Source organism: Candidatus Limnocylindrales bacterium, assembly GCA_035559535.1.
Taxonomy (GTDB): Bacteria; Moduliflexota; Moduliflexia; order Moduliflexales; family JAUQPW01; genus JAUQPW01.
This window is the reverse complement of the sequence record DATMBG010000004.1, coordinates 1-57,671: the sequence shown is the minus strand read 5'-3', so window position 1 is coordinate 57,671 and position 57,671 is coordinate 1. Positions and strand designations below refer to the sequence as shown.

The window sequence follows — 57,671 nt, the reverse complement described above, 5'->3', positions numbered from 1 at the left end:
AAAAGTTCGTATCTGATTTTTTGTAGTAGACGAGGTTCTGGTCCTTGCCCAGAAGAACCCGATATGAACTTATGGAACAGGGGATTGATCACGAAGAGGTCCTGCTATGCCCTGGATACAAAATTACGATCCTTTTAATAATTGGATTTTATCCACCGTTATCGCGGCTTTACCGGTCGTCGTTTTATTTTTTTTACTGGCTGTCATAAGGACTTCAGCCGCTCTGGCTGCTTTTGGTGGCGCCATTACGGCTATTTTAGCGGCCAGCGTAGCCTTTGGGATGCCCTGGCACTTATCCATTTCTACGTTTTTTTACGGTGCTGCTTTCGGTTTAGTCAAAATCGCCTGGATTGTCTTTGCAGCGGTTTATCTTTACGATATTTCGGTAGAAACAGGTAAGTTTGAAATTATGAAGGAATCGGTAGGAGGTATTTCTGCAGATCGGAGGTTACAGGCTCTGTTGGTGGCTTATTCCTTCGGGGCTTTTATTGAAGGGGCCGCCGGATTCGGAGCTCCGGTAGCTATTTCGGCAGCTTTTATGGTGGGGCTTGGTTTTGAGCCTTTTTATGCAGCGGCCCTCTGCCTCATCGCCAACACGGCTCCGGTAGCCTGGGGAGCCATCGGAACCCCGGTTCATACCTTGGCAGCCGTCTCCGGACTTCCAGAGTCTGACCTGAACGCTATGGTCGGTCGAATTCTCCCTATCACCGGACTCATCGTCCCTTTCTGGCTTGTAAAGACCATGGTATCCTGGCAAGAGACCTTTGAAGTTTTCCCTGCTATTTTTGTAACCAGCGTCTCCTTTGCAGCGACCCAGTTCTACTGGTCTAACTATGTGGACAGTAACCTGGTAGATATTATAGGGGCCATTGTTTCCCTGGCTGCCATGATTATTTTTCTCCGGTTTTGGCAACCGAGAACCCTCTGGCGCTTCGAACATGAAAGGCATATGGAAGTATCTCCGCATAAATATACTACCGGAGAAGTTCTGGTGGCCTGGCTCCCCTTTTTCATTCTATCTATTATGGTGTTGATTTGGGGGCTTCCTTCCATCAAGGCGCAACTCAATAAGGTAACCTACGTATTTCCCTGGCCAGGGCTTAACGAAGCGGTGGCCAGAACCACACCGGTAGTCCCTAAGTTAACTAAAGAAAAGGCGATCTATGATTTCAACTGGCTATCTGCCACCGGCACCGGATGCTTTATCGCGGCCATTATATCCGGATTCGTATTAGGCTGTTCTCCGGCCCAACTGGGGAGGATCTTTAAAAAGACGGCAAGGCGTATGAAAATGCCCTTGATTGCCATTTCCTCGATGTTGGGACTGGGATTTGTGACACGATACTCCGGACTGGATGCTGTACTGGGTCTTGCTTTTACCCGGACCGGTTGGCTATTTCCATTCTTCAGTGCCATGCTGGGATGGTTAGGTGTAGCTCTGACCGGCAGCGATACGGCCTCCAATGCGCTCTTTGGAAGTCTTCAAAGGATTACGGCCGAGCGACTCGGCATGGATCCCATCTTGATGGCCGCTTCTAACAGCGCCGGGGGGGTTATGGGCAAGATGATCGATGCTCAAAGTATTGTAGTATCCACTGCTGCGACCAATCAGGTCGGAAATGAGGGTAAAATCTTTCGATTCGTTCTCTGGCATAGTGTGGTATTAGGAGCTATAGTAGGACTTATCGTTATGATGTATGCTTACGTTTTTCCACAACTGGTTCCCCACGGATTGAATTTTGTTAAATAAATCGTTGAACTTTACAAGAACAACAGGAATGTGAATTTAAGAAACATTCCCCTGCCTTCCTCAAGGGCAAGGGTATTAAATTAAGGCGAAAGCCTCTGCTGGAGGCGTCCCCCACCCGGTCCCTCTCCGCAGGGGAAAGGATTTTGGCTGCAAGATTCCTTTTCCTAGTTCTGGCAGGGGAAGGTCAGGAAGGGATCTTCACCTAAGGTCATGGCCCTCCAGGGGGGGGATTTGCAGAGTGTTTCGTTATAGGTTCTTCCTTGAAGCCTTGAAGGAGCCGGAAGGTATGTAAGGAAAAGCAGGGGTCGTAAGCCAATGCCATTAAGGGAGGGGGTGGAAGACGGCTGGAAATTTATCTTCATGGGATATAGCAGGCAAGATGCTTGAGCTCCCGGATGGAGTTACAAACCGGGTGCCCTGGAATCGTCTTTTCACTCCTGTATCGGTAAGGAGGATAGAGATCGGGTTTCCAATCTTTATGGCCTGGGATCCACCCTCCGGGAAGAGGCTAGCCGACAATATCCTCCCCCCCATCCACCCGAATCACATTTCCGGTCATCCAGTAGGTACCTGGCTGGCTGAGGACTGCAATCGCGGCTGCGACATCAGCAGGGGTTGTCAACCGTCCCCCCGGATTTCGCTCCTGGGCGATTTTAATCATTTCTTCGTTACCTGGAATTTTTCGCAAGGCAGGTGTATCGGTAACCCCTGCCTGGATGGCATTAGCCGTAATTCCCATAGGAGCCAGCTCCAGAGCCAATTGACGGATGTGAGATTCTAAGGCGGCCTTGGCGGCAGAAACGGGTCCGTAGGTGCGCCAAACCCGATGCCCCCCTGCACTGGTCATGGCAAAAATCCGCCCACCCTGGGTCATAAGTTTCCGGGCCATCAAATCCTGAACCCAGTAAACCAAGCTATGGGCCATCACATCCAGGGTCATATCCATCTGGGCCTGGGTTACTGTATCTTGAGGGGAAGGAGCAATAAAGGCTTTCAGGGTTCCAAACGCCAGGGAATGAAGGAGAACTTTAATCGTAGCAGATCCTCCACTTTCCTTGAGTTTCTCCTGAATTTGGTCAAGGACCTCTTTGCGTTTCTCTGCATCTGCGGCATTTACATTAAAGAATACGGCCTCACGTCCCATTTCTTTAATTTGACCGATAATCCGCTCCACATTAGGTAACGTCGCTTTTCTATCCAGGTGAACCCCAAAGATATGCATCCCGTTCCTGGCGAGTTCCAAACTGGTAGCTTCTCCAAATCCACTAGAGGCGCCTAAAATAAGGGCCCAATGGTCGGCAAGGGGATTTTGTAAATTCATATCTTTAACCCCAACGATCCCGAAGCCCCCAAAGCTGTAACCGTAGGTAAATGGGTAAATAGGCATCGAACCGGTGGTTATCTATATTCGTAGGGGGATAACTTCGTGTTCTTCGGGGTCACGTTTTATTTATTTAGTTTAATAATGCTTTTGAATCTCAATATTATCTATGGGACAAACCTCCAGGCAGAGGTCACACAGCGTACACTCATCCTCTGCCATTTCATTACTGAAAACTTTACCCGATTTCATATGAAAGATATCTACCGGGCAGATCGTAACGCATTTCTTACAATCCGAGGGACATTTGGTGTTATCAAGATGAACCGTTATAAATAAACCCATTCCTTACGCTCCTGCTTATCTGTTCTTCTCCACATCAATTATCTTTATTTTAATCGGGGAAGGGAGGATCCTGCAAGAAAAATCTCTATCAGAATATTTTGAATATTTTTTTCTTGATTTTTAATTTATTTTCAAATACACTGTAAGTGGTAAGACAAGAAAAAGACAAAGATAAGGAGAGAGCCCCCAAGGAAATCCATGCGAAGACCTGTTATTGCTGGAAATTGGAAAATGCATAAAACTTCAGCCGAAGCCGAAGAACTCGCAAAAGCTCTTGTCGACCACCTCACAGACCTTACCGATGATAGAGAAGTAGTTCTTTGCCCCCCTTTTACCGGATTGAAAGTCGTATTTGACGTTATCAAATCCAGTCCGATCAAGCTGGGTGCACAAAATCTTCATTGGGAAAAAAGTGGCGCCTTCACCGGGGAAATTTCTGCCTTGATGTTAAAAGACGTAGGATGTAGTTATGTTATTATAGGACATTCGGAACGTCGTACTTATTTTTGCGAAACTAACTCAACGGTTAATAAAAAAATTTTTGCAGCGCTGGACCACGGGCTTATCCCTATTGTTTGTGTAGGTGAAACCCTCGAAGAACGAGAAAAGAATCAAACCTTTGAAATTATTGAACGTCAAATAAAAGAGGGGTTGGTTGGATTAACCCATTCACAGGTTCTACGGCTTATCATTGCTTATGAGCCGGTATGGGCCATTGGTACGGGTAAAACCGCTACCCCGGAACAGGCAAATGAAGTTCATGCGTTTATACGTTCCTTACTGGCTAAGAATTTTAATGAAACGGTGGCCTCTGAGATCCGAATTCAATATGGTGGTAGTGTAAGGCCGGATAATATTAAATCTCTTATGAGTCAAAAAGATATCGATGGGGTTTTGGTAGGAGGAGCCAGTTTGGATGCCAATTCATTCGCCAAAATTGTAAAGTTTAAGGAATAAATTTTATGATTACGTTTATTACAATTATTCATGTATTGATGTGTATCATTTTGATAGCTATTGTACTGTTACAAACAGGTAAAGGAGCGGATATCGGAGCTGCTTTTGGTGGAGCCAGTCAGACCTTATTCGGTGGTGCTGGTCCCGCCAATTTTTTAAATCGGGTAACAACCGTAGCGGCTGTGGTCTTTATGTTGACTTCCCTTGGACTCACCCTGCTTTCGACCCACAGATCTGCTTCTTCCATCGTTGATAGGGCACGGCAAACGCAGCAGAGTCCTGCTCCAGAACAACCCTCAACTCCACCTCAATCGAGTACTCAAGGGGAGCAGCCGCCTCTGGAAAATCCTTCCAATAAGGCGGTTCCTATTGAGGAGAAACCGGTTACCCAACCCTCTACTTCTCAGGAAAGTAGGGGTTCAACCTCTACCGGTCCAGAGAGTAAAGGAACTTCAGAGCCTTCCCCTTCAGGATCTCAGGAACATTAACCACGTGAGGGGATGGAGATTGAAACCTTAAGTAACCTGATTGAGCTATTAACCGATCTTTAAAAGGAGATTTTATTTATGTATAAAGACTTTAGATCCTTCATTTATCCGGGACTGTTGATTGGGTCAGCTATTTGTGCAAGTATACTTCTGGTTTCCCTGGGGGTCGTGGGAGTTGGTTACGGATTACACACCCTTTTTTCGCTCTCTCTTTTCCAGGGAGTTATTGTCTCTTTAATGATTACCTGCTTTTCCGGATTAACACTTTCCATCGTTTTTCTGGCGAGAAATTTAAAAAAGACCATCGAGCATTTCTCGGTACTACAACTGGAGGATTCTGAAGAAACCGAAGGAGAGGATTACGAAGAATATAGCGAGGATGAAGATATCTATGATGACGAAAAGGATCTTAACGAGTTTTTAAGGAAAATTAGTAAAAGTCGAAAGAGTGTTACAAGAAACGATTTATGCCCCTGTGGAAGTGGATTAAAGCTTAAAGATTGTTGTGGAGAGCTTTAAAAAACAATACCTTATTCTCAAGGCTCTTTAAGTAAAGTTTGTACAAATTGTTGAAGCTGAGGATGCAGGCCGGGATTATCGGCGATTTGGTGAAGGTCCTCCTTAGGGAGGACCTTTAAAATTTCCTTTACCATTTCTCGAAACTCTTCATCCCCTTTAGCCGTAAGGTTTAATAAAACTTGAGGGGTAACTCCCATATTGGCCGCTACATCGTTGAGGAGATCCGATACCTTCATTTTACGAACAAAACTTCTATCTTCTCGCCGGTTAATTTCCGTGAGGGCTGTATAAGCGGCCTCTCGAACTTCTGGCCTTTCTGCCTTTAGGAGAGGCTGGAGTTTTTCGGCAATCTTACGATTCCCCATTTCTCCTAAAGCTTTCGCTGCGGCAATTTGGACCCAACTGTTGTTATCTTGTAAGGCTTCAATAAGATAATCCAGACTCTCTATGGCCTTCAGGCTGCTCAAAGCAGAAATCGCTGCACTTCGAACAATATGGTCTGGATCCTTTAAAGCCTCTATAAGCAAAGGAACAGCTTCGGGAGGCTTGATCTCACCCAGTAGACTCACCACCTGTCGTCGAATATATCGGTCTTCGTGATGTAATCCGACTATAAGATGGGGAAGGACACTTACCGGATCTATTCTTTTCAAGGCCGAAGCTACCCGCGAGCGAACTAGATAATCTTCATCACGGAGAGCTTCCACCAGCTCAGGTATAACTTCTTCCGGATGTAATTCCTCCAGAACTTCAGCAGCCTCAGCCCGGACTTCTTTGCTGGGATCCTTTAACATTTTGGCCAGATACTTCAGAGCCATACTGGTCTTTATCTCCCCGAGGATGTGCGTTACAAACCATCGTACCGAGCTGTCCGGATCTTCCAGTAGTTTAATGACAATCGGCTCTATTTCTGCTGGATCGACTTTTTTTAGCAAAAGAGCAACTTCTAAGGCAAAAGCAGCTTTGTTCCTTTCTCCTGTCGCGAGATTAAGTAGTTCCTGAACCAATTTCTGACCTGATTCCATACCTTAAAGGTTTCAAAAAGAAGCGTTACGAGGTTATCCTAAAGAGTCTTATATCCTGAGGTCTAGATTTTCAGTTTTATTTATATCTAACCTTCCAGGATAAAGCCAATTTTTAATTATAGCAAGTATCCGTATTCATTTAGTAGGTGGAAAAAGAAACACCTCCCATCCCCCCTCCAGAGGGGATTCAGCTGCAGCCACCCTATGTCAGTCCCCCCTGGAGGGGGGATGGGAGGTGTTCAGACAGAAAAAGTGACACCTACTAAATTGGTATAGTTACTTATAGCAACCCCCATAATCTTATAAAAGAGAGGTTTTCTCCTTAAACTTTGTTTAATAACTTAAAAGTCCGGGGAACCTCATCTCAGGGAAAGGGGTCTGACCTAAAGTAATTCCGAATTCGTTTAGTGACCAGCCGTATAAAACGCAAATCGGTTCCAGGACTTTAAAAATTTTTTCTTTTCATACTTCGTATTTGATTTTTGACCTCTCCATCAGTTAAACTGAAAGAGATGCGGTCGTCAACCTATTTTATAAAAGGAGGAGAGAAAATCAAAGAGTTTGATAAGAACAGATAGAGATAAGTTATGAACCGTAAAATTTTATCCATGCAAGAGGCTATTGCCCGATTTGTCCGTGATGGAATGAGTATTGTTGCGGGAACGGCGTTGGAATCCCTTATTCCGTTTTCAGCAGGACATGAGATTATCCGCCAGGGTCGGAGGGATCTTACCCTCATCGGACCTATCTCCGATATTCTCTTCGACTTGTTGATAGGTGCAGGATGTGTACGAAAAGTTGTAGCAGCCTGGGTGGGAAATGTCATGATGGGATCCGGTTATAATTTTCGTCGGGCGGTTGAAGAAGGAATTCCTCATCCTATAGACGTGGAGGATCATTCTAATTTTACCATAGCCCTGGCTCTCCATGCCGCTGCCTTGGGGGTCCCTTATCTACCCACTAAAACGGCTCTGGGATCTGATCTTCCTGTAAATCATCCCGGGATGAAGGAAATAGGCTGCCCCTTTACCGGTGAGAAGCTTCTGGCCGTTCAGGCCATTCACCCCGATATCGCCATCATCCAGGTCCAGCGTTGCGACCCGGAGGGTAACGCCCATATTTGGGGAAATACGGGAATCACTGGCGATGCAGCCCGGGCCAGCCGATCCCTTATTTTAGTTACAGAAGAAATTGTGTCTCCCGACATTATCCGAAGCGATCCGAATCGTACTCTCATTCCAGGTTTTCTGGTCTCGGCTGTAGTTGAAGAACCCTGGGGCGCCCATCCTTCTCCGGTACAGGGTTATTACAATCGGGATCATGGATTCTATAAAGACTATCATGAAGAAACTAAAACCCTGGAAGGCTTTCAAAAATGGTTAAATCGATGGGTTAAAGGTGTAGAAACCCGACATTCTTATTTGCAACTGCTGGGGGAGGAGCGTATTCAGGAGTTAAAGGTTAAAAAGGAGGCCTTATCAGCACCGGCCAACTTTGGGTATTGAGAGGGGTCAGTATGTTCAAGGACCCAGAATTATCCAGTATGCTTATCAGCACCGGCCAACTTTGGGTATTGAGAGGGGAGCTGAAAATGGGAAGTTGAAGCCTTTAAATCTGCCGGTTGCAATTTTCCATTTTCAGGCACAATGCATGAATTATACTTTACCAGAACTTATGGTTGCGGCAGCCGCCCGGGAGATTAGAGATGGAGAGATTATTTTTGTGGGTACAAGGCTTCCCCTGTTAGCCTTTGCCCTGGCTAAAAAAACCCATGCTCCGCGGGCCATAGGGTTTTTCGAGAGCGGGATTATTCGAGATACACCGGCTCAGGAAGTCTTGTATACCATGGGAGATTCTCCTAATATTTTAGGAGCCATACAGTGTGGGAGTACATTGGATCTCATGGGTATGATGCAACGGGGTTGGGTCGATGCGGGATTTATAGGAGGGGCCGAAATAGATAAATATGGAAATCTAAATACTTCTTATATCGGCGGTAAACCCCATTCCGACCATCCGAACCCTGACTTTACTCGCCTTCCAGGCAGTGGGGGAGCTTGCGATATTGCCGCCTTAGCCCGACGTTTACTTATCATCATGCCCCATGAAAAACGGCGATTCAAAAATCGGGTGGATTATATCACCTCACCCGGCTATGGAACGGGAGGAAACTGGCGAGAAACCGTCGGACTACCCCGGGGAGGCCCCGGGGCGGTCATCACGACCCGAGGGATTCTTAGATTCGATCCGGTTACCAAAGAAATGTACCTGGCTTCCAACCATCCGGGTATCCCGGTGGAAGAAATTTTAGCTAACACCGGATGGGACCTTAAGGTGGCTTCCGATCTGAAGGAAACTCCACCCCCGACCCGGGAAGAATTGAATTTTATCCGGGCCTATGATCCGACCGGATTTTGGACCCGGGGATAGGCCGGTAAATCTAAATATTTATCCTATTGACTCCCTCAGAGGGATCAAGTAGTTTTATCAGAAAAAAACCTTTCAAAGTTTTTTTAAACCCAGGGAGGTTAGCATATGTATCCAATCCAGGTTGAATTCGTTGGGCTACTTCCAACCTTTTATCGCACAACTGCCCATTGTTGTTCCACCGACTACTTTAAAGCCTGCGGTATCAATACCGACCTGGATCAACTCCAGGATTACCCACCGGAAGTTATAAAAAACCAGGAAAAGGTCGCGGCCCTATACCATCAACTTCTCCGTGACTTTGGTGAAGGGGTTAAGCCTCTGGTAACGGGGTCCATTTCACTGCGGGGCTTCTGGCTTACTTTAAAGTATCGATTAGGAGGAGATCTGGCCGTTATCATTGATAACAAACGAATACTCAAAGAGCCCTTTGATTATCCAACCCTTAAATATGCCGTTCAGGAAGAACTGGCTATGGGGAAGGTGTGATACAAGGAGCGAAGAAATGCAGTGGGTCAAAAAGTGGTGGAAAAACTTCAAAGATTTCTTCTGGGGTCTTTTTATCTTTGATCTCTATCGGATCACTCTTGAAGAAAAAGTTAAATATGAAGAGGTCATGAATATTGTTCTTCTGGGGGAATTGCTAGGGATTCCCCTTATGAATTCCACGGTGACGCTTCGGTTATTACCCTATTTATTTCCAAAATTGAAAAAGTGGAAACAAAATCAGCTTCGAGAAAGGGATGTTACCGAATTCGTTCCAGAGGTCCATTAAGATAAAATCCTCATGAATAGCGTTGCTTTCCAGGTCGTTGTATATTTATCTTTTCTGTTTTTAATCTGGTACTTTATTGGATCCTATTTAAACCAAAGGCAAAGTCATCAAATTGTCCGATGGATTCAGGGAGGTTTGGATAGTGTCGGTGAGGGAATATCGGTCCGCTGGTTAAGTATTTCCGGTTTTCAAATTGTGGTAGAAAAGCCTCTTCCCCCTTTTAAAGGTATGGCCCTTATGGTGATCCTGGAACCAAGGAGTATGTTGTTGGCCTGGCTCTTTCATCGGTTGATGGGGCGAAAGGGCTTACTCAGTATTCGAGGAAACCTTCTCAGGGAACCGGATTTAGAATTTGAAGTTTTTGATCCCCAAAATCGAATCGGAAAAGAAGCTCTACAAACCGTAATCCAGGAAAACTGGATCTCTCAAGAATTGGAAAATACTTCTTTCCTATTAGCCTTCCAGCAGGGGAGTCACCAGGAACGGCTTCATAGACTTTCTTCAATCTTTCAACCCTGGTTTTCTCATCTTCTCCGTTTTTCTATCCGAAAGAACTTTCCCCACCTGCTGGCAAGCTTTTCTCTTTCTGAATTGAAAAAGAAGAAAGCCGAAGATTTCTTTAGTTTTCTAAAGGAGCTTGGAAGGCTGGTGCAGGAATAAGGAAAGGAAAAAAAATAAATTGGTTGGGCTCTTCTTCCTCACAAAGGGAGATCAGGTATGGCATTGGGCGTAGGGGATAACCTTCAAGATTTCTTGTAAGACCTCGCGGGAACAATTTCCGGTAAAGGTTAAACAGAGGGTCCTCTGAAGTACCTCACAGGGAAGGAGAATCTGAAGTCCCTCTTCCCATCTTTTTTTAAAGACCCCCCGGGTAATTTTTCCAAAGGTTTGGGTGGCAGCATGTTTACCAATCCATAGGATACCTTGAGATTCAATAGGTTTCAGAACCGGCTTAAACCGTTGTGTATTTCCTTTTTTGATCTGTAGAAGAAGCTCCAGACTTAAAGATCGCTGGGGATCTGCCAGAAGATAGTTAACACTTCCCGAGGTAACCCAGGAAATATTTTGAGAGGTAAAACTGGCGTCCACATCCGGGGGGGTCAGGATATCTACCAATTGCCAGGAATCAGGTAGAGGTAAGATGAGGAAGTTGGTAACCCCGAGAAAGAAATTGTTGGCAGCTAAGAGATGTTTTTTCACCCTGGAAACCGACCCTCAGAAGTCGGAATTTCTTCTGACTTCTGGCTTATAATTCATTCCAGAAGGAGGGCACATAGTTGAACATATCCTCAGAGACTTTTTTAATCATTTCTAATCCAACAACCTCCCGGGGATACAGAGGGATATAGGCCCGAACTAAGTCACCGAGATCCTTCTTAATGGTTCTCATATACTGTATCTGCTCTTCGTATTTATTCTTAAGATATTCTTCTCCCTGGCTGGCTTCGACGGTTTCCCGGCTCAAGATTCCGTTTACAATGACCCCGCCCACCGGAATATCGTAGGCTTTAACCATGGTAATGAATCTTTTGACAACAGCAATGGGGAGGGCCAGAGGGAGGGTAACGAAAAAGAAGGCAGTTATATGGGAATCGATCAAAACGTTTTTGACTTTTAAAAACCGCTCGTTCATCGAGATGAGATCTGCCATCAACGGATCCTTTTTGACCTCTTCCATGACTTTTTCTTTGCGAAAAGATAACTGGACCCTCATGGAAAGGGCTTCTTTTCGGCTCTCGATCATACGGCCTAGCCATAGTCCATAAATTTTGCTGAGACCGATGAGACGGACGGCGTTTGCTACGGCGGCCGTATCAAAGACGATGCGGTCATACTCAGATCCCTGCTGTAACATGATATCCATCATTTTATCGAACATGGCCGATTCTTCAAAAGCCGGATTCGTCACCGCAATATCGATAAAAGGACCTGCATCTACCGGAATATCCGACCATTTGAGAAACTCCCGAACCCGTTTTCCAATATTCTCTCGATACCGTTCAACAATATCCTTGGCATCTACTTCTATGGCATAGAGATGCGAAGTACCTTCAACCCTTTTGATAGTACCTCCGGTTAGATCCTGATTAAAGACACTGGCCAGAGAATGAACCGGGTTGAGGGAAGCAAGAAGTGTTTTTTTACCTTGCAGGGTGGATTTGTAGGCGATGGCCGCGGCTGAGACGGTTTTACCAACTCCTCCTTTCCCGCCTGTAAAGATAAATTTAAGATTCGGTTTTTCAGCAAGCAATTGTTCCAGTGAGGCCATCTATCCATATCGGGGTCCAACATCAAACATCAGGGGTCAGAAGGGAGAATCATTCTGATCCCTGATGTCTGATCTCGAACCTTAGAATTTGATTTTTGAGTGGATTAAGTCTTCTGAAGCAATTTTGATCATTTCGAGTCCTTTAGGTTCCCGGGTGAACATGGGTACCGCCGCGACAATATAATCTCCAAACTTTTCCTTGATAACTTTTAAGTATTGTTGTTGCATAAGAATTCTATTTTTCAGGAACTCGCTCAGATTAGGATTCTGTAAAAGCTCAACGGGATAAATCTGGTTAACTACCAGACCAGACATTTCAATACCCAGGTCGTTAAACATTTTCAGGGCCCTTTCCGTGTCTACAATGGCCATGCTTTCCGGGATCAACACCATAAAAAAAGCCGTCCGCTTTCGGTCTGTGATTAAGTCGGTAAAGTTTTTTATTTTGTTTCGAATATCCAGGAGTTCCTTCATGACCATATCTTCGGAGGCCTGTCCACCACCTTTCAGAGTCGCGGCCACTTCGTCATATTCAACGACCTTTTCTCGAGCTTCTGTAATTTTCTCAATCCATTTGGAGAGGATATCGGCCATGGCGACCATTCGAACGCCATGTCCAAAGGGAGGCATATCAAAGATGTAGATATCGAAGTTTTTCTGCGCTACCAGTTCGGCCATGGCGTCGTAAGTAGCCGATTCATACATGGCCGGTTCCGCAGAGGTGGAGTCAATATACTCTTCTATTTCTGCAGGGACTTCCTCTAAACCATACATGTCCTTAATCTTTTGCTTAACCTCGTTTTGATAATCGGCCACCCGCCGGTCGGCATCAATTTCAACTACATACAAGTTCGGTATAATTTCTATAACTCCCTTACCGAAGAAATCCCTTTCAAAGATGTCCGACAAAGAAGCCTGGGGATCTGTGCTGAAGAGAAGGGTTTTTTTGTTTTTAACCGTGGCCATATAGTAGGCCAGAGACGAACTGCTGGTTGTTTTACCCAGTCCTCCTTTACCGGCGAAAATGACAATTTCCACATCCCTACGCCGATCAAAAAACTCACCAAGTCCTTTCATTAAGAATCCGTTTGTTATCCGTTGTCTGTCGTCCGTTGTTTTTAATCCTAAAAGTCAAAGCCGGTTCCCATCGCTCATAATCGGAATATCACCAACCGATTCGGGAAAGAGGCTGTGAACTTATTCTTTCTTTTCTTACAACGAATAACGGACAGCGGACAACAGATTAAAATATGGCATCTGTAAAATCTCTTTCCCGAAACACACGCATCTTCCAGGATTTAATATTAGGAACCGCGTAGGGCAAAATGCGCAGTGAGTAGTAGGGAGGTAAGACGGGGATACCGAGCATATCGCCCAAAGTAATAAACATGAACAAATGTTCTAAATACATGCGGGTTCTCAGGGCCGACATGACATGGCCGTGGGAAGCCATCCCATAAAGAACACCTTTTGCAGCTTTTTTAAAACTTGTTTTTTCAGAACCTTGTTCCTTTTCCTGTTCTTTTTCTTTATCTTTCTTTTTCCAAAACATGTTTAGTAGAAATAGGCTCTGGGCAGTAAACTGTGGACAGCTAGAAGTCATTCACTACCTGTTGCTCACTGCCTGCCACTCACTGATTTAAGCACTTTCCCTTGCCATGGCCGGCGTGGGTTCTGCCTTGAACCGAAAGTACGCCTTATAAGTATAGTAAGCCATTCTTAACCCTAAAAGGAACAACATAACACCTACGAGGATAAAGACGCTATTTAACAAAACCGATATGGTCGGATAGGGATAGGGTGCATCCGGGGAGGGTTTTGCTAAAGGTCCGGCTACTTTCAGCCCAAATTTGGCAAATTCCTCTATTCCCAGATAGCCCAGCACGGCTCGGGTGAAATCGTAAATTTCCCAGAGAAGTGCGGCCAGGGTTGTTACAATCATAAAGGTTGCCGGAATTAAAGTGTAAATACTTGGGCTTTTGACTCTGGCAAGATGAATGGTAATAAGCATAATGGCCAATCCAGCCAGGAGTTGGTTAGCCCCTCCAAAATATAACCAGAGGTTGATCCAGCTTCCCGTAATGGCGAAGATCCAGGGGATGAGGAGTCCGACAAAAGTGGCCGGATATTTTTGTCCCAGTATATTTTGGCCAAAAACTTCTGCCGAAATGAGTCGCCAGAATCGGGTTACTAAAGCCTGGACGGTTAAAGCATAAATGACCAGAACCACACCAAAATAGGTGGTAAGAAAATTCCTTACGGCCTCTCCGCCTCCAAAATAAGCCGAGGTTAATTTAACAGCTCCATAAACCCAAGATCCGATGTTACGAACTCCCCCTGCCGCCGCAGCCGCTACCTTCATTTCATCGTTGGTTAATACCATATAACAGGCTACCGAGGCCAGGGCCAGTAATCCTTCTGAAAGCATAGAACCTGCTCCCACCGGATGGGCGTCCGTCTCGATATCCAACTGTTTGGAGGTGGTCGAGCTCCCAACCAGACTATGCCAGCCCGATATGGCTCCACAGGCAATAGCCACAAAGAGAATAGGCCACAAAGGTCCTACATTGGGGTCCGGGTAAAATCCTTTAAAAGCGGCCTGTACCAGGGAAATATTCGTTATCGGAGAAAGAAGAGCTCCGATCAAAATCAGAATAATGGCTAAGTAAGTGGGGAAAAAGGATACGTAATTAACTGGCTGGATAAAGACCGGCATAGGAAGGATAGAACCAGCAAATAAAATCCCACAGACTACCACAGCCCAGAAAGCAATGGTCCAGCTCCCTAGGAAGTTTGAGGGTATGGGTAACAGTCGTCCCAGAAAGATGCTTACCACGATAAGAGCCAGCGCAAGAATCGTTACCCGAACCACGTTGATTCGATATTTGTAAAGGAGTCTTCCAGCTAAAATCCCCGTTGCAAAGATGCCAAGGGTCGCTACAAAGGTGGTCGGAAAGATATTCCAAAAGGTCGCAATCAGGTAGATAAACACGGCGGAGATAATGATCATGTAAAAGAGCAGAAAACCCAGTAGAGTATTTCGTCCCTTAGGTCCCGTTAACTCGTAGCTGATAGGTCCAAAAGACCGACCTTCGTTTCGAACTGAAACCATAATTGCCCCATAATCCTGGAGCCATCCAATGAAAAAATTCCCCAGGATAATCCAGATTAAGGCCGGTAACCATCCGAACGATAAAGCTACAAAAGGACCTAAAATTGGACCCAGAGCGGCTATACTCTTAAATTGATACCCCCACAACACATACTTGCTAACCGGGAAGTATTCAACCCCATCCATATACATATGGGCCGGAGTCGTCCGCTTTGGATCCGGTTTCCATACCGTCCGATCATACCACTTCCCATACACCCGAAATGCAATCCCATAGGCAATGATTGCAAGGACAACAAATATGAAAGGATAACTGGCCATATCCCTCCCTCCTGCTTAAGGTTTGGCTTTAGTTATTTATTAAATAACCTAACCGGTTTCCCTCCCCTATCTTAACAAGAAATTTCAGAAATTTATGATATAAAACTTATCACCTGGTTTGTCATCATGTCAAGCAAAACTAAGGAGATTTGAAAGATTTAATTGACTCTTTAAAGAAATTTTTATAAATTACTGTCCCAGTAAGGGTAATTTTTATATCCCTTCGCTTTAAGGATATCTAATTACCCGCAAGTAGCTCCAGGCTTGCTCCGACAATTTATAAGATATTTCCAGGGGGAAAGGGGAATCAGGGTCATTTGCCTGTAATGGCAGATGGACCGTATACTTCCCTTACAAACCCGCCATGAACGATCAGGGTATTCATCTGATTCTTGTTCGCCACGGAGCTATAGGGTCCTCAGGATCACAACCTTACTGGGGACAGAAAGATATGCCTTTAAATACCGCAGGTCTCCAACAAGTTGAAAAATTGGTTAGAGGCCTTCAAAATTTTAAATTTCATGGGATCTATACCAGTGACCTCCAGAGAGCTATACAAACCGCCGAACCCATCGCCCGGGTTCGGGGTTTAACCCTGCAAACTACCCCCGCTCTTAGAGAACTCCATTTCGGTGAGTGGACCGGATTAACTTATCAGGAGCTTCTGGAGAGAGATCCTGAGACCTATGAGAGGTGGTTGCAGAGGCCTCTGCAGATTCGACCTCCAAAGGGTGAAAGCCTGAAGGAATTAAAGAACCGGGTGTTGACCTGGTTTTATGCCATGCTAAAAACCCATAATCCAGATGAAACCGTCCTTCTGGTCGGGCATTCTGGTTCGCTTAAAATGATCTTATTTGAAGCCCTCAACTTGAGCCTGACTTCATTCTGGCGTATGGAATTGGGTCCTGCTTCCGTCAGCAGATTGACTTACTATGAAAATACCTGTGTGGTTCATACCTTAAATGATACCTGTCATCTTCGGTAGAAGGCGGGTGTGGGAGTGTGGGGAGTGTGGAAGTGTGGGAGTGTGGAAGTGTGGGAGTATGGAAGTGTGGGAGTATGGAGGTGTGGGAGTATGGAGGTATATTCTCCCTTCCACACTCCCATACTCCTACTCCCACACCCCCATACTCCCATACCTATTTCTATGGGTGAGTTAATTCTTATTTTAGGTGGTGCTCGAAGTGGAAAGAGTCAACAGGCTCAAAAATTAGCAGAAGCCCACGGGCAGAAGGTTTGCTATCTGGCTACCTGTATCCCAGGGGATGAAGAGATGCGGCAGCGGGTTCTCTGGCATCGAAAAAATCGCCCTTCCCATTGGAAAACTGTTGAGGAAGCCACGGAAGTTATCCCGGTTCTTGAAAAAGAGTCTCTAGATTCCGAAGTGATTCTATTAGACTGCTTGACGTTATTTATTTTTAACCTTATGGAAATTTATCCAAACGAAACAGAGGTTTTATCTCAGGTAAAACGTCTCTGCGAAACAACTAAAAAAATTTCACCAACGGTCTTGGTTGTTTCCAATGAGGTCGGGGGGGGAATCGTCCCGGAGAATGCACTGGCACGGAAATTCAGGGACCTGGCCGGACTGGCCAATCAGTTAACAGCCCAGTATGCCGATTCGGTTTACTGGATGGTCGCTGGAATACCGGTCAAGATAAAATAAGGGACGCGGGGACGCAGGACATGGAAAAAATCACTGAGAGAGGCTTGTCCCCGTGTCTCAGAATATCCATGATACGATTCCTGCTGGCACTCCAATTTCTAACTATCATCCCCCTTCCTGTAAGAGGAGAGATAACCGATAAAATGCTGGGAGAATCCCTGGTTTACTTTCCCCTGGTAGGGATTCTATTAGGGGGTATCTTAGTGGGATCTCATTTTGTTCTGGCTCTTTTCCTACCGGAGAATATCGTTTGCGTATTTTTACTACTCATCCTTATCCTCCTTACCGGAGCTCTACACCTGGACGGATTTGCCGATACGTTAGATGGGCTTTTCAGCCGGAAAAGCCGGGAGGAAATGTTACAGATCATGCGAGATAGCCGGTTGGGAACCATGGCGGTCCTGGGTTTGATTATTCTCCTTCTCCTGAAATACCAGTTGTTATATACCCTTTCGGGTAAGGGAATCAATGCCGCGCTTCTGCTCATGCCTCTGCTAGGACGCTGGGGAATGGCTGCAAGTGCCAGCCTGGCAAAGTATGCCCGGTCCGATGGAGGAGTTGGGAAGCCTTATACAGAATATGCCGGACTTCGGGAATTTATAATAACCACCGGTCTCACCTTTTTAGGTGTGGTTCTGGTAGGGAGAATCCGGGGGATACTTGTTTTTATATCTGTTGCGATTCTGGCCGGAATCCTTTTTCACTTTATATCCAGAAAATTGGGGGGTATGACGGGGGATACTTACGGAGCCTTAGGGGAAATTGTAGAAGTTGCCGTGTTATTGGGATATGAGATATTCGGTTAGGTAGATTGGAAATTTTTAAATAATCGAAAAGACCTCTGCACAGGGGATAAAATTCCCCTGGTTTCTGGGTGATCCCTTATAGATTTTTAACGGTTTTGATTTGGAGAAGTCGGGAACTGATCACTTTAATAACCTGAAGTCCAATGGCCGGGCGATCCATGAGGACATGCTGGAAGGCGGAACCCTGTAGAACCAAAACATAAACGGGGCCTTCTAAAGCAGTAACCGTTGCCGTTCGAGGAACTTCTCCGAGGACCCCGATCTCTCCGATACAGGTTCCTTCCTTCAACACATTAAGGACTTTCTTCAGCCCATTTTGGGAAGTATGGACTTCCACCTTGCCGCTAATTACAATATGAACTTCGTCTCCGGGTTCTCCTTCTTTACATAAATCTGTCCCCCTGGGGTAGATTCGTTCTTCTGCTCGTATGGCCAGTTCCTCTAAATCTTCGGGTCTCAACTGGGCAAAGAGCGGAACCTGATACAAAAGTGCCATCCGCTCGACCAGAATAAGAGGAGGTATGACTAAGGGATCCCTTTGGGAAGCGATAACCTGCTTAACCCAGTTTTGCACGAGGGGATGGTCATCTTGAAGACCTTGTTGTAAATATTCCCCGGTTAACAGACCCTTCTTCCGAAGGATACCCAAAGCCGTCTGTCGAACTTTCGGGTCCGGATTCTTGAGGGCCGGGATCAGAAATTCAGCAAAAGTCTTATTTTCTATGAAGCCACAGGCATAAAGAGCTGTAGATAGAAGATTCCCCTGAGCTTCAGCCAGTATAGCCGATAAAGTGGTTTCCAACGGGATCCCGGTACTTTGAGGAGTGGTACCTGGGGTCAGGTTTTCCAGAATAGTATCAAGATCCAGAAGGAGTTTTTCATCTTCGATTCCTCGCAAATCTTGAAGAACATCTCGGGTATTATCCAGATTTCTATTGGTTATGAGATCTCGTAAGCGCTCAACTTTAGACTCGTGGCCTAACAGGGAGAGTGTTTCCAGGATATTTTCAATCTCCCGAAAGATTTCTACACTTAGAATATAGCGCAGGTACTCTGTGGAGACATGGTGCGGGTGGGGAAGATCTTGCCGCCATTGATTTAAATTCTGAGCCTTATGAACATGTTCCCAAATTTGGGTCCACAGCGTTCCCCCTTTATCGGTGATCTGCTTTAAAATACGGAGATGGTCCTCTTGAGATATTCCATAACGTTGTCGAACCTCTTTAAAGAGGCTTTCATTCCCGGTACCACTCAGGATGTAGCCTTCCAGAATAGTTCGATAGTTCTCCAACTGGAAATTCTTTTCGATAGAATGCTCATAATTGGGATCAAATAACCTTCGATCTTCCTGGCTGAGGGAGGCTATGACGCGATCATGATCACTTTGTGAGATCCCTAACTGTTCTCGTAGTCGCTTTAACAAATTGAGATCCTCCTTGGTTGCGATCCCATCCTGAACCATCTCTCGAATCGCTTCCTTATAGGCATTGAGACGCTGTTTAAATTCTTTTTCTCGCTCGGTATGAACAAAATAGACCTCTCTTAAATCCTCAGGGGGGGGAGTATCTCCCCAGGTCCATCGCCGTAGGAATCCCTTACCGAAACGCTCCTGGATAAAATCTTTTTCTTGACGGTTAAGTCCTTTCCATAGCAGGGCGGTAGAGGTTACAAGGATAGCGAATTTGAGAATTTGATAAAAAAACGGATAGTTTTTGAATGTGGGAGCTCCGGCAAAGGTGTAGAAGAGGTTAAAAGCACAGAAAGAGGCCAGGCAGAGTAATTTATGTCGAATCGGATCCTTCTTCTCCTCAGCTTTTTCAGGATTGGACTTCCCTTTAAGGAGCAAACTCTCTAGAGCCAGGAAAATTCCGAAACTTACCAGGGAAAAAACCAGGAGGGTTAAAGGGGCTGCCAACCATTTAGGAATATAGGGGAAAAAGAACAAGCCCGGATCGGTTATTTGATCTGCCAGATTAAATTCTTGCGTCCAACGTCCGCTAAAATAATACGTCCAGGTTCCCACATATAAATAATAGTATGTATAAAATCCCAGTACGAGGCCTGGAAAGGCAAAGTAAGCAAACCTTTTTGAGGTTTTGGTTTTTTCCTTCCAATAGTTATTCTCCAGGTCAATATCGGGACAATCCTTCTTACAAGCTGTACACGGTCTGCAAGCTGAATTGGGCTGATCTTTCAGGTTATTGGGTTCACAGTAAATCTTCTCGATCAACCCCACCGGACAGATAAAATTACACCAGGTTTTTCCGGTATAAAACAGCCCGGTTAGAAAGGCTGCGACGGCCATAAAAATCAGAAAGCCGGAAAGCCAATAAATATCTGCATTGGTAAAGAGAAGTCGAAGGGTTAGGGCCAGAAACATAAATCCAAAGGTAAGGTAGTAGTAATTTTCCTCAAACCAGGGAGGAACTTTCGGCCTTTTACTGCGAGGAATTTTCTGGCCTAGTTTGGTAAAGAAGGCAAGGGGGCAAATATCTCGCCAGGTGTGGTACCCTACCAGGACAATAAAAAAAGGTAGTGAGGCAATAACCACCGTCCAGACCAGGCGTGGCCCGTCCGGTGATAAGAGCGTTAAAGGAATAAGACCCACAAAGACCATCAGAGCTATCCCATAGATAGCCAACCAAAAAGGTCCGGATCTATTTGCCGATATAAACTTCACAATAGTCGTAAAATCTTAAGGAGATAAATTAAGCAACTTATCTTAACCATCTACGTCTAAACTGTTAAGATTACCGTATACAATTCATATACAATTTAGGTTAGATGCTTAAAAAACTACCCAAAGTTTACACCATGGAAATAAAAGGTGTCAAGCTCTTTTCGCACCTTTCAAGGTCTTTTCTATTTTTTATTAAAATCCTAAGTACTCTCTTTTGCCCGTCAGGGGGTTTCAATAGAAATAGAAATTTCTTATAGAAAATTTAACATACTTTTCTTTTATAGGAATTAATGTAGATGAGAAGCCCATTATTGGAATATAAATCCATAAAATAAAATTTCCCTATAAGGTAATAAGGAAGATTTTGTAAAAAAATAAGAAAAGTCCTAAGAAATTTAACTGAATTTCAGTGGGGAACTTCTTATGAAATACGTTACATAACGTTAGGAATTTTTTTACTCTGGGAGAAAGAGCTTTCCCGGAAAATATCATAAAAAGATTTCTTTTTGTCTTTTTTTAAAGACAAAAGGGGAATGGGTCGAGGTAGATTTTGCGGTTTCGAGGAATTCTTAGAGGGAAGAAAATTTCCCATGTCCGGTATAAAAATTGGATAAAGTGCCTCCTTCCTTCATTCAAATCTACCTCAAATCTTTGACAAACTGTTTTTGTAACTTTTCCCCTGTTTGTCTTTATAAAAGTGTGGGCATCTTGCCTGTAAAACAATTACTTCAGGGCTTAGGTTAGCCCCTTTGAGATCGGAGTCTGAGAACGAGTACTGAACAGGTTATGGCTCTTAAAAACTGGCATGGTTATTGCTTTCAAAAACCTTGATTCCTTTCCCGGTGGGGAGGAAGGGAGGAAACTGCTAACTCGCCAGGAGGCCCGGACCCCTGTAAATCCGATAAGAGACAGGAATTTTAGCATTTCAGGCAGGTTTATGAATTTAATAAATTCCTCAACAAATTAAATTTAAGAGATAGAAGACCAAATTGGTTAAAGAATTACTCTATTTTTACAGTTTTTAACGGTTAATCTGAGAAGGGGGATGAAGAATCAAGGAAAGCAGAAGGAGTGGAGAAAGCGAGGGGCCTTCTGCTTTTTTTTCCTCATCTTTGTGGGAAAAAATCTATAACCTGCGAAAAAATACAAAAAAATACCAAAATATAAAAAATATATATGTAAATTTAAATTTTAAAACAAATCCAGCTCTAAAGATAGGCTTAAAAATTTCTTTAAGCTGGTATTTTATCACAAAGGGTGCTTCTATACGAAATTAAAGTGGGTAAATGAAATTTTTTCATGTATTATTATTCTTAAAGGATAACTTGAGTCTCAATCCGATGAGAAAGAAAATATTACCGTCATTCTTCCTGTATAAGTTTTTATTGTGACCTTTGGAGATTGTTTAAATCAATCATCCCGATTTAGGATAAAGATACGGAGGATAGGAACAGAAAGTAAAAAGTTAGAAAGTAGAAAGGAATTCGTCGATTCCCTGCTATCTAACTGGATCCTTTCTGGGAAAAAATCTACAAGTTTAAAATTTTTATGGATTATGTGTTCGTTTATAAAGGGGATAACCTTAATAAAGCCGAGAATGTTATCTCGATAGATCCACGAAAACCCATCTCCATCGGAAGACATGATTTTAACGACATTCATCTTCCAGATCCCTCGGTTTCAAGATTTCATGTGATATTCTTTCCGAATCCAGAGGGTCATTATTATTTCCAGGATCTGGGCAGTCAAAATGGTACCTATATCAATGGAAAGAAGAGAGATTATGGGATCGTAAATGAAGAAGACCGGATCGGTGTAGGAAATTATACGGTGATTTTTCAAAAGCAGGGGAAAAAAAGCCGGGTAGAGAAGTCTTACTTAACCATTATGGCCGATGAAAATGAGAATGATCTTATGAAAACGGTTCATTTTTATGCCCTTTCTCCCGAAAGACAAGAAGAGGTAGAAATGTTAAAGGGGGATCCCGAAGGGCTTTTACTACTTTACCGACTCAGTCGTTTTGCAAACCTGACCCTGGATATGGAAGAAGCTTTACAGGGGATCGTTGAAGAGCTGGCTAAATTCCTTCACCCGGGTGCCGATCACGACCCTTCCCTTCGGATATTTATTGTCTTATTGGAGCCGGGAGGGGCTAACCTGACCTGTCTGGCAAAATTTCCTTCCGAGGAAGGCGAAATAAAAGTCAGTCAGACCATTATTCGACGTCTTCTCGATGAAAGGAAGGCTCTGATGGTGATGGATGCCTCGGTAGATGAAAGATTTAAAACAAATGGGGTTCTCCCCGCCGGAAGTATCCTGGGTTTACAGATAAAATCTGTAATTTGCATTCCTCTGGAATGGGATAAAGAAATCCAGGGATTCCTCTATTTGTCCAGCTCACAAAAGGGTCTATTTGGAGAAAGGGACTTAAACCTTTTAAACCTGATCAGTGCAGATATTTCTGCTCTGATAGAGAAGGATTTAGATTATCGAGCCATCCGAGATGAAAAAGCCCGGCTTGAGAATAAACTTGAAATGGAAGGTACCATCATCGGGGTAAGCCCGGGGATCAGGAACATTTTGAAAACTATTGAAAAACTTGCAGATACCGATGTCAACGTTTTAATAACCGGGGAAACAGGGACCGGGAAGGATTTGGTTGCCAAAGCTATCCATCAGAGTTCTAAAAGAAGAGGAAAACCCTTTATAGACGTAAACTGTGCCGCCATCCCGGAAACCCTCCTGGAGAGTGAATTATTTGGAGTTATAGCCAACTATCCTGGACTTCACAACAAGGAGGCCCTTAAGGGAAAATTTGAACTGGCCCATGGAGGGGTTGTGTTTCTTAATGAGATTGGCGAGCTTCCGCCAAAACTCCAGGCCAAACTCCTTACCGTTTTGGAAGAAAAGAAAATTTGGCCGTTAGGAGGTACTCATCCGATTCCTGTGGATATAAGAATCCTGGCAGCCACCAATCGAAACCTCCAACAGGAGGTCCGAGAGGGCCGTTTTAGAGAAGATCTTTATGAACGGTTAAATACCTTCCCCCTTCATTTACCCCCCCTGAGGGAAAGGAAAGAAGATATTCCGCTTTTAGCCGGTTATTTTCTTTATAAATTACGACAACAATACGCCAAGAGGATCTCCCGCTTTTCCAACTCCTGCATGAAATCCCTCACCTTATATGACTGGCCGAGAAATATTCGGGAATTAAAAAATGCCATCGAAAGAGCGATAATTCTCACAGATAAGTCAGTCATCACTCCAGAGTTCTTTGATTTCAAGGTTAAGAAAGAGACCAAGCCTAAATCCTTAAGGGAAGTAGAAAAGGAACATATTCTACGCGTGCTGGAATACACTCAGGGAAATAAGGAAAAAGCCGGTCATATCCTAGGAATTTCAAAACAAACCCTTTATAACAAAGGGAAAGAGTATGGTCTTCCAGGATTTGAAGAAAGCGTCTAGAAATTGGACACTTCCCGACTTCCATCTATGAATCCCTAGAGATGAAAAATAAGAAAAAACTCCTGTAAGTTAAGAATAATTAAGCTGATTTGAAATTAGAAAAACCTTGGCATTAAGATTGCCTTAGATCAGAACAGAGAAATGGAAGCTAAAAATCAGGTTATCGTGGTACGGAGGCATATAGAATGAAATTCCAAAAGATCTATACCAAGAATGGATTTTTAATCCTGTGGTTGGTCAATACCCTTATTCCCATCCTGTCCTTTTACATGGCCATATGGATGAGAAGCAAGATCTCTTCCTCGCCCTATGTGCCGAAGGGATCTATCCTCCAGAATGCCATTCTTTTTACCTTATTAAGTCAGTATTTTTTCTATTTATTTGACCTTTATAATTTCAGGATAAAACTCAGCACCCTGAGTTTGTATAATTTCAGGGTCAAACTGGGTACCCTTAGTTTAATTCTGGGTATTTCTACTTCCATTATCATTGCTTTAGGTATTCTGGGAGTAGGTTATTACTTTATCCCTTCTTTAAACCAGAGTAAAAGTCTTTTAGCTTTATCCGGTCTATTTACCATCATTTTGATCAGCTCTTGGTGGTTGATCTACGATAAAACCATACGGGTCCCTCAACGAATTTTGATTGTAGGTTCCTCGGAGATCGGAGAAACCATTGCACGGGAAATTCTTTCAAATCCGGATATGGGCTATCAACTCATAGGTTTTGTAGATGAATTCTCCATGCAGGGTTATGCGGATCAGGAAAATAAGCCTGATATCAAGGGGAATCGATTTAACACCGCCTGGATGGCCCCTACCCTGGGAACCCTGACCGAGTTGAATCAGGTTATCAAGAATACGACCCCGGATGTGATCGTGGTGGCTTTGGCGGAACGGAGAAAATTTTTTCCAATGGAAACCCTACTGGATTATAAGCTACGGGGTATGAAAATCTATGATTCCATAGATTTTTACGAACAGCTCACCGGTAAAATTCTGGTTCAGGGACTTCGACCCGGCTGGTTGATATTTTCCGATGGATTTAAAAAATCCAAACTCAATGAGACTTCCAAGCGAGGTTTAGACATCGTGATGGCTACTTTAGGGCTTATTCTGGCGTCCCCGCTCATGTTCATTGTAGCCATTTTGATAAAATTGGAAAGTCGCGGACCTATCATCTTTTCCCAGGAACGGGTAGGACAATGGGATCGATCTTTCACCATTCATAAATTTCGTTCTATGATTCAAGAAGCAGAAGCTACCACAGGCCCTGTCTGGGCAACCGATAAAGATCCGCGGATTACCCGGATTGGCCAGTTCATTCGTAAGTATCGGATTGATGAGTTACCCCAACTCTTTAACATTCTCAAAGGGGATATGAGCCTGGTGGGACCGAGACCGGAAAGAGCCTACTTTGTAGAAATTCTCAGAAAAGAAACCCCTTACTATGCAGTCCGTTCAACGGTAAAACCCGGGCTTACCGGTTGGGCCCAGGTTAGTTTCCACTACGGATCCTCTGTGGAAGATGCCGTAGAAAAACTTCAGTATGATCTGTTTTATATAAAAAATCGGTCTTTGTTTCTAGATCTTGTTATCATTCTAAAAACCATAGGCGTGGTCTTGCTGGGGAAAGGCGCAAAATAATTTGCTTTTGACCCATGGATTTTATATCTTTAAATTAACTGCTGGTGTTAAATATTCTTCTCCAGGGTCTTATACACACTTTTTAAATCAACTTGCTTTCATCTTTTTAATTGAGGTAAGCATATGGATAAGTTAGAACAATTTAACCTCCAATATTATCTTCAATACGGTCTTTCGATCCTTTCCCGTCGTCGCTGGTTATTTTTCTGGTCTTTTCTCTCAGTACTTTGCCTGGCTACCGGAGTAAGTTTTTTTATCCCGGAGGCTTATCAAACCAGTATGACGATCCTTATCGAAAGGGATTCAATTATTAACCCCTTAACAAGGGGTTTAGCCACAACCTCGGAAATGCAGGAGCGGTTACGTACAATCCGCCAGGGAATTTTAAGTCGCCCTATCATTGAAAAGGTGATCAAGAAATTAGATCTGGATAAGGAAGTTCACACGCCTGAAGAGCTGGATGCTTTAATCAAAAAGATACAAAAGCATTTAGATATTAACATTCGGGGGAGTGATTTGTTTACCGTCAGTTATACGGGAAGCGATCCGGTTATGGTGAAACAGTTAATCGATACCTTAACGACCCTGTATATTGAGGAAAATATCAGTGCAAAGCGATCGGATACTTATCAGGCCTTTGATTTTATCAATGAGCAATTGCAAATATATAAGAAAAAGCTGGAAGAATCCGAAAAAACCCTTCGGGAATTTAAAGAAGCAAACCTTAAAGATTTGCAGTATAGAACTTCGGTAACTTCGGTGACCCAGTCCGAAGGGGGATCCAAAGAAGTACAGGTCAACAGTGGTCCTGTAGTTGGAGGGTTACTGGGTGGGGGAGCCCAAAACGCTAATCTGGCTAAGTTAGAGCAATATCAAAACAGCTTAAATGAAGTGGAAATGTCCCTTAAGCCTCTTTACACAAAGCTGGAGACGTTGAAAAAACAGCTTGCAATGGAAGACCCTGTCATTATTACCCCATCTACCTCGGCGTCTCCAGCTATATCAGATCCTGCTCAGATCCGATTGAAGGAATTGGAAAATGAATTGGCTACCCTGCTAACCAAGTACAAAGATCAACATCCCGATGTTATCCGGGTAAGGAGTGAGATTGAGGAAGTTAAAAAACAGGTGCGGAATACAAGGCCTGATAAAAGCCCTACCATAAATTGGAGTACGGCTCAATTCAACCCCGTTTATCAGAATCTCTCTCAAGAGATAAGCAAGACGGAACTGGAGATCAATACCCTCGAAAGACGTCGGGATGATCTTCAGAAGAAAATCGAAGAGTATAATGTGAAGGTCAAAACCATTCCTACCATAGAACAGGAATATATAAGATTAACCAGAGATTATAAGGTAAATGAGGATATCTACCAGATGCTTCTGCGGCGTTTGGAGGAGGCTCGTATCTCCAAGGAACTGGAAGTTAAGGAAAAAGGGACTACCTTTAAGATCATTGAACCCGCCGTTGTTCCTCTAAAACCCAGTAGTCCGAGTCAGTTACTGGTTATCCTGATGGGGCTTATAGGGGGGTTAGGAACCGGTTTGGGAGCCATTGTTCTAACAGAGGTGACTTACCGTCCTTTCAACGATCAAAAGGAAGCAGAAAGTTATTTAGGAGTTCCGGTTCTGGCTACCATTCCCCGGATCCTTACCGATGAGGATATTCGATGGAAAAAGAGATCCTATCGGATCATGGCTATGTTATGCAGTCTTTATATTTTATTAACGGGAACGGCTATCGCCTGGCAGACTTTTTACAAGAATTCTTCCTATCGGGAAGCTATTCAGAAAAACTATCAGAATTTACCTGGATTTATTCAGGATGCGTTGGAACCGCTTAGAAAAATTTCTTCTAAATAAGGAGCTTGAATTATGAGCAAAATCGAAGAGGCCTTAAAAAAAGCAGCCCAAGCCAGACAACTCCAAAGAATTGATTCTACCTTAACCGATCCGGAATCTATACAGGTAATGCCGCCTTCTAAAAAACCCCTGGAGAAATCTCTCCTTTTACGTAATCGACTGGTGACCCTGACGGCTCCCCAATCCATCGAGGCCGAGCAATATAAAAAGCTGCGTACTCAAATCCTTCAGCGTACAAAATCTAATTTTCAAAATACCCTTATGGTTACCAGTGCCATCGCCGGTGAAGGAAAGACCCTTACCGCCTTTAATCTGGCCATTACCATTGCTCAAGGGGTTCACGAGACCGTTCTCCTGGTAGATTGTGATTTTCGCAGGCCTTGTATCCATAAACTCCTGGATATTGAATCCAGGTATGGTTTGTCGGATTACTTAACCAAGAATATTGATCTGGCTAAACTCCTGGTGAAAACGGAAATTAACAAGCTAACCATTCTTCCAGCGGGTCAAATGCCCCCTAATCCTTCTGAGTTGCTGGCCTCAGAGAAAATGAAAAATCTGGTTAAAGAGATCAAAAACAGATACCAGGATCGCTATATCATTTTCGATTCGGCACCCCTGTTACCGACCACAGACCCCAGTATCCTGGCCAGGCAGGTGGATGGGGTCATCCTGGTTGCCCAGGCCGGTCGAACACCCCGAGCGGATGTAGTTTCCGCTTTAAAACTCCTGGAAGGCATTAACGTTCTGGGAGTTGTGCTGAACAGCCTGGACGTCATTTCTCCCAATTATTATTACTATTACTATTAACTTTTTTATCAAAAACTTAAAGAATGGATACCCCCTATGTATAATCAATTTTATGGCTTTAAAGAAAAACCTTTTAAATTAACCCCAGATCCAGATTTTTTTTACCATAGCTCCGTTCATAGACAGGCTCTGGCTTATCTGACTTACGGGCTGGAAGATAAACAAGGGTTTATTGCTTTGACCGGAGAGGTGGGCTCTGGAAAGACAACGGTTATTCAGGTTCTTTTAAATAGCTTAAAGGATACCACTAAAGTCGCTAAGATTAATAATACCAATGATCTAACCTCCCTTCAGCTTTTGGAGATGATCGTTCGGGATTTCGGTTTGACTATCAAAGGGGGCTCAAAAACAGAATTGCTAGAAAGTTTGAATCGGTTCTTGCTGGAACAACATGCCTTGGGGAATTATGCGCTACTGATCGTCGATGAAGCTCAAAATTTCACAACAGCTCTGCTGGAAGAAATTCGACTCCTCTCTAACTTAGAAACCAGCAAGGAGAAGTTGTTACAAATCATTTTGTCCGGACAACCCGAGTTAGCCCATAAATTGAGGCAACCCGAATTGAGACAGTTGGCTCAGCGGATTACCGTCACTTTCCATATGACCGGTTTAGATCGAAAAGAAACCGAAGGCTATATTCACTACCGCTTACAGGTAGCCGGCTGCCAAAATAAAAATCTCTTCACATCGGAAGCGATCGATCATATTGCCGAATTTTCTAGAGGAATTCCCCGAATGATTAACAATATCTGTGACGCCGCTCTGCTTACCGGCTTTGTCAGCGAAAAAAGGCAGATCGACGAAGCCATTGTCCTGGAAGTCATCGAAGAGTTAAAGGCCGTTCAAAGTCCCCTTAAGGAGACCCGAGAACTCTCCACTTCCAATACCCCGAAATACTCTCCGGAACCTTCAGGAGAATCCGTTAAAACCGGCCTGGAAGCTTTGCCGGTAACATCTTTACTTGAGAAAAAACTGGAAGAATTGGGGAGTAAACTGGAATCGGTTCAGAGAGCGGTTGAAAAAATAGAACAAACGCATCGTTTAGAACCGGCCCCGGAAACAGAATCCCTTCAAGAACAAAGAAATCTGTCGAAAACCCCATGGACCTGGAAAGACGATTTAGGAGAAGATGAGTTAATAGATCTTGAAGCCAGGGAAAAAACCCCTGTCCGGGAAGACATTTCAATGACGGACCGGATGCCCAGAATTGCGCAAGAGCTTATAACCAACAGTGCCCACTTCCCTCTGTTTGCTCTCTTGTTGAAAACCAATGTATATGGATTCCCGGAGTATTTAAAAAATAGGGCTAACCTGGTTATGTGGATTGGAACCCTTGCACAAGCCTGGTTTTTAGGTTCTTCGGATCGTCCCCTACACAAATTCCTGGGCAACTTTATTTCGCCGTTTATTTACTCGGGGGTTGGGATTATTCTCCAGGGGCTTTCGTTTATCCAACGGGCCGAGTCTTTAATATTCTGGATATATTCTGTGATTAATGGCTTCTTACAGGCCCTGCGTATCCAGGTCGGAAAAGAGGGCCAGAAGGTCGTCAAGTTCTTTGAGATCCTCCTACGGTTGGCTTTGATCCCTGCGTTTTATATCTTTTACGAAGTAGAGCGGAGGAGAGGGAGTATTACATGGAGCGCACTTCAGGAATTCTTCGCCGAACAAAACTCTCTAACAGAAGCTTTTAAGCGATTTCAAGAAGTAGTAATGGAACTTTTTAAAGATCCGATTTCTGCTTACTTGATTGAAGCCCTCTTTATCTTAGGAGTCCTGTATGGACTGAACAAGGTCTTGAAAGCCCAAAAGCAAATCTAGAAATCCAGATCGGACCGATGAAAATTTTATATCACCATCGTACCCAGGCAGAGGATGCCCAAGGTATCCATATTGCGGAGATTATAAAAGCCTTTCGAAATCTGGGCCATGAAGTCGAAGAGGTTTCGCTCGTCAAAATAAAAAGTAAGGAGGTTCAGGCTCCCAATCTTAAATTGCCCATGTCAAGAAGAAGTGATTTTTGGAGTTTTTTAACCCGGTTTTCTCCCAAGGCCCTGTATGAAGCCATGGAGATCGCTTACAATCTGATCGGCTATCAAAAACTCTCCCAGGCGATCCAGAAGTTCCAACCCGATTTCATTTACGAAAGATATGCCCTCTATACCTTTGCCGGAGTTCTGGCCGCTAAACGATATGGGATTCCTATCATCTTAGAAGTGAATGCTCCCCTGGCCTATGAGCAAAAGGTATATGGAAAGTTGATTTTCCCTAAGCTTGCAGAGTCCCTGGAGCGCTGGATCACTTCCCATACGACAAAAACTGTGGTGGTTTCAACCCCCCTCAAGAAGCATTTAACTGGTTTAGGGGTTCCAGCCTCTCATCTAGAGGTGATTCCCAATGGAATAGACCCGGAGCAGATTCATCCTGGTATTTCGGGTGAAGGGGTACGTAAAAAATATCATCTGGCAGGTAAAGTAGTCCTTGGCTTTATAGGCTGGTTTAGAAAATGGCATGGGCTTGAAATGTTACTGGAAGTCATGGCCGAAGATTCTTTTAAACAAACCCCTGTTCATCTTCTTCTCATCGGGGAGGGTCCGGCCTACGACTCTCTTCAAAAATATGTGAAGGTGCATGCTCTGTCCGATCGGGTTACCTTCACAGGACCGATTCCTCATCAACAGGTTGCTGCCTATATGGCTGCTATGGATGTTGCGCTACAACCCAGTGCCACCCCTTATGCCTCTCCTATGAAATTATTTGAATATATGGGCATGGGAAAAGCTATTGTGGCCCCTAAGCAAGAAAATATCGAAGAAATTCTGATTCACAATGAAAGCGGAATACTCTTTGAACCTTCTAATAAAAAAGCTCTGGAAGAAGCTATCCTGAAATGTGTACAGGATGCCTCCTTCCGAAGACGAATCGGCAGCAGGGCTCGGGAGCAAATCTTCGAGAGAAAATATCTCTGGAAAGAGAATGCAAAAAAGGTCATCCAGCTTGTTCAAAAAGCTATATGAAGATAGAATTCTATACAGAATCCAAAAAAGTCCTATGGGACGAGTATGTCCAAAGATCAGATAAGGCCACTTTTTTTCACCTGACAGGATGGAAACGGGCTATGGAGAGGACTTTTGGTTACCGGTCTTTTTATCTCCTGGCAGAGGTTAACGGTCAAATAAAGGGAATTCTGCCTTTGTTCTTAACCAGGAACCTTTCCTTTCATAAGGCCCTTATATCCCTTCCCCATGCCGCTTATGGAGGCATTTGTGCCGATGATAAGGATACAGAAAATCTACTTCTGGAAGAAGCCAAAAAATTGACCCAACGGGAAGGAGTCGATTACCTGGAGTTAAGGAATATAGAACTGAAACACGCCGATCTTCCAACTAAAGATCTCTATGTCACTTTTCAACAGGAGTTGTACCCAGATCCTGAGAAAAACATGGAAAGTATCTACAGAAAAACCCGAACGATGATTCGTCAGGGTATTAAAAATAATCTGCAATCGGAAATTGGAAGAGACCATCTGGAAGAGTTTTATCATATTTTTGCCTCCAGCTATCATAACCTGGGGTCGCCGGTTTATCCCCTCCGCCTGTTTAAAATTCTCCTGGAAGAATTTCCCGAGACCTGCAAGATTCTGGTAGTTAAACATGAGGGTAAAATCCTCTCCGGGGTGATGACCTTCCTTTTTAAGAACCAGGTCCTTCCCTATTACGGCGGGGCTCTCAAGGAAGCCTATGACCTTAAAGTCAACAATTTTATGTATTGGGAGCTCATGAAATATGGAAGTGAGCACGGCTATAAGATCTTTGATTTTGGGCGGAGTAAGAAAGGGTCTGGGTCTTTTGACTTTAAAAAACACTGGGGAATGGTCCCCCAACCGCTTCATTATCAGTATTACCTGAATCGCTCTCAGCAGATTCCCGATATTAATCCCTTGAATCCTAAATATCAAAGGAAAATCGACCTTTGGAAAAAACTTCCTTTATCTGTAACCAAAGCCCTGGGTCCGTTGATTGTGAAATATATCCCCTAACCGTCGAATAGCCTTTATAAATAATAAAAGGTAAAGAATCCATGAAGATTTTGTTTATTGCCCATCGGATACCTTATCCCCCTAATAAAGGGGACAAGATCCGATCCTTCAACGAAATCAAGTATTTATCCGAAAGGCATTCCATCTCCTTGATGTGTCTGGCAGATGAAGCCAGCGATCTTACCTATAAGGATGAGCTAAAAAAATATTGTGAAAACGTAGAGGTTGTGTTTTTGAATAAGCGTTATGCCAGGCTTAAAAGTCTGATTTCCTTGCCTTTGGGAAAACCGTTATCTTTACCGTATTTCTTCTCTAAAACATTGCAACAGAAGATTGACCGAGAACTGAGGGATAACTCCTACGATCTGATCTTTGTGTTTTCTTCTGCCATGGCGCAATATGTCCTGCCTGTCTGCCATATCCCGAAAATAATGGACTTTGTCGATGTAGATTCTGAAAAATGGCTACAATATGCCCGGTATACCCCCTTTCCCTTCTCGGCCATTTATAAACTTGAGGGAAAACGCTTGCGAGATTATGAAAAGTTCATTGCCCAACAATTCCAGCAGAGTATTTTCGTATCGGAAAGTGAGGCCAATTTGTTCAGGAGCTTTTTCGGCCCGGTAGGAGCCACCTCTACCTCATCGGATTCTATCCCGGCCATCTCTGCTATTTCCAATGGCTTAGATTATCATTATTTCAAACCCATGCCGGAACATCGTGAAGCAGCTTCCCTGGTGTTTACGGGAGCTATGGATTACCTGGCTAATGTCGATGGAGTCCTTTATTTTCGGAACGAAATCTTGCCCAGGATAAAAAAGGAAATTCCCGAAGTCCGATTTTATATCGTGGGCATGAATCCCGTTCGAAAAATACGGAGACTCGAAAAAGAAGATCAAAACATCGTGGTGACGGGATTTGTGAAGGATACACGACAATATCTTTCCAAAGCAACGGTGTTTGTAGCTCCCCTACGAATCGCCAGAGGTATTCAAAATAAGGTTCTGGAAGCCATGGCTATGGGTATTCCCGTGGTGGCCACCTCGGTGGCCTTCGATGGGATAAAGGCGATTCCGGGTGAGGCCCTTTTTGTGGAAGATGACCCTCAAGAATTTGCCAGTAAGGTTATCCGACTCATAAAAGATCCTCTTTTACGGGAAAAGATATCCCTTCGGGCAAGGGAGACTATTGAAGCCCAATATGATTGGACTCAAAGCATGAATCATTTGGAAGAGATATTAAAAGGATTGATCAATGGGGAGAGAAAAATGACTAAAATTTACGTTCACCTATGAAAATGAAAGCCTTGAGAAAATCACAGTTCAGCGTTTGGCTGGATAATCCCAGGACAGGATAGATAAAATCACTTAATGAGGAGATTTAAAAATGGGTAGGATCTGGAATAAAATAATTCATTTCATCAAAGAGCCTCACTTTCCGTTCTTTTTATTGTCGTTCATTAGAAAGATTTCACCAACCCTGGCCCGTTTCTTGTTGTATGGTCGATATAATCCCAATACTGAAGCTTATTGGAACAAAAGATATAAATCCGGGGGATATGACGAAGAAAAATATGGGCCCTTGCGTCGGGAGATCATAAACTTAATCCCTATAAAATCCAGAGTGCTGGATGCAGGATGTGGAACCGGTACCTTCATGGAAATGCTCAGGAATCAAAAACTTTGTAACTGTATAGGAATTGATATATCTGAGGTTTCTATGCAAATGATCAAAAAAAAAGGATTTCAAGGTTTCAAGTGTGAGCTTCCAAATCTTCCATCGGATCTTGAAGAAAATAGCTTTGATGTCTGTACCATTATAGAAACACTGGAACATCTCTCCAATCCCCAGGAAACGCTTAAAAGCCTTTATAGACTTCTAAAAGAAGATGGCTATCTTGTTATCGCAGTTCCAAATGATTCTATGAAACCCGAAGAGTTCGATGAGCACGTAGCTTCGTTTAATGCCCGAAGCTTACAAGACCTGGTCAGCAATTATTTTAAGGTGGATACACTCCTTTCAGTTGAATCCTTTGGGCATAACTATCTGGTCCTGAGGGCTAGAAAGGCATCTTTATCTTCGACTTAAAAAGAAACCTTAATCCCGATCATCTTTATTTAACTTAAAAAAAGAGGCTTCCATGGGTTTAAAAACTAAGACCATAAACGCCTTTCTGTGGGTATCTTCAGCCAAAATTGTTAATCAACTGGTTTCATGGCTGGTTACGGTTCTTCTTGCCCGTCTTTTGCTACCCAGTGATTTTGGATTAATCGGGATGGCCTGGATCTTCATAGGATTTTTAGACTTAATGAACGAACTGGGCGTTGGCGCGGCTATTATTCAGAAGAAAAATCTGGATGAAGATGATTTGAACAGTACTTTTTGGATTTCTGTTCTTTCAGGTCTGTTCTTTTACTTAACGGCCTTTCTTTTGGCACCTGGGGTTGCCATCTTTTTTAATAATGATAAATTAACTTCCGTTTTACGGGTATTGTCCCTGGTCTTTATTATCGGCGCCCTTAAAACTATTCCTTTCAACTTGCTTACCAAAGAATTAGCCTTTGCTAAAAGATCCATCGCAGAATTCTTATCCGTGCTGATAGGAGGGATTTTCTCGGCTACCTTAGCTCTCTTAGGAGGGGGTGTATGGAGCATTGTATACGGAACTCTTTTACAAAATTTGATTCTAAGTGCTCTAGCCTTTTATTTCGCTCCTTGGAAGCCAAAACCTGTCTTTCTTTTGGAGAAAGTTAAACAGTTATTAAGCTTTGGGGTCTCTATCGCAGGCTCTCGCGTGCTCTGGTATTTTTATACCAGTTCGGATTCTCTGATCATCGGTAAGTTTTTAGGAGATAAGCTTCTAGGGTTCTATGCTATGGCGTTTCAATTGTCTACCATGCCGGTTCAGAAGATAACCGCCGTCGTTAATCAGGTCACCTTCTCAGTTTTTTCTAAACTTCAAGATGATAAGGAAAATTTGAGAGTTTATTTCTTAAAAATCACCCGGTTTATTTCTTTAATAACCTTTCCCTGCTCCGTGGGCCTGTTTTTGGTGTCGGAGAGTTTAATCAAAGTAATTTTAACGGAAAAATGGTTACCCATCCTGACCCCCTTTAGGATCTTGTGCCTTATGGGATTACTAAAATCTGTAGATGCCATCATTCCGTCTCTTCTCATGGCAAAGGGTAAACCTCAGATTTTATTTAAGTACACCTTCCTTTGTTTCATTTTCTTACCCCTTTCATTTTTAATCGGAGCCAGATATAGTATCGCAGGAGTTGCCTTTGTATGGATAAGCGTATATCCCCTCTTATCCATCTATCTATTCAAACAGGGATTGACTGAGCTGGATCTCTCTGTGGCCCATTATATGCAAAGTTTATTTCCGGCCATCTTTACTTCCGCAGGGATGGTCCTGGTAGTTTTAATTTTCCAGTTGGCTGATAAAACCCTTTACAATAGAAGTGCCCATTTTACCCTGATCGGAAGTTGTATACTGGGAGTCACAAGTTATTTGACTTTTCTTCTCTGGTTTCATAAGTCTATTATAGAGGAAGTTCGCGATATTTATGATTCCCTGAGATGGACCGGTTCGCAACCTAAACTCTAAAGAAGGAGGGATGGTCATGAGTAAAACTTTCCTTACAAAGATTTCTATCCTCTCCCTGGTGGAGATACTCGTTATTGTCCTCTCGGGTTTCCCTTTGGTTCAAGCCCAGGGGATAAGGAGTGATCGTAACGCCACCGGAACTTTGATAAATCAGGATTATTACACCGCTAATTTCTATCCTGAAGTCAAAGGTCTGCTTAATTTAGTTGAGCGTTTTCATCTCGATGAGAAGGTCTTTAGTAATATTCGCACGGGATATTTTGGACCTGCAATTACAGATCTTGAATATACCTTGGAAAAATTTCCTAATCATCCGGTTGCACTCCAACTTCTAGGATCTGTAGCTAAATTAACTAATGCTCCGACCTTGGGCATTGTCTATTACAAAAAGGCACTTAGCTTATATCCGCAATATGCTTTTACCCATGCTCAGTATGGATCGTACCTGGTAGATATTGGCAAAATTGAGGAGGGGATAGCCGAATTGAAACAGGCCATAAAAATGGACCCAAAGCTGGCGCCGGCCTATGCGTGGTTATCCAAAGCCTACTATAAAAGTGGTAATATGGAACTGGGCCGTCAGGCTGAGCAGCAGGCCAAAGAGCTGGGCTATAGAGCCGATATGCCGGTGAAAACTCAGTCCATAAAGATCCAGTCAGAAGACATTCAATCTCTGAAAATTCAACCGGAGGGAACTTCATCCGAGAAAACCAAACCCGAAGAAGGTAAAAAGGGTAAACCGGATCAAAAGAAAAAGTCCGAACAACAGAATTGATTTAATTGAAAGGGCTGCCATGAGTGGAATCTGCGGAATTGTTTTTAATGATAAAAATAACCGTTTGAGCCAAGGAGATGTATTATCCCTGGTTCAGGCGTTAAAAGTGTCGGAACAGGGGGATAGCTTTGCAACAACTTTAGAATCCGTAGGGATAGGAGCTCAAGGGTTTCCAGGACGTCTGACGGGAATAGCGGAAAGGGAGTTACAGGGTCAACCCCTTGTAATGGCTTTTCATGGAACCCTTTACAATCTAAAGGATTGGGTTCCTGCAAAGAACCAGAGTACTGAAGTTATTTCAGAATTACTGATGTTATATACAAAAAAAGGAATGGACTTTTTACAAGGGCTTCGTGGAGAGTTTTCCTTGGCTATCTGGGATGGCCGCAAAGAGGCTTTGTACCTGGCTACCGATCGCTTTCGGGTTCACCCCTTACTTTACTATCAGGATTCAGACAAGCTGGTCTTTGCCTCTCGAATGAAAGGGATCTTAGCCTGTCCTTTTCCTATAAAACGGACCATACATCCCGAAGCCATTGTAGAGGTAACCGGTGCTTCCATCATTCCGACTCCGAAGACGATTTTCCGAGAAGTAAAAAAGCTTCCCCCAGGCTACTTCCTGACCTATCAGAGAGGAGAAGTCTACTTAGAACCCTATTGGGAGATTCACTTTCGGCTTCCTTCCACAGCCATCGAATCAGAGCTGGCCAAAGAACTCAAAACCCGTTTTACAGAAGCCGTCTCTGTTCGTTTGGAGGTAGACGGAATGTCAAATCAGATTGGAACCTTTTTGAGTGGAGGGGTAGATAGTAGCACGGTCACGGGGGTCCTGACCCAACTGATTCAGCATCCGGTTAAGAGTTTTTCCATCGGATTTGAAGAGCAACGGTTTAATGAAATCAATTATGCCCGGATTGCGGCCAGGGCCTTTGGAGCCAAACATTATGAATATTTTGTATCCCCTCGGGATGCTTACGATGCGATTCCCATTCTGCTGGAAGGATTTGATGAACCCTATGGCAATGCCTCTGCCATCCCAACCTACTTTTGTGCTAAAATGGCTCGGGAACAGGGAGTTGATATCCTGTATGCCGGAGATGGAGGAGATGAGCTCTTTGCCGGAAATGAGCGCTATGCCACCCAACGCCTCTTCGAGTACTATTCTATGATTCCAGGAGGGTTCCGGGAATTCCTGATAAAACCGCTGGTCTTCGCATTGGCCGATAGATGGAAGTGGGATCTTTTTTTAAAAGGAAAAAAGTATATTCAACGGGCCAGTATCCCTTACCCGGCCCGCCTCTCCTCCTATGGATTTTTCCAGGTTATTCCGTTGGCAGAACTGCTGGAAGATAGCCTGCTGGAAGCGGTTGGAAGAGATTATGATCTTTCAGCAACCGTTAACTCCTGTTATTTTCAGGCACCTGCACGAAGTGAGCTGGATCGCCAACTCTATATCGATTTGAAATTGGCCATCTCCGATAACGATCTTTTTAAGGTCACGCGAATGACGGAAGCCGTTGGAATAACCGTACGTTTTCCCTTCCTGGATCATATTCTGGCCGAATTTGCCATGAGGATCCCTGCCTCTGTCAAAATGCGGGGAAGACAACTTCGATCTTTCTTTAAGAAAGCTTATTCGGATTTGCTTCCTCCAGAAACCCGGGCCAAGAAAAAACATGGCTTTGGACTTCCTATTCCTGTTTGGCTCCGAACAGATAAGAGACTTAATGAGATGATGCAGGACCTGGTCCTGAGTCCCCGAAGCATCCAGCGAGGTTATTTTAAGAAAAGAACTTTGGAAAAGATGGTCGAACTCCATAAAACCGATGAAACCTCTTTTTATGGAACGGCTCTCTGGAATTTAATGATCCTGGAGTTATGGCATCGAAAAAACATAGGGTCATGAAGCTAGAACCCTTGAACCTTTGTAGTTTTAACTCTCAGGAAGGTATCTGGAGAAGGTCTTTTATTTTTGAGATGGTCTCTGGTAGGTAACCCGATTCCGGATATGCAGAAATTTCTATCCAGATGTAAAAAACAGATGTGGAAACTAGTGGCGGCTTTCTGCTTCTATTCCCCTATGCTGGGGTGGATGAATCGTTTAAGTAATCACTTTCAATTCAGGAAAGATACCCGATTTGCATTTCCTTTTATTAAAAAACGGCAGTTCAGAAACTTTCAGATCCTGGTTTATCATAGGGTAAATAACGAATATGATCCCTTTTTTCCGGCTGTTCCCACAGAAATTTTTGAAAAGCAAATGGAGTATCTGGCCACGCATTTTCGGGTATGCTCTTTGGAGAATGTAATTGAAATGGCTAAGAAAAAAGATATTCCCGATAATACCGTAGTTATCACCTTTGATGATGGCTATAAGGATAACTACTGGAATGCCTTTCCGATCCTTAAGAAACTGTCGCTGCCGGCCACCATCTTTTTAGCCACCGACTATATTGGTTCTGGAAAAGTTTTATGGCATGATGTGGTTTTCGCCGCTTTTCGAGAAACCCAAGAACCTTTTCTGGCAGGATATGGAATTAATTTAAAAGATTATCCCTTGAGAACCATCGAGGAAAAGCGTTTTGCCCATGGACAAGTCTTGAATTTTTTACGTGCCCTGGAGGATCATGAACGATCTTTGTGGATTCAACGTCTGATCGAAAAACTTAAGGTTACCGGTAAAAAAGATGCGACTGATCTTATGCTGAGCTGGGAAGAAGTAAGAATCATGCAGCAACAGGGAATATCTTTTGGATCCCATACGGTAACCCATCCTATTTTATCCAGATTGCCGGCTGATAAGGTCAGAGAAGAAGTCTTAAAATCAAAAAAAATCCTCGAAGCACAGTTGGGGGTACCTGTAAGAACCTTTGCTTATCCCAGTGGAAGAAAACAGGACTTTACAGAAATTACCAAAAATATCTTAAAAGAAGCCGGCTATGGGTGTGCCGTCACCATGATATTCGGTACCAATGAGCATGACCAGGATTTGTTCGAATTACGAAGGGGGATGCCCTGGGAGAACCACCTTCCTACCTTTGCCGTGAAGTTGAATTGGTATAAGCTTTACCCAAATTAGATCAAGAAAAAGAGAAACCTTTATGGCCGTTCATATTCGAGAAGCCGATCTTCATTCAGATCGTCGGTTAATCATTGAGTTACTCTACCGACATTTAACCAGACAGTCCGACGGTTATCGTTTTGACTGGCTTTATCTAAATAACCCATTTGGACAGGCTCGGGTCTGGATAGCTACCGATATACAGACCCGGTCGGCTGTAGGGATGGTAAGTGCTTTTCCCCGTCGTATTTATATAAGGGGACGTGAGGAATTGGGTTGGGTGTTGGGAGATTTTTGTATCCACGAAAAGTATCGCAGCCTGGGTCCTGCTCTACAGTTGCAACGGGCCTGTTTTGCGGCGGCTGATTCGGCAAGGGTTGCCTTCTGTTATGATTTTCCCAGTCTAAGTATGACGGCAATTTATCAACGACTTCAGATCCATCCCTTCGGTCAGATGGTTCGTTTGGCCAGACCCCTACGGGTGGATCGGAAAGTCAGGGAGATGGTAAAAATTCCCATACTGGCTCAAGGGTTAAGTAAAGCAGGTAATCTTTTACTGCGGCTCTACGACCCCTATCCCGGGGTCAACCCGGCCTTAACCATTTCGTTCCTGGATGGTAAGTTTGGCGAGGAATTCTCCCTGCTTGCTCAAGAGGTAGGAAGCAGGTATGAAGTGTGCCTTCAGCGTTCGGCAGAGTATCTTAACTGGCGATATCTGGCTAATCCCCTTGGTCATTATGAAGTGTTAACAGCCCGTCAGGGAGAGGCTCTGTTGGCCTATGTCATTTTTGCCCATACCGGTGAGGATGCTGCCCTGGTAGATTTGTTTGGGATTCAAGACCATAAAGTTATAAAGAGTTTAGTTAACTACGCAGGAGTTCTCTTGAGAAAACGAGGCGTAATAACTGTAAGTATCTCCCTGTTAGCGTCACATCCGTGGGTTGCTTTACTCCAAGATTCAGGCTTTAAAGCCCGGGAAGCAAGTCCGGTCGTGGTATATACCTCTTCCCTATTTACTTTAGAACCCATGACGTTCGATCCTGGAAATTGGTTTTTAATCCAGGGGGATCGTGACAGTTAATCTTTAAGGAGAGATTATGTTGCCGATGCAGGTAATCAGTGAGCAGCTTAAAAATTTCATTGTAAAGCATTTTCCGTTAGCCCGGAATCGTAACATCCATAACGACGATCCATTATTGGAAAATGGGATTCTCGATTCGCTGGGAGTCCTGGATTTGGTAACTTATCTGGAAAAGGAATTCGGGATCAGCATATCCGATGAAGACCTTGTTCCGGAGAATTTCCAAACCATTGGGCACATAGCGGCGTTTGTTGAAGGAAAAAGTAAGGCTAATTCCGGATAACTTCCATGATCATCAAGACACGCTCGGTTAATTTTGATTCTGATAAGGAAATACTTTTGGGCATTCTGGAGAGGAACCTGAAAGAGTTGCCCCACACCCGTCGTTTTAATTGGCTTTATCGTAATAATCCTGCAGGGCAGGCCTGGTCCTGGTTTGCTTACGAACATGAAACCAAAAAAATTGTGGGGGTCGCTTCAGTGTTTCCCCGTGCCCTGTGGATAGGAAGGGAGATAAAGCTTTGTGGTCAGGTGGGGGATTTTGCTATTGAGGCTACGCATCGGACTCTGGGGCCGGCCCTTATGTTGCAACGTGCAACCTTTGAACCGGTCAATCGAGGAATCCTGGCGCTTTGTTACGATTGTCCTCCCCATGATCAAGGCATGTCGACCTTTCGTCGGTTAGGTATACCGGCCAATTGTCAGATGCAACGCTATGCCAGACTGTTGAAAACAGATCGACAACTGGCAAAATATCTAAGTTCGGGAAAATTATTGGTTCCTGTTGCGGTTTTGGGAAATCTTTTACTTGATCTCTGGACTCTTCGAAGGCATAGGGTGAAAGGTCTTGAAATTTCCTTCCATCCCCATGGTTTTGGTGAGGAATTTTCACGACTCGATGAACAAGTTGGAGGAGGTGATGGGATACGCAGTCGACGCAAGGCCGAAGATCTAAATTGGCGTTATAGAGAGGATCCCTTGCACCAATACTCGGTCATTACAGCCCGTCGAGGCGGCGAGTTACAGGCCTTCGTCGTTTTTTCCATATCGGATCAGGAGGCTTATATCATTGACCTGTTTGGATTTGTTTCCCCTGAAGTGGGGCTCCAGCTTCTTGAGGCCGTTGTGGAGTACCTAAAAAAAGAATCCAGCCAGGTGCTCTATGCCATTATCTCTCAGGAAAGCAGCTTGTTTCCGATTTTTCAAAAAGCTCATTTTTATTATCGCTGTAAAGCAGCCAACGTGGTTGCCTATGCACAGCCGAATAATCGGGTACAAACTTTGCTAAGTAAACAACCCAAATGGTCTTTTAATTATGTAGATATTTTAGCCTAAACCCTAGATTGCCTTCTACAACTTTTAACTTATTTATCAGTTTGCTTCGAAGGTGATAAAAACTACGGGAGGAATAAGTATGGATTTTCTGATTCACCATATGCCACGAACCAGTGCCCAACGCTTACCTGAAAAAGAAGCTTTAGTCCATGGAGATCAACGCTTAACTTATGCAGAGGTAATGAAGAGACTCGCAGGTCTGGCTTATGGCCTGCGAAGTGCCGGTTTGCAGCGAGGGGATAGAATAGGTATTTATCTGGACCCCTCGGTACCTCAGGCCCTTTCTATCTTTGGTATTTCTTATGGGGGTGGGGTCTTTGTTCCTATCAATTCCCTTCTGTTTCCCGATCAGGTAGCCCATATTGCAAAGGACTGTCAGATGAAAGGTCTCATTACCAGTCCAACCAAATTGAACTCTCTATCTCCGGTTCTTAGAGAGATAAAATCTTTAGAATTCCTTGTAATAACTGGAGAGGGTGAGATTCCAGATGTTCCTCTTCCCGTTCACCGTTTTGAGGAGTTTTGTCGGTTAACTCCTCCACAGAACTGGCGTGAGGTGGGAATTGAAAAAGATCTGGTCGCCATTTTGTATACTTCAGGCTCGACGGGAAAACCCAAAGGGGTCATGTTGAACCATGCCCAGATTATGGCAGGAAGTTCCATCGTGTCCACCTACCTCAAGATCACAGAAGCCGATCGAATTTTATGTGTTTTGCCTTTCAGCTTTGATGCCGGCCTCAACCAGATTATGACGGCGTTTCAGCAGGGAGGTACCGCTGTCTTGATAAATTTTACCTTTGCCCGAGAGGTTGTCCAGATGTTGCTGAAAGAACGGATCACAGGCCTGGCTGGCGTTCCTACCTTCTGGAGTCTGATGGTTCAGCCTAATTCCTCGCTGCAGAAACATCAATTTCCCCACCTGCGATATATCACCAACACCGGAGGAGCCATGCCCCAGAGTGTCTTAGCCATACTCCGTCAGGCGCTTCCAACGACCCAGATCTTCTTGATGTACGGGTTGACCGAGGCTTTTCGATCAACCTATCTTCCTCCTGAGGAATTGGACCGTCGTCCGACTTCCATGGGGAAAGCCATTCCTAACACCGAGATCCTGGTCATCAATGAGCAAGGACAGCTCTGTAAACCTGGGGAAGTGGGTGAGTTGGTTCATCGAGGACCCACGGTGTCTATGGGTTATTGGGGACAACCGGAACTTACCGCGAAAGTCTTACGGCCTCATCCTTTATTACCTCCGGAGTTGGGTGATAGCGAAAAGGTTTGTTACTCCGGAGATCTTGTGAAGATGGATGAAGAAGGATTTCTTTATTTTGTAGGCCGTCGAGATACCATGATTAAATCCTCGGGATTCCGGATAAGCCCCACCGAAGTGGAGGAAGTGCTTTTCCAGAGCGGTAAGCTCAGAGGAGCCGCCGTCATCGGAATTCCCGATGAGATTCTTGGACAATCTATTAAAGCCTTTGTAGTTCCCAAAGAGGGGGTCACCTTAAACGTTGAGGAACTCCTGGCCTTTTGCGCAGAGAAAATGCCACGCCATATGATACCCAAAACTGTGGAGATCCTCCCTGAATTGCCTAAGACCCCCAGTGGTAAAGTAGACTATCCGGCCCTGCGTCGTCGTGAAGGACTTTGATTTTTAAACGAACCTGTCAGGTAAATTATGGATTCTGTTACGACCCTGATTCATAAATATTTCAATTTATCCAATGGAGAGCTCCAAATAGGCGGCGTATCCATCGGTGCCATTACGGCGAGTCATGGAACTCCTCTGTTCGTTTACGACGGTCACGTGTTGGATCGAAAATGGGAACTTCTGCGGAGCACTTTTCCTCTGGAATTTGCCATCAGCTATTCTGTGAAGGCTAATCCCAACCGTGCCATTCTCAAGCATTTTCTGGCTAAAGGGTGTGGCCTTGAAATAGCCTCCGGGGGTGAATTTTACCAGGCCCTGGGCGCCGGATGTCCGCCAGAGAAAATGCTATTTGCTGGACCTGGTAAAACAGAAGCCGAGTTGGAGCTGGTTTTAGCCCGGGGGATCGGAGAAATTCATGCGGAATCACTTCTGGAAATCGAGCGGATAGGAACGATCAGTCGTCGATTGGGGATACAGGCCAAAGTAGCAATCCGCGTTAATCCAGGTGGAGAAGCCCAAGGTGGGGCCATGCGTATGGGAGGAAAACCAGCCCCCTTTGGGGTTGATGAGGAAAGTCTCCCCATAGTGTTGGAAAAACTCTTATCGATTCCGTCCCTGGAATTTCGAGGCGTTCACCTCTTTACCGGAACCCAGATCCTGGATCCTATGACTTTGATACGCCAGTATCGTAAAGGGCTGGAAATCGCCAGACGGGTGGCCGGGTATCTGAAACAACCTTTGCACACACTGGATTTTGGCGGGGGTCTGGGTATTCCCTACTTTGCCAATGAGCGGGAGCTTGACATGGAGAAGTTACGTGAAGAATTGGGGATCTTGATGACCGAAATTAAAGGGGAGGAACTTTTTACCGGAACCCAGTTTGTCATAGAACCCGGTCGTTATCTGGTTGGAGAGGCAGGCCTTTATATCACCCGGGTCAATGATATCAAGGTCTCACGGGGTAAAAAATTTCTCATTGTGGATGGGGGGATGAATCATCATTTAGCCGCGTCGGGAAATCTGGGTCAAACCATTAAACGGAATTTTCCGGTTGCCATTTTGAATAAGCTCAACGAGAAGGTCCTTGAGACTGTGGAGGTAGTCGGTCCGCTCTGTACCCCTCTGGATGTCCTTGCCAGGGAGGTACAACTCCCTTCTGCAGAAGTTGGAGACCTGGTAGGAATCTTTCAATCGGGAGCTTACGCCAGGACGGCCAGTCCCTTGGGTTTTTTGAGTCATCCTACCCCCGCGGAGGTTTTGGTCCAGAATGGAGAGGTTAGATTGATCCGTCGTCGGGGAACTTATGAAGATCTTTCCCATGATGTACTCTAGGAAAATCCTGATGATAGCTTTTCATTATCCGCCGTTTCGTGGCAGTAGTGGCATTCAACGTACACTTAAATTTTGCCGCTATCTTCCTGATTATAATTGGCAACCCCTTGTTTTAACAGCGCATCCAAGAGCTTATTCTCAAATAGGTAAGGATCAACTTGGGGAAATTCCAGAGAATGCTGTAGTTAAGAGGGTTTTTGCTTTGGATGCCGCCCGACATTTAGCAATACGAGGTTCTTATCCCAGGTGGTTGGCGCTGCCGGATCGATGGGTTAGCTGGTGGTTGGGTGCAGTACCTGTGGGACTGGGTTTAATTTATAAATATCGGCCCAGGGTGATTTGGTCCACTTTTCCCATAGCTACGGCCCATCTCATTGGATGGACTTTACATCGTCTGACAGGGATTCCCTGGATTGCCGACTTTAGAGATTCTATGACGGAAGATAATTATCCACCAGACTTTGCCACCTGGCGGGCTTATCGCTGGATTGAGCGTTATACTGTAAAACACTGTGCACGGGCAGTATTTACCACGCCCGGAACCCTGCGCCTGTATGTTGAACGTTATCCCGAAATCCCCCAGGATCGCTGGGCGATTATCGCCAATGGGTATGATGAGGAGAATTTTATAGCGGCAGAAAAACTCGTTGTCAATCAGCCCTCCTCGAATCATCGCATAACCCTTGTGCATAGTGGATTATTGTATCCATGGGAACGGGATCCAGGTGCTTTTTTTGCGGCCCTGGCCGAGTTACGTCAGGCCGGTAAGATTTCTTCTTCAAATCTGAGGATTATCCTTCGTGCCAGTGGCTATGAAGACTATTACCGTCAGAACCTTCGCAAAATGGGCATCGAAGACCTTGTTTTTCTTGAACCTCCCCTTTCTTACCAAGACGCTTTGGTAGAAATGTTGCGAGCTGATGGCTTATTGATTTTTCAAGCTTCGAACTGTAATCACCAAATACCGGCAAAAATTTATGAATATCTGCGGGCGCGGCGTCCTATATTTGCTATGACAGACCCCGCGGGGGATACTGCCCAGGTATTAAAATCAGTAGGAATAAATACCATAGTACCCTTGGACTCAAAAGAGCAGATAATGCAGGGCTTACTTGATTTTCTGACCCAAGTACGTCAACATCATGCCCCCATAATCAGTATTAAGGAAATCCAAAGCCATTCTAGAGAATCTAGAACACGAGAACTTGTAAAATTACTTGATTCATTCCTTAGGTAAGGCTTAAAGGTCAACCATGCGTGACTACTTAGTTTTAGCTATTATATTCGGTAGTTTGCCGATATGTATTATAAGACCTTACATAGGTATCTTAGTATGGTCCTGGATAAGTTATATGAATCCCCATAGGCTGACGTGGGGCCCCGCATTTTTTTTCCCGGTAGCCAAATATGTTGGTTTAGCAACTCTGCTGGGGTTTATTTTTACAAGTGAACAAAAGAAGCTTCCTCTCGTAAGAGAAACTATCCTGATCTTTCTTCTCTGGACGGTATTTACCGTGTCTTCTATTTTGGCTTTCTATCCCGATAAAGCATGGGATCATTGGAATCAGACGTCTAAAATTCTGTTAATGACCATCATTACCACCTGTCTTATCACAGATAGAGCCAGGCTACGGAATCTTCTACTGACCATAGCCTTTTCTATAGGTTTCTATGGACTTAAAGGAGGTATTTTTGGTCTTCTGACCGGCGGTGAATTCCGTGTATGGGGTCCGCCCTATACCTTTATCGAAGATAACAATGCTTTGGCTCTGGCCTTACTCGTCGTCGCTCCTATTACTTTTTACCTTGCCAGAGAAGAAAAGAACTGGAAATTGAAACTCGCTTTACGAATTACTTTCTTCCTCTCCATTCTTTCTATCATACTCTCTTACTCCCGAGGGGCCTTATTAGGATTAATAGCTATTACCGCTATGTTTCTTATTAAGATAAGGAAGATCTCACTCGTTATAGGTATTCTGATAGGGGCATGCTTACTTTTTGCATTTATTCCAGAGCAATGGTTTGAACGTATGAGTACCATCAAAACCTATGAACAGGATGCCTCGGCCATGGGACGTATTAATGCCTGGTACTTTGCCTGGAATATTGCCCGTGAGAGACCCTTTTTTGGGGGCGGTTTTGGTGTTTTTGACCCTCGGCTTTTTATAATTTATGCGCCAGAGCCTTATAACTTTCACGATGCCCATAGTATATATTTTGAAATGTTAGGAGAACAGGGTTTTACCGGGTTAGTTCTATTTCTCACGCTTCTTACCTCATCGTTTCTTAGTACCAGGAAATTAAAAAAGACCGTCAAGCATATTCCTTCCTTGGAGTGGATAGGCAATTACTCCGACATGTTAGAGTTGAGTTTGTATGCTTATATTGTAAGTGGCGCCTTCTTAGGCCTTGCTTATTTTGATCTTTCTTATCATATCATATCGCTTGTTATCATTTTAAAAGCATTGGCAAAAAAAGAGCTTAAACTTCTAGCCGATAAAGAAAAAAGAATTCAAGCCGGTAAGGAGATGTCTAGGCAAGTTTCGGGAGTTTCTACGCAAGCCCTATAAAATAGTCCAGATTATCCTTACCTGAGAAATTTGCTTAGTATTTTGTTTCCTTAGTTTTGCTTACCTTTTACGTCTATTATTCTACCTGGGGGGGTTGAACTCAAAATTCCTGATCTTCCCTTTGAATCTTGATTCGTTAATTTTAAGAGACTCTCATGAAATCTATTAAAATCATGCATGTTTTAACCTCTTTAAATATCGGAGGGTTAGAAAATGGAGTTGTAAATCTTATTAATAAGATGGATCCAGATAAATTTAAGCATATGATCTGCTGCATTTCTCGATCCGGGCAAAGTGCTGAAAAATTGATTAGAAAGGATGTAGAAATCTTTGAAATGAAAAAAGGTGAAGCCCGGGAGTTGCTTCTTCCGCTAAGAGTCGCACGTTTGTTCAGGAAAGTGAAGGTAGATATTGTCCATACCAGAAACTGGGGGGCTATCGATGGCATTATAGGGGCAAAATTAGCAGGAATTCCCATTGTTGTACATGGAGAACATGGGAGAGATATAACAGACCCTTATGGTACGAATAAAAAGAAAAATCTTATCCGAAAAGGTTTATCCTGTTTTGTAGATGGTTATATTACTGTCTCTAAGGAGCTAAAGGAGTGGCTGGTAGATAAAGTTGGGATCAAGGGGGAAAAGGTCCATGTTATTTATAACGGCGTGGATACAGTCAAATTTAACCCTTATGATAAGGGCCTCATTCGAGCAAAGTATAACTATACAGATAGAGATATCATATTGGGTACGGTCGGGAGATTAGACCCGATCAAGGATCAGCAACTTCTCATAAAAGCCTTTGCGCAACTCAATGCCCGGTATTATAACTCAACTTTACTAATTATCGGCGATGGTCCTTGTTGGAGAGATTTGGAAAAGTTAGCGAATGATCTGGGAATTCGCAAAAGTGTTCGTTTTTTGGGAGCCAGAATGGATGTAGCCGAGCTTCTCAAATTACTGGATATATTTGTACTTCCCTCTCTGGCAGAAGGTATTTCTAATACCATTCTTGAGGCAATGGCTACAGGAATACCGGTCGTTGCAACCCACGTAGGGGGGAATCCCGAACTGGTCGTAAATGGGGAAACAGGGTACCTGTTTCCAAAAGAAGACCTGGCTACCCTGTTAAAGGTATTGGAGGGTTATATTTTAAATCCAGCCATTATGAAGGAACATGGAATGGCGGGTCGGCAAAGGGTGGTAAATAGGTTTAGCCTGGATAGAATGGTTGCTAATTATGAGTCATTCTATACCCATTTGATGATGGAAACAAAAAATAACTAAACATCCTGGGAGAAACTATGTGCGGTATTAGTGGTATTTATAATTTTAGAACGAATAATCCGGTTTCTTGGGATTTACTGAAAAGTATGACCGATACCATGACCCATCGAGGGCCGGATGATGATGGATATTATATATCGGGACCTGTTGGACTGGGTCATCGAAGGCTTTCCATTATTGACCTGTCGGGTGGGCATCAACCCATGACCAACGAAGATCAGACGGTATGGGTTGTCTTCAACGGAGAGATTTACAATTTTGATGAATTACAGGATGACCTGATGAAGAAAGGTCATATCTTTAAAACCCGGTCTGATACGGAAGTTATCGTTCATCTCTATGAGGAGTATGGAGAGCAGTGCTTTCGATATATGCGCGGGATGTTTGCCATTGCTATTTGGGACGAACGAGAAAAAAAGCTTCTCCTGGCACGGGATAGGGTGGGTAAAAAGCCTATATTTTATTTTTATGATGGCTCTCGAATTATTTTCGCTTCTGAAATGAAAGCCATCTTAAAAGTGCCAAACCTCCCTCGTGAGATTGATCTGGAAGCCCTCTCTGATTACTTCTCACTCCTCTATATCCCGGTCCCAAAATCTATTTTTAAGCATATTCGTAAGGTACGCCCCGGTCATTATTTAGTTGTATCCAATAACACCCTGCGAGAAGTTGAATACTGGGATATCAGCTTTGCTCATCCCAGGGATTTGACCGAGGAAGAATGGTGCGCACATATTCTTGAAACCTATCGGGAAGCCGTTCGTATCCGTTTGATCAGTGATGTGCCCCTGGGTGCTTTTCTCTCAGGTGGAATTGACTCATCTTCAGTTGTTGCCCTTATGAGTCAACTGATGGGAGGACCTGTCATTACCTCCTCCATAGGGTTTGAGGAAGAAGAATATAATGAGCTAAATTATGCCAGGATTGTGGCCTCTAAATTCAATATTGAATACCACGAGCAAATTGTTCGCCCCGATGCTGTTGGAATTCTCGATAAACTCGCCTGGCATTATGACGAGCCATTCGCAGACTCCTCGGCTATTCCAACCTATTATGTTTCCAAAGCTGCACGGGAGCACGTGACGGTTGCACTTTCAGGTGATGGGGGGGACGAAAATTTTGCAGGCTATCGTCGTTATTACTTTGATAAGCGAGAAAATAACCTCCGTACCCTCTTACCCTATCGTATCCGTCGACCCCTCTTTGGGACATTGGCCAGTCTTTACCCAAAGGCAGACTGGGCTCCCCGTATTTTTAGAGGAAAGGCCACTTTTGAAAGCCTGGCCTGCTCCCCTATCGAGGGTTACTTCCTATCCATGTCAGCTTTTCGACCGGCTCTGAAAGAAAAACTCCTTCATCCGGATATCAAACAGAAACTGGCCGGATATAATACCCTCGATGTGTTTCGATATTACTACGACAAAGCCGATACACAAGATCCCCTTTCCCGGATTCAATATGTGGACATTAAGACCTATCTAACCGATGATATTCTGGTCAAGGTTGATCGAGCAAGTATGGCCAATTCCCTGGAAGTTCGTGCACCCATACTGGATCATAAATTCATGGAATTAGTTGCAACAATTCCCTCCCACCTGAAACTTCGAGGAAGAACAGGCAAATATATTTTTAAAAAGTCCTTAGAAAATCTTCTCCCGAAGGAGATCCTTTATAGAAGGAAAATGGGATTTGCCGTCCCGCTGGCGCGATGGTTTCGGAATGAGCTGAAAGATATGGCCCACAATGTGATCTTCCGGCCAGGCGGTAATGATTTACTTAATGATAGGACCATCCGGCAAATTTGGAAGGAACATCAGAGCGGTCTTCGTGATCGTTCGACAGAGCTCTGGACCTTACTGATGTTTAAAATGTGGCAACAGGAATTCCAATAAAGATGTGAAACCCCTTGATTTGATCAATTTAATCTGGTTAATTTAGGCCTTTTATCGCAACAACTATGGTGCTCGATGTGGCAGTATGGGCAAGCCACCTGAGTATAGGTATGGTACGTATAGAAGCTACCAGCCATTTTGTCAAAGTACCCTTTTTGGAAGTGTCTATCACATCAAACCGGTCAAAACAACGAAATCCTTGAGCCGTTAATACCTTTCGTAAGCTATAGAAACTGAACCAATTCACGGCAGGATACCTTGTAAAGTTAACAAGATCCGGACGTTTCGTCATGGCAAGACGCTCGAAGTAATGCTTAAGGAACGGGGGATACCAGCTATATAAAGGTAAATTGTATTCCTCTTGTATAGGGCAGAGTTTGTTGGTAGTCATCAGACAGAGAATACCTCCCTTTCGCAGGATTCTGGTAAATTCCTTCAAACAGGTTTCCCAATCGGCCACATGTTCAAGGAGCCCAAGAGCGATACAGACATCCATCGACTCATCGGCCCAAGGTAGTTCCACAGCAGACCCAACCTGGAAATCTATTTTGTAACCGGCTTCGGCCGCGCGCTTTTTACCCAGCTCCAAAAGAGGTTTGTTGATATCCAAACCGTGGGCATGATGACCCATCTCAGCCCACATAATAGACATAGTTCCTGCACCACAGCCAATTTCAGCCACCTCAAGGGGACGAGCGGCTGCTTTATCCGTTCCTATCATCCTTAATATAAGATTACATATGGAACTAAAACGTTCTCGTGCTTTCTCGCTCTGGCTCTCCTCTGCATAGTAATTGTAAAATCTTTCATCGCTGGAGTAATCCCAACTGGATAGATGGGGTTGTGAGGGTAGGCCGGATTCCTTTTCATCGTTCATAATTTCTTCTCCTAAAATGCCCCTTTATAGAGTTTGATTAGCTCTCGATCAGATAGGGTATAATGACTCTTTTTGCCTATAAAGTAATAGCTTGAAGCAGCGTCCAGTGTACCTGCCTTCTCAATCAAATAACGATCCAGGTATTTCAAGTAAAAAGATGTAAAGCTGGCAAACACTTTGATAAAACTTCTTAAGAGGTTTGATTCTGTAAAGCTCAAAAGGAAGTATCGATAGGCCCATGCTAAGGCCATCCCTGGACCGCAGGTTGCCCCACTATCGATTTCTTCAAATCTTCGAAACAAGCGGCGATGCCCCAAATAAGTAAACCTCGTAAAGTCATAGCGACCCATGTGCACTTGTTGCATGAAGGGAGTTTCGGCATAGACTAAACCCTGTTTCTTAAGAACCCGATGAATCTCTTCAACACATCGATAGGGATCCACAACATGTTCAAGAACTGCCTGTACAATTACCCCATCAAATGAGTCGCTTTCAAAGGGGAGATCATGCGCGTCACATATCAGCATGGTACGGGGCCCAAACAAGATATCCGTTTCTATTAACTCAATAGAGGAATGAATCAGAAGAGATTCCATTCCTTCACCCAGCGTTCCACAGCCAACTACCAAAACCTTTGGAGTAGTGGATTGATCAAGCAGTAGTTTAGCAAACTTACTGTAATTCTGCTTACCCTTCACATTTTGACCGATACCCGGTATTAATTGCCTTAACACTTTCTGGATCTTATTTTCTTGGAAAGTAGAAGTCCTATTACTCTGGGAGACAAGATCCTGAATGGAAAACAGACTGGCGTTCTCATTAAGTAACACAGGAATGCCATTTATAATGGGAAAACGGGCATGGCATTCAGAGCCGGTACAGATATACTGATCAGTTATTCGCTCAAATCTCGCTCTACAAATCGGGCAACGAAGTAACTCTTCAATGGCCGTCGATAATTTGATTTGGGATTGCATGGGCCTCTCCTGTTAGGAAGGTATAATTAAAGCGAGTTGATTGACATATAAACCTTAACTCACCGGCTAGAGTTGAGTTTTCTTACCTTTTAAAATCCGTAAGGTGTATTCCAGACTGAATATCCATACCCATTGCTTGTTGAAAGGGAAGTTTTTTTGCCGCGATCGTTGGATGAAATTATTTAAGGCAGCCGGATCAACCAGGCAACCAAGTTCCATGGTGGTAGGTCGTAACAGTTCCTGAACTTCTTCTTCACTCCAGAGTTGTAATCGTATGAGATCGTAGTCAATGGGTGAGGTTTGTGATAACCAATTCTTGCCTATCCGGTGAGCCATCTTGGACAGAACTTTTGTTCCATAATACCCCAACAGGGGCCAGAAGCGGTAGAAATTTTTCCACGTAGCCGGCAGGGCCGGATAACCATGTTCAAGTGGAAATTCTGCCATCTGGGGTTGAAACTCGGCTAACATCCGTCGAATTAGTAAACTTCGTTGGCGAAGATGGGCGCGGGTTTGAAGCACTGTTTCCAGAACCGGACGGAAAAGAAAGGGTGATAAACAGGGCCAAAGTCGATTGGTACTGCTTGCAATCCGCCCCTGCCATCGTTGCATTCGCATCATCAGGTAAACGTGATCCATCTGCAAGGTATTAGGAAGTTGAGAAAGACCCCTGTTAGTTCGTTCAATGACGTCGGCAAAATGGGAAACAAGATCTAGCTTAGTTTCAGGTGGAAATAATGAAGCATCAAAACTTTGGGCCGCATAGCGCAATTTTGCGAGTTTTTGGGAATCCAGTTTACGATAGGCTCCTGTGTACGGAAAAAGTAATTCCCACCAATAACCACGAGCTAACTCCCCGAACGAACCATTAATGCTGATATCGAATTGCTCCGATAGAACTTGATGAATCCTCAAAATTCGCGCATATTCTACAAGATCATACTCCCCATCCGTCAATCCAAGAGCCTGCCGAATATAATCCAAGGATATCGACCCAGGCGGCTCGATATGTAAGTGGGGGAGTCCTATAAGTTGAGCCAGATTACGCGATACCATCACATCGGGGCTCTCGGCTGGCCCGGATACGACGGTTGTAAATTTTACACCGGATGATAAGAAGGCGGATACAAGGGCTCGAGAATCATAACCACCTGTCAGATCACAAACAGGACGCGTGAAAATACGTCCAACCTTCTGTGCAGTGCCTATGAGAGTTTCTCCCAATCTTCTTACGGCAAACTGCCCATCTAAGGATTCGGGGACAATATCTGTAATCTGCCAGTATCGCTGCTTAGATACCAGCGCACCTTTTGCAAATCGGAAGACCGAAGCAGGCTCTAGTTTACGTACCTCTTGGTAAAAAGTTCGATCTTCGTAAATGATCCCGGTACAGAGAAATTCCTGGCAACCAACGGGGTCCAGGTTAAAATTCCCCAAACCTGCCAGGAGTAAGGAAGAGCCGGATAAAGCGATACCCTGCTTCCAGGATCGAAAGAAACCATGACAGCTACCCACAATATCTGTAAGGACAATCGTTTCTCGGGTCCTCCCATCCCCAATAACAATGACAAAGAATCCTTCCAACTCTCTTCCAAGTAGAAGAGGATCTAACTCCAGATATCGGGCCAGCAAACGAGATTCTTCACCACTTCCATAACCGTCTGCATGAAACCAGACCCCCATAGCAAGCAACCAGCTTTCTGTCTCCGGATCATAAACAAGGGATGTGCCAGAACCGTTTTGACGTGCAAAGGATGCAGCATAAGCCCATTCTGTTTCTACAATCCTACCAGGAGGTGGAAATTTTATATAGCGAGCGATCTCTAAGCTGGAACGAAATAATTGGTTAGCTTCACTTTGAAAATCCTTTGAGGAGATAATAACCAGAAAATTTCCCAAGGGGTCGTCTTCTATCTGTCCATCGAAACTTTTATCAAGTCCAATGAACAACTCGTTTGAAATAATAAAATTACCTGCACAATCTCTCTAAAAACTCCAAAACATTCAGCCCATCGATTCAATCAGGACAGATCACAGATCCAATTGAATAACAAATATAGATTTAAAATGTTAGAATTGTCAAGTTCAAACTTCATCAACAAACCCAGGTCCAAAAAGAAAAATCAGTTTTTTAGGGTTAAATTTTTTAAACCTACTTGACCTCTAAGGGGTCATATTAATGAATATATCTTTAAATTTCAAAATGAAGAGGTATTACGGGCACCCAGGCAGCCTGGCAGGTATAGGGTGTTTTACATTTAAGTTACATTCTTTATATCAGCCTCAAGCCGGTCCGAATCTACAAGGATCCGGTAGATTCTTCGGCAATCAGGCAAATAGAAATTGAAAAAATGTATAAAAGTTATCCCATCAGCTCTATAGGGAATTGGATTTACAACTTTACACCAAAGGTCATAGTAGCTCGGTCAATCCTGTTGATTCTAATTTTGATCCCTTTATTTTCCTCCTGTACGGGTAAGGTAAATGCGGCTTCAATACTCCGGGTTGGACCTGGAAAGCCCTATGCGAAGCCAAGTCAAGCAGCCGCAGTAGCCAAGGATAAGGACATAATTGAAATCGATGCTGGTATCTATACGGCCGATGTAGCCGTCTGGCATGCAAATAATTTAACCATTCGAGGGGTTGGGGGTAAAGCTCATCTTAAGGCAAATGGAGCCAGTGCTCAGGGTAAAGGAATCTGGGTTATTGCAGGAGATAATACCACCATTGAAAATATCGAATTCTCAGACGCAGTAGTTCCCGATCATAATGGGGCTGGAATCCGTCTGGAAGGTTCCGGGCTTACAGTTAGAAATTGCTATTTCCATGATAATGAAATGGGTATTCTTACCGGAGCTAATCCTAAAAGCGACCTCCTCATTGAATACTCGGAGTTTGCCAATAATTATTATAGAGGGGATGACTCGAGTGTTCATGCTCATAATATTTATGTTGGCAAGATCCGAAGCTTTACCCTGCGTTATAGTTATATCCATCATGCGAGAATTGGGCATAATGTAAAGAGTCGGGCGCAGGAAAATTATATCCTTTACAATCGGATTATGGATGAGCAAACAGGTGCTTCCAGTTATGCCATTGATCTACCCAACGGGGGAGCTTCTTATCTGATTGGTAATTTGATTCAGCAGGGACCCGATACCGATAACTTTAGCATAATAGCCTATGCCGCAGAGGGCGGTACGAATCCAGTTCAACAGCTTTATGTGGTTAATAACACGTTTGTTAATGATTATCCATCCGGAGGTATTTTTGTTCAGATTTTTGGAAATCCAAAGGTAACCTTAATAAATAATCTTTTTGTGGGGCCAGGCACCGTTTTATGGGGGAAAGGTCAACAAATAGCCAATCTTGTTACCCAGGATTCACCTTTTGTCGATAGGGCTAATTTTGATTATCATCTTGTCAAGGGTTCACCGGCGATCGATGCCGGAGTTAATCCAGGTAAAGCCAATAATGTAGACCTAACCCCGATATGGCAATATGTTCATTTGGCGAACCGAGAACCGCGGACCATGGTAGGGAGTGCCATCGATATAGGTGCTTATGAATTTGGAACCCCCAGCTTCTCTGATAAGATTCCCCCTTCCGTTCCTTCTCATCTTACGGCAACTGTAATTTCTTCATCCCAGATTGATCTTTCATGGCTCCCGGCAACTGATAACATGGGAGTTGTCGGATACAAGATTTACCGAAATGGTAAGCTACTCTCTACCACGCACTCCACTGTTTTTTCAGATACTACTCTAGAGCCCTCAACGACCTATACGTATACGGTATCTGCCTATGATGGAGCAGGAAATGACTCGCCACAATCCCCGGGTATTAGTGCAACGACTCAGGCTCTTGTTCAAACCCCCCCAAGTGTTTCTCACAACCCTCAGATTAAGCTCGATAAAGAAAATTCACCCGAGGTTATAACCAATCTAAAGTCACTTTTACAAAATCTTCCCGATAATACGGCCCTCGATTTGGGAAAGTATACCTGCGATCAACCGGCCGACGACCCTTCCTGGTGTGAAGCTATCACCGATTATAGCAGACTGATCTACGATAAATTTAACCATCAGCTACTTATGTTTGGAGGCGGGCATGCCTCTACCTTTAGAGATGATGTCAGTGTGTTCAACTTTAATACGCTTACCTGGCAAAGTGCCTATCCTTCTACCCTCTGTTCAGAGATGACCAACCTGGCGAATATGGATAAAGTGAATGGAAAGTGGATAACGACGGGTCATCCTCTGGCTCGTCATACATATGATATGCTCGTTATTCCGGATAATACCAAGAAGCTATTGCTGTTAGGGTATGCCAATGGGACAGGTCGCTGTACTCCTCGGGTAGACCCAGTAACGAAGAATGAACCCTTATACCAAAAAAACAGTAAAGTTGCAATTTATGACCCTGTAGCCAAAACCTGGTCTTATACTTCTGTAGATGCCATGGATCCTACGGCTGCTGCCGAATATGATCCGGTGTCTGGATTAGTTGTTATTATGAGCCAGTATGGTCTCTGGACCTATAATCCTATAACAAATAAAAGAACGCCGGTTCTCAGCTACGCAGATGGCGCTCTGGGATATGCAAATAATCTGATCTATTATCCACCCAATCAAAAAATGTATTACCTTGCTCGAGGAAATCCGACCAGAGTGTTTGAGATAACTCTTAATCGTAAGAATTGGAGTGCATCCAAAATTAAAGAAGTGACCGATATGACAGGAGATATTCCTAATTCACAGGAATCTGGCTGGGCCTATGATTCGGTGAATCAAATCATTGGAGGTGGGGTTGCAAACGGAGTCTTCTATGCCTACAATCCCCTTACCAAGACCTGGGCAAGTCGAATTATGCAAACCCAACCTGCTGGGAGTTCTGTGGGTACTTTGGCTTTTCATGCACTGGATTATGATCCGGTAGAT

Annotated in this window: 47 protein-coding genes; 35 read left to right on the top strand and 12 right to left on the bottom strand. The window is 43.9% G+C overall.

Features of this window, described 5'->3' with window-relative positions; genetic code table 11:
* Window positions 1-106 precede the first annotated feature (106 nt).
* Entirely contained in the window at window positions 107-1,750 is a 1,644-nt protein-coding gene (locus tag VNM22_01035; GenBank protein ID HWP45719.1) for an L-lactate permease, read from the top strand.
* A gap of 508 nt (window positions 1,751-2,258) precedes the next feature.
* Here VNM22_01035 and VNM22_01030 read toward each other — a convergent pair.
* Together VNM22_01030 and VNM22_01025 are read right to left on the bottom strand one after the other, a co-directional pair.
* Window positions 2,259-3,071: an SDR family oxidoreductase gene (locus VNM22_01030; protein ID HWP45718.1), complete on the bottom strand. Its 813-nt coding sequence runs from the start codon at window positions 3,069-3,071 to the stop codon at window positions 2,259-2,261.
* Between the two features lie 138 nt (window positions 3,072-3,209).
* The gene (locus tag VNM22_01025; GenBank protein ID HWP45717.1) at window positions 3,210-3,416 is read right to left on the bottom strand and encodes a 4Fe-4S dicluster domain-containing protein; all 207 of its coding nucleotides are present in this window, start codon (window positions 3,414-3,416) and stop codon (window positions 3,210-3,212) included.
* A 198-nt stretch (window positions 3,417-3,614) separates the two neighbouring features.
* On the opposite strand from VNM22_01025, the gene tpiA reads away from it, so the two are divergent.
* The 3 genes from tpiA (at window position 3,615) to VNM22_01010 (ending at window position 5,380) form a co-directional block, all read left to right on the top strand.
* Entirely contained in the window at window positions 3,615-4,373 is a 759-nt protein-coding gene (tpiA, locus tag VNM22_01020; protein HWP45716.1) for a triose-phosphate isomerase, read from the top strand.
* A 5-nt stretch (window positions 4,374-4,378) separates the two neighbouring features.
* Window positions 4,379-4,861: a preprotein translocase subunit SecG gene (gene secG / locus VNM22_01015; protein HWP45715.1), complete on the top strand. Its 483-nt coding sequence runs from the start codon at window positions 4,379-4,381 to the stop codon at window positions 4,859-4,861.
* A gap of 78 nt (window positions 4,862-4,939) precedes the next feature.
* Entirely contained in the window at window positions 4,940-5,380 is a 441-nt protein-coding gene (locus VNM22_01010) for an SEC-C domain-containing protein (GenBank protein HWP45714.1), read from the top strand.
* Between the two features lie 17 nt (window positions 5,381-5,397).
* Here VNM22_01010 and VNM22_01005 read toward each other — a convergent pair whose 3' ends face one another.
* Window positions 5,398-6,405 (bottom strand): HEAT repeat domain-containing protein, encoded by a 1,008-nt coding sequence (locus tag VNM22_01005; GenBank protein HWP45713.1) that lies wholly within the window; start codon window positions 6,403-6,405, stop codon window positions 5,398-5,400.
* Window positions 6,406-6,992: 587 nt separating this feature from the next.
* On the opposite strand from VNM22_01005, the gene VNM22_01000 reads away from it, so the two are divergent.
* From VNM22_01000 to VNM22_00980, 5 genes are all read left to right on the top strand, one after another.
* Window positions 6,993-7,910 (top strand): CoA-transferase, encoded by a 918-nt coding sequence (locus VNM22_01000; protein ID HWP45712.1) that lies wholly within the window; start codon window positions 6,993-6,995, stop codon window positions 7,908-7,910.
* Window positions 7,900-8,835 (top strand): CoA-transferase, encoded by a 936-nt coding sequence (locus tag VNM22_00995; GenBank protein ID HWP45711.1) that lies wholly within the window; start codon window positions 7,900-7,902, stop codon window positions 8,833-8,835. The genes VNM22_01000 and VNM22_00995 overlap by 11 nt, the downstream gene beginning before the upstream one ends.
* 105 nt (window positions 8,836-8,940) lie before the next feature.
* The gene (locus VNM22_00990; protein HWP45710.1) at window positions 8,941-9,321 is read left to right on the top strand and encodes a hypothetical protein; all 381 of its coding nucleotides are present in this window, start codon (window positions 8,941-8,943) and stop codon (window positions 9,319-9,321) included.
* A 16-nt stretch (window positions 9,322-9,337) separates the two neighbouring features.
* Window positions 9,338-9,607, top strand: a complete 270-nt coding sequence (locus tag VNM22_00985; protein HWP45709.1) for a hypothetical protein — start codon at window positions 9,338-9,340, stop codon at window positions 9,605-9,607.
* A gap of 12 nt (window positions 9,608-9,619) precedes the next feature.
* Complete coding sequence (locus VNM22_00980; GenBank protein ID HWP45708.1) at window positions 9,620-10,267, top strand: hypothetical protein; 648 nt, start codon at window positions 9,620-9,622, stop codon at window positions 10,265-10,267.
* Between the two features lie 51 nt (window positions 10,268-10,318).
* Here the strand turns inward: VNM22_00980 and VNM22_00975 are convergent, their stop codons facing one another.
* From VNM22_00975 to VNM22_00955, 5 genes are all read right to left on the bottom strand, one after another.
* Complete coding sequence (locus tag VNM22_00975) at window positions 10,319-10,807, bottom strand: hypothetical protein (protein HWP45707.1); 489 nt, start codon at window positions 10,805-10,807, stop codon at window positions 10,319-10,321.
* 46 nt (window positions 10,808-10,853) lie between these two features.
* Window positions 10,854-11,876, bottom strand: a complete 1,023-nt coding sequence (locus VNM22_00970) for a TRC40/GET3/ArsA family transport-energizing ATPase (protein ID HWP45706.1) — start codon at window positions 11,874-11,876, stop codon at window positions 10,854-10,856.
* A gap of 81 nt (window positions 11,877-11,957) precedes the next feature.
* Complete coding sequence (locus VNM22_00965) at window positions 11,958-12,953, bottom strand: TRC40/GET3/ArsA family transport-energizing ATPase (GenBank protein ID HWP45705.1); 996 nt, start codon at window positions 12,951-12,953, stop codon at window positions 11,958-11,960.
* A 166-nt stretch (window positions 12,954-13,119) separates the two neighbouring features.
* Window positions 13,120-13,428: a hypothetical protein gene (locus tag VNM22_00960; GenBank protein ID HWP45704.1), complete on the bottom strand. Its 309-nt coding sequence runs from the start codon at window positions 13,426-13,428 to the stop codon at window positions 13,120-13,122.
* A gap of 87 nt (window positions 13,429-13,515) precedes the next feature.
* A complete protein-coding gene (locus VNM22_00955) occupies window positions 13,516-15,309 on the bottom strand; it encodes a carbon starvation CstA family protein (protein ID HWP45703.1) in 1,794 nt (597 codons plus the stop codon).
* Between the two features lie 364 nt (window positions 15,310-15,673).
* Between VNM22_00955 and VNM22_00950 the strand changes: the two genes are divergently transcribed.
* The 3 genes from VNM22_00950 to cobS all read left to right on the top strand — a co-directional run bounded on the left by VNM22_00950 (window position 15,674) and on the right by cobS (window position 17,781).
* Window positions 15,674-16,294 carry a histidine phosphatase family protein gene (locus VNM22_00950; protein ID HWP45702.1) on the top strand — a complete coding sequence of 207 codons (621 nt, stop codon included), beginning with the start codon at window positions 15,674-15,676 and terminating at the stop codon, window positions 16,292-16,294.
* Window positions 16,295-16,303: 9 nt separating this feature from the next.
* Window positions 16,304-16,975, top strand: a complete 672-nt coding sequence (gene cobU / locus VNM22_00945) for a bifunctional adenosylcobinamide kinase/adenosylcobinamide-phosphate guanylyltransferase (protein HWP45701.1) — start codon at window positions 16,304-16,306, stop codon at window positions 16,973-16,975.
* Between the two features lie 68 nt (window positions 16,976-17,043).
* Entirely contained in the window at window positions 17,044-17,781 is a 738-nt protein-coding gene (cobS, locus tag VNM22_00940; protein HWP45700.1) for an adenosylcobinamide-GDP ribazoletransferase, read from the top strand.
* 76 nt (window positions 17,782-17,857) lie between these two features.
* Here cobS and VNM22_00935 read toward each other — a convergent pair whose 3' ends face one another.
* Window positions 17,858-20,461 (bottom strand): cyclic nucleotide-binding domain-containing protein, encoded by a 2,604-nt coding sequence (locus VNM22_00935; protein ID HWP45699.1) that lies wholly within the window; start codon window positions 20,459-20,461, stop codon window positions 17,858-17,860.
* 1,548 nt (window positions 20,462-22,009) lie between these two features.
* On the opposite strand from VNM22_00935, the gene VNM22_00930 reads away from it, so the two are divergent.
* The 22 genes from VNM22_00930 to VNM22_00825 all read left to right on the top strand — a co-directional run bounded on the left by VNM22_00930 (window position 22,010) and on the right by VNM22_00825 (window position 50,877).
* Window positions 22,010-23,926 carry a sigma 54-interacting transcriptional regulator gene (locus VNM22_00930; GenBank protein ID HWP45698.1) on the top strand — a complete coding sequence of 639 codons (1,917 nt, stop codon included), beginning with the start codon at window positions 22,010-22,012 and terminating at the stop codon, window positions 23,924-23,926.
* A gap of 185 nt (window positions 23,927-24,111) precedes the next feature.
* Complete coding sequence (locus VNM22_00925; GenBank protein HWP45697.1) at window positions 24,112-25,572, top strand: TIGR03013 family XrtA/PEP-CTERM system glycosyltransferase; 1,461 nt, start codon at window positions 24,112-24,114, stop codon at window positions 25,570-25,572.
* A gap of 123 nt (window positions 25,573-25,695) precedes the next feature.
* The gene (locus tag VNM22_00920) at window positions 25,696-27,435 is read left to right on the top strand and encodes a GNVR domain-containing protein (GenBank protein ID HWP45696.1); all 1,740 of its coding nucleotides are present in this window, start codon (window positions 25,696-25,698) and stop codon (window positions 27,433-27,435) included.
* A 12-nt stretch (window positions 27,436-27,447) separates the two neighbouring features.
* Window positions 27,448-28,245 (top strand): XrtA-associated tyrosine autokinase, encoded by a 798-nt coding sequence (locus tag VNM22_00915; protein ID HWP45695.1) that lies wholly within the window; start codon window positions 27,448-27,450, stop codon window positions 28,243-28,245.
* A gap of 36 nt (window positions 28,246-28,281) precedes the next feature.
* Window positions 28,282-30,066 (top strand): XrtA/PEP-CTERM system-associated ATPase, encoded by a 1,785-nt coding sequence (locus tag VNM22_00910; protein HWP45694.1) that lies wholly within the window; start codon window positions 28,282-28,284, stop codon window positions 30,064-30,066.
* A gap of 17 nt (window positions 30,067-30,083) precedes the next feature.
* Window positions 30,084-31,262, top strand: coding sequence for a glycosyltransferase family 4 protein (locus tag VNM22_00905; protein ID HWP45693.1), 1,179 nt, complete (start codon window positions 30,084-30,086; stop codon window positions 31,260-31,262).
* Window positions 31,259-32,284, top strand: coding sequence for a FemAB family XrtA/PEP-CTERM system-associated protein (locus VNM22_00900; protein ID HWP45692.1), 1,026 nt, complete (start codon window positions 31,259-31,261; stop codon window positions 32,282-32,284). Before VNM22_00905 ends, VNM22_00900 begins: the two co-directional genes overlap by 4 nt.
* Before the next feature lie 41 nt (window positions 32,285-32,325).
* The gene (locus VNM22_00895; protein HWP45691.1) at window positions 32,326-33,579 is read left to right on the top strand and encodes a TIGR03087 family PEP-CTERM/XrtA system glycosyltransferase; all 1,254 of its coding nucleotides are present in this window, start codon (window positions 32,326-32,328) and stop codon (window positions 33,577-33,579) included.
* A gap of 91 nt (window positions 33,580-33,670) precedes the next feature.
* Window positions 33,671-34,372, top strand: a complete 702-nt coding sequence (locus VNM22_00890; protein ID HWP45690.1) for a class I SAM-dependent methyltransferase — start codon at window positions 33,671-33,673, stop codon at window positions 34,370-34,372.
* Window positions 34,373-34,424: 52 nt separating this feature from the next.
* The gene (locus tag VNM22_00885) at window positions 34,425-35,894 is read left to right on the top strand and encodes an MOP flippase family protein (protein ID HWP45689.1); all 1,470 of its coding nucleotides are present in this window, start codon (window positions 34,425-34,427) and stop codon (window positions 35,892-35,894) included.
* Window positions 35,895-35,910: 16 nt separating this feature from the next.
* Window positions 35,911-36,669: a tetratricopeptide repeat protein gene (locus VNM22_00880; GenBank protein HWP45688.1), complete on the top strand. Its 759-nt coding sequence runs from the start codon at window positions 35,911-35,913 to the stop codon at window positions 36,667-36,669.
* A gap of 19 nt (window positions 36,670-36,688) precedes the next feature.
* The gene (asnB, locus tag VNM22_00875) at window positions 36,689-38,575 is read left to right on the top strand and encodes an asparagine synthase (glutamine-hydrolyzing) (GenBank protein ID HWP45687.1); all 1,887 of its coding nucleotides are present in this window, start codon (window positions 36,689-36,691) and stop codon (window positions 38,573-38,575) included.
* A gap of 186 nt (window positions 38,576-38,761) precedes the next feature.
* Entirely contained in the window at window positions 38,762-39,748 is a 987-nt protein-coding gene (locus tag VNM22_00870; protein ID HWP45686.1) for a polysaccharide deacetylase family protein, read from the top strand.
* 22 nt (window positions 39,749-39,770) lie between these two features.
* Window positions 39,771-40,811, top strand: a complete 1,041-nt coding sequence (locus VNM22_00865; GenBank protein HWP45685.1) for a GNAT family N-acetyltransferase — start codon at window positions 39,771-39,773, stop codon at window positions 40,809-40,811.
* Between the two features lie 25 nt (window positions 40,812-40,836).
* A complete protein-coding gene (locus VNM22_00860; protein HWP45684.1) occupies window positions 40,837-41,094 on the top strand; it encodes an acyl carrier protein in 258 nt (85 codons plus the stop codon).
* A gap of 5 nt (window positions 41,095-41,099) precedes the next feature.
* A complete protein-coding gene (locus tag VNM22_00855) occupies window positions 41,100-42,146 on the top strand; it encodes a hypothetical protein (protein ID HWP45683.1) in 1,047 nt (348 codons plus the stop codon).
* A gap of 79 nt (window positions 42,147-42,225) precedes the next feature.
* On the top strand, window positions 42,226-43,797 hold the full coding sequence (locus VNM22_00850; protein HWP45682.1) for an acyl-CoA ligase (AMP-forming), exosortase A system-associated: 1,572 nt from the start codon (window positions 42,226-42,228) through the stop codon (window positions 43,795-43,797).
* A gap of 27 nt (window positions 43,798-43,824) precedes the next feature.
* The gene (gene lysA, locus VNM22_00845) at window positions 43,825-45,129 is read left to right on the top strand and encodes a diaminopimelate decarboxylase (GenBank protein ID HWP45681.1); all 1,305 of its coding nucleotides are present in this window, start codon (window positions 43,825-43,827) and stop codon (window positions 45,127-45,129) included.
* A gap of 10 nt (window positions 45,130-45,139) precedes the next feature.
* Window positions 45,140-46,366 carry a glycosyltransferase gene (locus tag VNM22_00840; protein HWP45680.1) on the top strand — a complete coding sequence of 409 codons (1,227 nt, stop codon included), beginning with the start codon at window positions 45,140-45,142 and terminating at the stop codon, window positions 46,364-46,366.
* 16 nt (window positions 46,367-46,382) lie between these two features.
* A complete protein-coding gene (locus VNM22_00835) occupies window positions 46,383-47,699 on the top strand; it encodes a putative O-glycosylation ligase, exosortase A system-associated (GenBank protein ID HWP45679.1) in 1,317 nt (438 codons plus the stop codon).
* 155 nt (window positions 47,700-47,854) lie between these two features.
* Window positions 47,855-48,985 (top strand): TIGR03088 family PEP-CTERM/XrtA system glycosyltransferase, encoded by a 1,131-nt coding sequence (locus VNM22_00830; protein ID HWP45678.1) that lies wholly within the window; start codon window positions 47,855-47,857, stop codon window positions 48,983-48,985.
* A gap of 17 nt (window positions 48,986-49,002) precedes the next feature.
* Window positions 49,003-50,877, top strand: a complete 1,875-nt coding sequence (locus VNM22_00825; protein ID HWP45677.1) for an XrtA/PEP-CTERM system amidotransferase — start codon at window positions 49,003-49,005, stop codon at window positions 50,875-50,877.
* Window positions 50,878-50,914: 37 nt separating this feature from the next.
* Here VNM22_00825 and VNM22_00820 read toward each other — a convergent pair whose 3' ends face one another.
* The 3 genes from VNM22_00820 to VNM22_00810 all read right to left on the bottom strand — a co-directional run bounded on the left by VNM22_00820 (window position 50,915) and on the right by VNM22_00810 (window position 54,630).
* Window positions 50,915-51,754, bottom strand: coding sequence for a class I SAM-dependent methyltransferase (locus VNM22_00820; protein HWP45676.1), 840 nt, complete (start codon window positions 51,752-51,754; stop codon window positions 50,915-50,917).
* 11 nt (window positions 51,755-51,765) lie between these two features.
* Window positions 51,766-52,731, bottom strand: coding sequence for a methyltransferase domain-containing protein (locus VNM22_00815; protein HWP45675.1), 966 nt, complete (start codon window positions 52,729-52,731; stop codon window positions 51,766-51,768).
* Window positions 52,732-52,797: 66 nt separating this feature from the next.
* Window positions 52,798-54,630 carry a hypothetical protein gene (locus VNM22_00810; GenBank protein HWP45674.1) on the bottom strand — a complete coding sequence of 611 codons (1,833 nt, stop codon included), beginning with the start codon at window positions 54,628-54,630 and terminating at the stop codon, window positions 52,798-52,800.
* Between the two features lie 452 nt (window positions 54,631-55,082).
* Between VNM22_00810 and VNM22_00805 the strand changes: the two genes are divergently transcribed.
* Window positions 55,083-57,671: right-handed parallel beta-helix repeat-containing protein (locus VNM22_00805; protein HWP45673.1), on the top strand; the 2,589-nt coding region annotated here is incomplete at its 3' end.

Bases quoted from the DNA above. Each gene is read 5' to 3' on its own strand.
- VNM22_00990 (HWP45710.1), top strand. From the start codon at position 8,941: ATGTATCCAATCCAGGTTGAATTCGTTGGGCTACTTCCAACCTTTTAT.
- VNM22_00960 (HWP45704.1), bottom strand. From the start codon at position 13,428: ATGTTTTGGAAAAAGAAAGATAAAGAAAAAGAACAGGAAAAGGAACAA.
- VNM22_00910 (HWP45694.1), top strand. From the start codon at position 28,282: ATGTATAATCAATTTTATGGCTTTAAAGAAAAACCTTTTAAATTAACC.
- VNM22_00970 (HWP45706.1), bottom strand. From the start codon at position 11,876: ATGGCCTCACTGGAACAATTGCTTGCTGAAAAACCGAATCTTAAATTT.
- VNM22_00915 (HWP45695.1), top strand. From the start codon at position 27,448: ATGAGCAAAATCGAAGAGGCCTTAAAAAAAGCAGCCCAAGCCAGACAA.
- VNM22_01035 (HWP45719.1), top strand. From the start codon at position 107: ATGCCCTGGATACAAAATTACGATCCTTTTAATAATTGGATTTTATCC.
- VNM22_01005 (HWP45713.1), bottom strand. From the start codon at position 6,405: ATGGAATCAGGTCAGAAATTGGTTCAGGAACTACTTAATCTCGCGACA.
- VNM22_00815 (HWP45675.1), bottom strand. From the start codon at position 52,731: ATGCAATCCCAAATCAAATTATCGACGGCCATTGAAGAGTTACTTCGT.
- VNM22_00825 (HWP45677.1), top strand. From the start codon at position 49,003: ATGTGCGGTATTAGTGGTATTTATAATTTTAGAACGAATAATCCGGTT.
- VNM22_00885 (HWP45689.1), top strand. From the start codon at position 34,425: ATGGGTTTAAAAACTAAGACCATAAACGCCTTTCTGTGGGTATCTTCA.
- VNM22_00870 (HWP45686.1), top strand. From the start codon at position 38,762: ATGAATCGTTTAAGTAATCACTTTCAATTCAGGAAAGATACCCGATTT.
- secG (HWP45715.1), top strand. From the start codon at position 4,379: ATGATTACGTTTATTACAATTATTCATGTATTGATGTGTATCATTTTG.
- VNM22_00855 (HWP45683.1), top strand. From the start codon at position 41,100: ATGATCATCAAGACACGCTCGGTTAATTTTGATTCTGATAAGGAAATA.
- lysA (HWP45681.1), top strand. From the start codon at position 43,825: ATGGATTCTGTTACGACCCTGATTCATAAATATTTCAATTTATCCAAT.
- VNM22_00865 (HWP45685.1), top strand. From the start codon at position 39,771: ATGGCCGTTCATATTCGAGAAGCCGATCTTCATTCAGATCGTCGGTTA.
- VNM22_01030 (HWP45718.1), bottom strand. From the start codon at position 3,071: ATGAATTTACAAAATCCCCTTGCCGACCATTGGGCCCTTATTTTAGGC.
- VNM22_00965 (HWP45705.1), bottom strand. From the start codon at position 12,953: ATGAAAGGACTTGGTGAGTTTTTTGATCGGCGTAGGGATGTGGAAATT.
- VNM22_00925 (HWP45697.1), top strand. From the start codon at position 24,112: ATGAAATTCCAAAAGATCTATACCAAGAATGGATTTTTAATCCTGTGG.
- VNM22_00820 (HWP45676.1), bottom strand. From the start codon at position 51,754: ATGAACGATGAAAAGGAATCCGGCCTACCCTCACAACCCCATCTATCC.
- VNM22_00985 (HWP45709.1), top strand. From the start codon at position 9,338: ATGCAGTGGGTCAAAAAGTGGTGGAAAAACTTCAAAGATTTCTTCTGG.
- VNM22_00840 (HWP45680.1), top strand. From the start codon at position 45,140: ATGATAGCTTTTCATTATCCGCCGTTTCGTGGCAGTAGTGGCATTCAA.
- cobS (HWP45700.1), top strand. From the start codon at position 17,044: ATGATACGATTCCTGCTGGCACTCCAATTTCTAACTATCATCCCCCTT.
- VNM22_00830 (HWP45678.1), top strand. From the start codon at position 47,855: ATGAAATCTATTAAAATCATGCATGTTTTAACCTCTTTAAATATCGGA.
- VNM22_00850 (HWP45682.1), top strand. From the start codon at position 42,226: ATGGATTTTCTGATTCACCATATGCCACGAACCAGTGCCCAACGCTTA.
- VNM22_01010 (HWP45714.1), top strand. From the start codon at position 4,940: ATGTATAAAGACTTTAGATCCTTCATTTATCCGGGACTGTTGATTGGG.
- asnB (HWP45687.1), top strand. From the start codon at position 36,689: ATGAGTGGAATCTGCGGAATTGTTTTTAATGATAAAAATAACCGTTTG.
- VNM22_00920 (HWP45696.1), top strand. From the start codon at position 25,696: ATGGATAAGTTAGAACAATTTAACCTCCAATATTATCTTCAATACGGT.
- VNM22_01000 (HWP45712.1), top strand. From the start codon at position 6,993: ATGAACCGTAAAATTTTATCCATGCAAGAGGCTATTGCCCGATTTGTC.
- VNM22_00930 (HWP45698.1), top strand. From the start codon at position 22,010: ATGGATTATGTGTTCGTTTATAAAGGGGATAACCTTAATAAAGCCGAG.
- VNM22_00895 (HWP45691.1), top strand. From the start codon at position 32,326: ATGAAGATTTTGTTTATTGCCCATCGGATACCTTATCCCCCTAATAAA.
- tpiA (HWP45716.1), top strand. From the start codon at position 3,615: ATGCGAAGACCTGTTATTGCTGGAAATTGGAAAATGCATAAAACTTCA.
- VNM22_00900 (HWP45692.1), top strand. From the start codon at position 31,259: ATGAAGATAGAATTCTATACAGAATCCAAAAAAGTCCTATGGGACGAG.
- VNM22_00905 (HWP45693.1), top strand. From the start codon at position 30,084: ATGAAAATTTTATATCACCATCGTACCCAGGCAGAGGATGCCCAAGGT.
- VNM22_01025 (HWP45717.1), bottom strand. From the start codon at position 3,416: ATGGGTTTATTTATAACGGTTCATCTTGATAACACCAAATGTCCCTCG.
- VNM22_00860 (HWP45684.1), top strand. From the start codon at position 40,837: ATGCAGGTAATCAGTGAGCAGCTTAAAAATTTCATTGTAAAGCATTTT.
- VNM22_00835 (HWP45679.1), top strand. From the start codon at position 46,383: ATGCGTGACTACTTAGTTTTAGCTATTATATTCGGTAGTTTGCCGATA.
- VNM22_00950 (HWP45702.1), top strand. From the start codon at position 15,674: ATGAACGATCAGGGTATTCATCTGATTCTTGTTCGCCACGGAGCTATA.
- VNM22_00890 (HWP45690.1), top strand. From the start codon at position 33,671: ATGGGTAGGATCTGGAATAAAATAATTCATTTCATCAAAGAGCCTCAC.
- VNM22_00880 (HWP45688.1), top strand. From the start codon at position 35,911: ATGAGTAAAACTTTCCTTACAAAGATTTCTATCCTCTCCCTGGTGGAG.
- VNM22_00980 (HWP45708.1), top strand. From the start codon at position 9,620: ATGAATAGCGTTGCTTTCCAGGTCGTTGTATATTTATCTTTTCTGTTT.
- VNM22_00955 (HWP45703.1), bottom strand. From the start codon at position 15,309: ATGGCCAGTTATCCTTTCATATTTGTTGTCCTTGCAATCATTGCCTAT.